Annotated in this window: 51 protein-coding genes, 8 pseudogenes and 1 riboswitch (2 of these 60 running past the window's edge); of the genes and pseudogenes, 38 read left to right on the top strand and 21 right to left on the bottom strand. The window is 69.5% G+C overall.

Translation table 11 applies throughout. The features are described from left to right. The 4 genes and pseudogenes from O159_RS03250 to O159_RS15555 form a co-directional block, all read left to right on the top strand. Positions 1-1286, top strand: partial view of a glycosyltransferase gene (locus O159_RS03250; RefSeq protein ID WP_021754328.1) — the 3' portion only. 1204 nt of this gene lie to the left of the window's left edge; only the last 1286 of its 2490 coding nucleotides appear in the window; its start codon lies beyond the left edge, outside the window; its stop codon occupies positions 1284-1286. An 84-nt stretch (positions 1287-1370) separates the two neighbouring features. After that, on the top strand, positions 1371-3188 hold the full coding sequence (locus O159_RS03255; RefSeq protein WP_021754329.1) for an ABC-F family ATP-binding cassette domain-containing protein: 1818 nt from the start codon (positions 1371-1373) through the stop codon (positions 3186-3188). Positions 3189-3353: 165 nt separating this feature from the next. Further along, positions 3354-3662, top strand: a pseudogene (locus O159_RS15550) (AAA family ATPase); the annotation flags it as partial. Between the two features lie 2167 nt (positions 3663-5829). Then, positions 5830-5979, top strand: coding sequence for a response regulator transcription factor (locus O159_RS15555; RefSeq protein ID WP_236609557.1), 150 nt, complete (start codon positions 5830-5832; stop codon positions 5977-5979). A 174-nt stretch (positions 5980-6153) separates the two neighbouring features. Here the strand turns inward: O159_RS15555 and O159_RS03265 are convergent, their stop codons facing one another. Genes O159_RS03265 through metG form a run of 4 tightly spaced genes read right to left on the bottom strand, consistent with a single transcriptional unit; the run spans position 6154 to position 10551 of the window. Next, the gene (locus O159_RS03265; RefSeq protein WP_021754331.1) at positions 6154-7101 is read right to left on the bottom strand and encodes a 4-(cytidine 5'-diphospho)-2-C-methyl-D-erythritol kinase; all 948 of its coding nucleotides are present in this window, start codon (positions 7099-7101) and stop codon (positions 6154-6156) included. 59 nt (positions 7102-7160) lie between these two features. Beyond that, the gene (rsmA, locus tag O159_RS03270) at positions 7161-8003 is read right to left on the bottom strand and encodes a 16S rRNA (adenine(1518)-N(6)/adenine(1519)-N(6))-dimethyltransferase RsmA (RefSeq protein ID WP_021754332.1); all 843 of its coding nucleotides are present in this window, start codon (positions 8001-8003) and stop codon (positions 7161-7163) included. Continuing rightward, positions 8000-8965, bottom strand: a complete 966-nt coding sequence (locus O159_RS03275) for a TatD family hydrolase (protein ID WP_021754333.1) — start codon at positions 8963-8965, stop codon at positions 8000-8002. The genes rsmA and O159_RS03275 overlap by 4 nt, the downstream gene beginning before the upstream one ends. Further along, on the bottom strand, positions 8962-10551 hold the full coding sequence (gene metG, locus O159_RS03280) for a methionine--tRNA ligase (RefSeq protein ID WP_021754334.1): 1590 nt from the start codon (positions 10549-10551) through the stop codon (positions 8962-8964). Before metG ends, O159_RS03275 begins: the two co-directional genes overlap by 4 nt. Positions 10552-11330: 779 nt before the next feature. Between metG and O159_RS13750 the strand changes: the two are divergent. Beyond that, positions 11331-12189: pseudogene (locus tag O159_RS13750) on the top strand (IS5 family transposase). Between the two features lie 180 nt (positions 12190-12369). Here the strand turns inward: O159_RS13750 and O159_RS03290 are convergent. Next, positions 12370-13260: an aminodeoxychorismate lyase gene (locus O159_RS03290; protein WP_043993965.1), complete on the bottom strand. Its 891-nt coding sequence runs from the start codon at positions 13258-13260 to the stop codon at positions 12370-12372. Between the two features lie 127 nt (positions 13261-13387). Here O159_RS03290 and O159_RS03295 point away from each other — a divergent pair, with 127 nt between their 5' ends. Then, positions 13388-13678, top strand: a complete 291-nt coding sequence (locus O159_RS03295) for a hypothetical protein (RefSeq protein WP_043993472.1) — start codon at positions 13388-13390, stop codon at positions 13676-13678. A gap of 22 nt (positions 13679-13700) precedes the next feature. On the opposite strand, the gene O159_RS03300 is transcribed toward O159_RS03295, so the two are convergent. Both O159_RS03300 and O159_RS03305 read right to left on the bottom strand, forming a co-directional pair. Next, positions 13701-14189, bottom strand: a complete 489-nt coding sequence (locus tag O159_RS03300; protein ID WP_021754337.1) for a glutathione peroxidase — start codon at positions 14187-14189, stop codon at positions 13701-13703. Between the two features lie 53 nt (positions 14190-14242). Then, positions 14243-15130 carry a MurR/RpiR family transcriptional regulator gene (locus O159_RS03305; RefSeq protein WP_021754338.1) on the bottom strand — a complete coding sequence of 296 codons (888 nt, stop codon included), beginning with the start codon at positions 15128-15130 and terminating at the stop codon, positions 14243-14245. 128 nt (positions 15131-15258) lie between these two features. Between O159_RS03305 and O159_RS03310 the strand changes: the two genes are divergently transcribed. The 5 genes from O159_RS03310 to O159_RS03330 all read left to right on the top strand — a co-directional run bounded on the left by O159_RS03310 (position 15259) and on the right by O159_RS03330 (position 21108). Continuing rightward, positions 15259-16173, top strand: coding sequence for an N-acetylmuramic acid 6-phosphate etherase (locus O159_RS03310; protein ID WP_021754339.1), 915 nt, complete (start codon positions 15259-15261; stop codon positions 16171-16173). Between the two features lie 98 nt (positions 16174-16271). After that, positions 16272-17141 carry an ABC transporter substrate-binding protein gene (locus O159_RS16455; RefSeq protein WP_144267522.1) on the top strand — a complete coding sequence of 290 codons (870 nt, stop codon included), beginning with the start codon at positions 16272-16274 and terminating at the stop codon, positions 17139-17141. Positions 17142-17149: 8 nt separating this feature from the next. Further along, complete coding sequence (locus tag O159_RS03320; protein ID WP_330216841.1) at positions 17150-19270, top strand: FAD-binding and (Fe-S)-binding domain-containing protein; 2121 nt, start codon at positions 17150-17152, stop codon at positions 19268-19270. A 423-nt stretch (positions 19271-19693) separates the two neighbouring features. Beyond that, a complete protein-coding gene (locus tag O159_RS03325) occupies positions 19694-20197 on the top strand; it encodes a hypothetical protein (RefSeq protein WP_043993473.1) in 504 nt (167 codons plus the stop codon). A 2-nt stretch (positions 20198-20199) separates the two neighbouring features. Continuing rightward, a complete protein-coding gene (locus O159_RS03330) occupies positions 20200-21108 on the top strand; it encodes an RCC1 domain-containing protein (protein WP_144267526.1) in 909 nt (302 codons plus the stop codon). 87 nt (positions 21109-21195) lie between these two features. Here the strand turns inward: O159_RS03330 and O159_RS03335 are convergent, their stop codons facing one another. Next, entirely contained in the window at positions 21196-22584 is a 1389-nt protein-coding gene (locus tag O159_RS03335; RefSeq protein ID WP_021754344.1) for an L-serine ammonia-lyase, read from the bottom strand. A gap of 140 nt (positions 22585-22724) precedes the next feature. After that, positions 22725-22790: riboswitch (guanidine-III (ykkC-III) riboswitch) on the top strand. An 11-nt stretch (positions 22791-22801) separates the two neighbouring features. On the opposite strand from O159_RS03335, the gene O159_RS03340 reads away from it, so the two are divergent. Next, positions 22802-23116: a DMT family transporter gene (locus tag O159_RS03340; RefSeq protein ID WP_021754345.1), complete on the top strand. Its 315-nt coding sequence runs from the start codon at positions 22802-22804 to the stop codon at positions 23114-23116. A 127-nt stretch (positions 23117-23243) separates the two neighbouring features. Here O159_RS03340 and O159_RS03345 read toward each other — a convergent pair whose 3' ends face one another. Beyond that, on the bottom strand, positions 23244-24863 hold the full coding sequence (locus O159_RS03345) for a dolichyl-phosphate-mannose--protein mannosyltransferase (RefSeq protein WP_021754346.1): 1620 nt from the start codon (positions 24861-24863) through the stop codon (positions 23244-23246). A 26-nt stretch (positions 24864-24889) separates the two neighbouring features. Here O159_RS03345 and rsmI point away from each other — a divergent pair, with 26 nt between their 5' ends. After that, positions 24890-25708, top strand: coding sequence for a 16S rRNA (cytidine(1402)-2'-O)-methyltransferase (gene rsmI, locus O159_RS03350; protein ID WP_021754347.1), 819 nt, complete (start codon positions 24890-24892; stop codon positions 25706-25708). 209 nt (positions 25709-25917) lie between these two features. Here the strand turns inward: rsmI and O159_RS03355 are convergent, their stop codons facing one another. From O159_RS03355 to O159_RS03375, 6 genes and pseudogenes are all read right to left on the bottom strand, one after another. Next, complete coding sequence (locus O159_RS03355; RefSeq protein ID WP_021754348.1) at positions 25918-26175, bottom strand: hypothetical protein; 258 nt, start codon at positions 26173-26175, stop codon at positions 25918-25920. A 404-nt stretch (positions 26176-26579) separates the two neighbouring features. After that, positions 26580-27029 (bottom strand): hypothetical protein, encoded by a 450-nt coding sequence (locus O159_RS03365; RefSeq protein WP_144267528.1) that lies wholly within the window; start codon positions 27027-27029, stop codon positions 26580-26582. Positions 27030-27034: 5 nt separating this feature from the next. Next, entirely contained in the window at positions 27035-28168 is a 1134-nt protein-coding gene (locus O159_RS13120) for a S8 family serine peptidase (protein WP_052323450.1), read from the bottom strand. 46 nt (positions 28169-28214) lie between these two features. Then, a pseudogene (locus tag O159_RS16715) lies at positions 28215-28499 on the bottom strand (S8 family serine peptidase); the annotation flags it as partial. Further along, entirely contained in the window at positions 28496-29188 is a 693-nt protein-coding gene (locus O159_RS13125) for a S8/S53 family peptidase (RefSeq protein WP_236609532.1), read from the bottom strand. The pseudogene O159_RS16715 and the gene O159_RS13125, both read right to left, overlap by 4 nt. A 249-nt stretch (positions 29189-29437) precedes the next feature. Continuing rightward, positions 29438-30298: pseudogene (locus O159_RS03375) on the bottom strand (IS5 family transposase). 507 nt (positions 30299-30805) lie between these two features. On the opposite strand from O159_RS03375, the gene O159_RS14385 reads away from it, so the two are divergent. The 10 genes and pseudogenes from O159_RS14385 (at position 30806) to O159_RS15565 (ending at position 40062) form a co-directional block, all read left to right on the top strand. Continuing rightward, a complete protein-coding gene (locus tag O159_RS14385) occupies positions 30806-31006 on the top strand; it encodes a hypothetical protein (protein ID WP_144267532.1) in 201 nt (66 codons plus the stop codon). Positions 31007-31929: 923 nt separating this feature from the next. After that, on the top strand, positions 31930-33048 hold the full coding sequence (locus tag O159_RS03385; protein ID WP_144267534.1) for a hypothetical protein: 1119 nt from the start codon (positions 31930-31932) through the stop codon (positions 33046-33048). Between the two features lie 166 nt (positions 33049-33214). Then, on the top strand, positions 33215-34219 hold the full coding sequence (gene nusA / locus O159_RS03390; RefSeq protein WP_021754350.1) for a transcription termination factor NusA: 1005 nt from the start codon (positions 33215-33217) through the stop codon (positions 34217-34219). An 84-nt stretch (positions 34220-34303) separates the two neighbouring features. After that, positions 34304-34564 (top strand): YlxR family protein, encoded by a 261-nt coding sequence (locus O159_RS03395; RefSeq protein ID WP_043993476.1) that lies wholly within the window; start codon positions 34304-34306, stop codon positions 34562-34564. Between the two features lie 93 nt (positions 34565-34657). Then, positions 34658-37390 carry a translation initiation factor IF-2 gene (infB, locus tag O159_RS03400; protein WP_043993477.1) on the top strand — a complete coding sequence of 911 codons (2733 nt, stop codon included), beginning with the start codon at positions 34658-34660 and terminating at the stop codon, positions 37388-37390. 77 nt (positions 37391-37467) lie between these two features. Beyond that, positions 37468-37905, top strand: coding sequence for a 30S ribosome-binding factor RbfA (gene rbfA, locus O159_RS03405; protein WP_021754352.1), 438 nt, complete (start codon positions 37468-37470; stop codon positions 37903-37905). A 61-nt stretch (positions 37906-37966) separates the two neighbouring features. After that, positions 37967-38107: a hypothetical protein gene (locus O159_RS14910; protein ID WP_169725634.1), complete on the top strand. Its 141-nt coding sequence runs from the start codon at positions 37967-37969 to the stop codon at positions 38105-38107. Then, positions 38041-38865: pseudogene (locus O159_RS16720) on the top strand (acyltransferase family protein); the annotation flags it as partial. The gene O159_RS14910 and the pseudogene O159_RS16720, both read left to right, overlap by 67 nt. Positions 38866-38962: 97 nt before the next feature. Beyond that, on the top strand, positions 38963-39604 hold the full coding sequence (locus tag O159_RS16180) for an SGNH hydrolase domain-containing protein (RefSeq protein WP_269078369.1): 642 nt from the start codon (positions 38963-38965) through the stop codon (positions 39602-39604). Next, a complete protein-coding gene (locus tag O159_RS15565) occupies positions 39556-40062 on the top strand; it encodes an SGNH hydrolase domain-containing protein (protein WP_021754354.1) in 507 nt (168 codons plus the stop codon). Before O159_RS16180 ends, O159_RS15565 begins: the two co-directional genes overlap by 49 nt. 40 nt (positions 40063-40102) lie before the next feature. Here O159_RS15565 and O159_RS03420 read toward each other — a convergent pair whose 3' ends face one another. From O159_RS03420 to O159_RS16185, 4 genes are read right to left on the bottom strand one after another with little or no spacing between them, the layout of a single operon-like run. Beyond that, complete coding sequence (locus O159_RS03420; protein ID WP_021754355.1) at positions 40103-40972, bottom strand: HhH-GPD family protein; 870 nt, start codon at positions 40970-40972, stop codon at positions 40103-40105. A gap of 56 nt (positions 40973-41028) precedes the next feature. Beyond that, positions 41029-42087: a ketopantoate reductase family protein gene (locus O159_RS03425; protein ID WP_021754356.1), complete on the bottom strand. Its 1059-nt coding sequence runs from the start codon at positions 42085-42087 to the stop codon at positions 41029-41031. 9 nt (positions 42088-42096) lie between these two features. Then, a complete protein-coding gene (locus O159_RS16725) occupies positions 42097-43014 on the bottom strand; it encodes an alkaline phosphatase family protein (protein ID WP_201766231.1) in 918 nt (305 codons plus the stop codon). After that, entirely contained in the window at positions 43011-43133 is a 123-nt protein-coding gene (locus O159_RS16185) for a hypothetical protein (protein WP_269078370.1), read from the bottom strand. Before O159_RS16185 ends, O159_RS16725 begins: the two co-directional genes overlap by 4 nt. A gap of 66 nt (positions 43134-43199) precedes the next feature. Between O159_RS16185 and O159_RS13770 the strand changes: the two are divergent. Then, positions 43200-44057, top strand: a pseudogene (locus tag O159_RS13770) (IS5 family transposase). Here the strand turns inward: O159_RS13770 and O159_RS03440 are convergent. Together O159_RS03440 and O159_RS03445 are read right to left on the bottom strand one after the other, a co-directional pair. Next, positions 44038-44601, bottom strand: coding sequence for a phosphonatase-like hydrolase (locus O159_RS03440; protein WP_021754359.1), 564 nt, complete (start codon positions 44599-44601; stop codon positions 44038-44040). The pseudogene O159_RS13770 and the gene O159_RS03440 overlap by 20 nt on opposite strands. Next, a complete protein-coding gene (locus O159_RS03445; protein ID WP_021754360.1) occupies positions 44598-45362 on the bottom strand; it encodes a GntR family transcriptional regulator in 765 nt (254 codons plus the stop codon). Before O159_RS03445 ends, O159_RS03440 begins: the two co-directional genes overlap by 4 nt. A gap of 275 nt (positions 45363-45637) precedes the next feature. Here O159_RS03445 and O159_RS16460 point away from each other — a divergent pair, with 275 nt between their 5' ends. From O159_RS16460 to O159_RS03505, 14 genes and pseudogenes are all read left to right on the top strand, one after another. Beyond that, on the top strand, positions 45638-46168 hold the full coding sequence (locus O159_RS16460; protein ID WP_330216836.1) for a type 2 periplasmic-binding domain-containing protein: 531 nt from the start codon (positions 45638-45640) through the stop codon (positions 46166-46168). Beyond that, a complete protein-coding gene (locus tag O159_RS16465; protein WP_330216837.1) occupies positions 46093-46803 on the top strand; it encodes an ABC transporter substrate-binding protein in 711 nt (236 codons plus the stop codon). Before O159_RS16460 ends, O159_RS16465 begins: the two co-directional genes overlap by 76 nt. Positions 46804-47082: 279 nt before the next feature. After that, the gene (locus tag O159_RS03455) at positions 47083-47742 is read left to right on the top strand and encodes an ABC transporter permease subunit (protein WP_021754361.1); all 660 of its coding nucleotides are present in this window, start codon (positions 47083-47085) and stop codon (positions 47740-47742) included. Then, entirely contained in the window at positions 47739-48554 is an 816-nt protein-coding gene (locus tag O159_RS03460) for an ABC transporter permease (RefSeq protein ID WP_043993970.1), read from the top strand. Before O159_RS03455 ends, O159_RS03460 begins: the two co-directional genes overlap by 4 nt. Continuing rightward, a pseudogene (locus O159_RS03465) lies at positions 48551-49719 on the top strand (ABC transporter ATP-binding protein). Before O159_RS03460 ends, O159_RS03465 begins: the two are co-directional and overlap by 4 nt. Positions 49720-49826: 107 nt before the next feature. After that, positions 49827-50729, top strand: coding sequence for a tRNA pseudouridine(55) synthase TruB (truB, locus tag O159_RS03470; RefSeq protein WP_021754363.1), 903 nt, complete (start codon positions 49827-49829; stop codon positions 50727-50729). Between the two features lie 31 nt (positions 50730-50760). Next, a complete protein-coding gene (locus tag O159_RS03475) occupies positions 50761-51129 on the top strand; it encodes a hypothetical protein (RefSeq protein ID WP_021754364.1) in 369 nt (122 codons plus the stop codon). Positions 51130-51173: 44 nt separating this feature from the next. After that, entirely contained in the window at positions 51174-51656 is a 483-nt protein-coding gene (locus O159_RS03480) for a hypothetical protein (protein WP_021754365.1), read from the top strand. Then, positions 51653-52597 carry a bifunctional riboflavin kinase/FAD synthetase gene (locus O159_RS03485; RefSeq protein WP_021754366.1) on the top strand — a complete coding sequence of 315 codons (945 nt, stop codon included), beginning with the start codon at positions 51653-51655 and terminating at the stop codon, positions 52595-52597. Before O159_RS03480 ends, O159_RS03485 begins: the two co-directional genes overlap by 4 nt. Then, on the top strand, positions 52594-53808 hold the full coding sequence (locus O159_RS03490) for an MFS transporter (protein ID WP_043993479.1): 1215 nt from the start codon (positions 52594-52596) through the stop codon (positions 53806-53808). Before O159_RS03485 ends, O159_RS03490 begins: the two co-directional genes overlap by 4 nt. Before the next feature lie 35 nt (positions 53809-53843). Further along, positions 53844-54449: pseudogene (locus O159_RS16190) on the top strand (sugar-binding domain-containing protein); the annotation flags it as partial. Between the two features lie 76 nt (positions 54450-54525). Then, positions 54526-54894, top strand: coding sequence for a sugar-binding domain-containing protein (locus O159_RS16195; protein WP_021754369.1), 369 nt, complete (start codon positions 54526-54528; stop codon positions 54892-54894). Continuing rightward, on the top strand, positions 54891-55910 hold the full coding sequence (gene deoC, locus O159_RS03500; RefSeq protein ID WP_021754370.1) for a deoxyribose-phosphate aldolase: 1020 nt from the start codon (positions 54891-54893) through the stop codon (positions 55908-55910). The genes O159_RS16195 and deoC overlap by 4 nt, the downstream gene beginning before the upstream one ends. 14 nt (positions 55911-55924) lie before the next feature. Continuing rightward, positions 55925-56644, top strand: the beginning of a protein-coding gene (locus O159_RS03505; protein ID WP_021754371.1) for an aldehyde dehydrogenase family protein. 777 nt of this gene lie beyond the right edge of the window; 720 of the gene's 1497 nt are visible here — the first part of the coding sequence; the start codon lies at positions 55925-55927; its stop codon lies beyond the right edge, outside the window.

Here is a 56644-nt window from a genome sequence, read left to right on the forward strand (position 1 = left end):
TCGTCTTCCGCGGCAACCGGGAGGGGCTGCGGCTGCGCACCGACCTCGACCAGGACGGCCGCGAGAAGATCCTCCTCTACCTGGGCGGGATGCGGCCGAACGGCATCACGACCTCGGCGCTGAATCTGCTCAACACCATCGACCACGACCGCTACGACGTCTCCGCGTTCTTCGCGCAGAGCCGCAACCGGGCGGCCATCGGGAAGCAGCAGCAGATCCATCCGGCCGTCCGCCAGTTCCCGCGCGTCGGCGGCATGAACGGCGCGAAGCTGCTGCATCTCGCCCGACACCTCGACTTCCGCCGCGGGCGCACGGCGCGGCACGCGGAGGACATCGCGCAGAACCAGCTGTGGGACGACGAGTGGTACCGCTGCTTCGGAGACAGCCGCTTCGGCTACGTGGTCGATTTCTCCGGCTACGGGCCGTTCTGGGCCATCCTGCTCCTGCACTCCCCCGACGCGCACCGCGCGATCTGGCTGCACAACGACCTCGCCGCCGACGCGCACCGCGAGGTAAACGGCGAGAAGCGGATGCTGCACAGCCTCACCGAGCTGTTCTCGCTGTACAGCCAGTACGACCACCTGGTCTCGGTCTCGCCCACCCTCTCGGACATCAACCGCGCCTCGCTGGCGGACTACGCCGCACCGGAGAAGTTCGTTTCGGCGCTGAACACGGTGGATGCCGATCACATCCTGGAGAGCGCGGCCGCCGACCTCCGCGAGTTCGCCGTGGACGAGGAGACCGGCGTCCTCCCGGACTGGGCGGAGGCTCTGCTCGCGGACGACGGCGTGAAGACCTTCGTCAACGTCGGACGGCTCTCGCCGGAGAAGAACCAGGCCCGCCTCATTCGGGCGTTCGCGGACGTGTACGCGGAGGACCCGAAGACACGGCTGCTGATCGTGGGCTCGGGCCCGCTCACGGGCGAGCTGGAGGCGCTCATCGTGGAGCGCGGGCTCGCCGGGTCCGTGTTCCTGACCGGGATGCAGCCCAACCCGCACGCGATCATGGCGAGGGCCGACTGCTTCGTGCTGTCGAGCGACTACGAGGGCCAGCCGATGGTGATCCTGGAAGCGCTCGTGCTCGACCTGCCGATCGTGACGGTGGAGTTCGCCTCCGCGAAGAACGCGCTGCCGGCCGGGAGCGGACTCGTGGTGCCGCAGACGGACGCGGGCGTCGCCGCCGGTCTCCGGGCCTATCTCGCCGGCGATGTCCCCGCCAACCACTTCGACGGCGCCGCCTACAACCGCAAGGCCGTCGCCCAGTTCTACACCGCCATCGGCGCCTAGCCATCGCTTCCTCAGTTCTTCCGGCCCGCTGCGGCGTGTCGGCGGGAAGAACTGAGGAAGCGATAGTCGTTATGGTGGAAGGATATGGCGCATCTTCTGGGGGCGGAGTCCCTGCATCTTGAGTTTCCCACCCGCGTTGTCTTCGACTCGGTTTCGCTCGGGGTCGACGAGGGCGACCGTATCGGCATCGTCGGCCGCAACGGCGATGGAAAGTCGAGCCTTCTCGGGATGCTGTCGGGCCGCATCCCGCCAGACTCCGGCCGGGTGACGGTGCGCGGCGGTGTCCGGATCGGCGTGCTCGACCAGGCGGATGCGCTCGCGGACGACGAGACGATCGGGCACGCCGTGGTCGGCGACGCGCCCGAGCACGAGTGGGCAGGCGACGCCCGGGTGCGGGAAGTGATCGCCGGCCTGCTCGGCGACCTGCCGTGGGAGGCGCGGCTGGGCAGCCTCTCCGGCGGTCAGCGCCGCCGGGTCGCCCTGGCCCGGCTGCTGACGGGTGACTGGGATGTGCTGGCCCTGGACGAGCCCACCAACCACCTCGACGTCGAGGCGATCGCCTGGCTGGCCGAGCACCTGAAGCGGCGCTGGACAGCCACCGCGGGCGGGCTGCTGGTCGTGACGCACGACCGGTGGTTCCTGGACGAGGTGTGTACGGCGAGGTGGGAGGTACACGACCGGATCGTGGAGCCGTTCGAGGGCGGCTACGCCGCCTACATTCTGCAGCGCGTCGAGCGCGACCGCCAGGCTGCGGCGATCGAGGCCCGGAGGCAGAACATCGCGCGGAAGGAGCTGGCGTGGCTGCGCCGCGGCGCTCCCGCCCGCACATCTAAGCCGAAGTTCCGCATCGACGCGGCCAACGCGCTCATCGCGGACGTCCCCGAGCTCCGCGACCGGGTCTCGCTCCAGTCGCTCGCCGTCTCCCGGCTCGGCAAAGACGTGGTCGACATCCTGGAGGCCTCGGCCGGCTACGGCGACCGCGAGATCCTGCACGGGGTGGAGTGGCGGATCGCCCCGGGCGAGCGCACCGGCATCCTGGGCGTCAACGGGGCCGGCAAGTCGACGCTGCTGGGCCTCGTGGCGGGGACGGTCGAGCCCACCTCCGGTCGCGTGAAGCGGGGCAAGACGGTCCGTGTCGCAACCCTCACGCAGCGGATGGACGAACTCGACCAGCACCGCGACGACCCGGTGCGCGTGGTCGTCTCGGGTCTGCGCACCAGCTACACCCTCGGCAGCGGCTCGAAGGCCCAGGAGCTCACCCCGGGCCAGCTGCTGGAGCGGATGGGCTTCGCCTCCGCGCAGCTCTCCACCCCGGTGAAGGACCTCTCCGGCGGACAGCAGCGCCGCCTCCAGCTCCTGCTGATCCTGCTCGACCAGCCGAACGTCCTCATCCTGGACGAGCCCACCAACGACCTCGACACCGACATGCTCGCCGCGATGGAGGATCTGCTCGACTCCTGGGCGGGGACGCTGATCGTGGTCTCGCACGACCGGTACTTCCTGGAGCGCGTGACAGACCAGCAGTTCGCGATCCTGGACCGGCGGCTGCGGCACCTGCCGGGCGGGGTGGACGAGTACCTGCGGCTGCGGAAGGACCAGCGGCGCCGGGACGCCGCGCGAGCGTCCGAGCCCGCCAGGGGCTCGGGCCCCGCAGCCGCCGCCGCGACAGCCGCCCCCGCGCTCAGCGGCGGCGAGCTGCGGGCGGCTCAGAAGGAGCTCGCCGCGATCGAACGCCGCCTCGCGAAGCTCACCGGCCGGATCGACGCGAAACGCACAGCGCTGGCCGAACACGACCCGTCGGACTACGTGGGGCTGGGCGAGGAGATGACGGCGATCGGCGAGCTGGAACGGGAGGCGGAACAGCTCGAGGAGCGGTGGCTGGAGCTGTCGGAGCAGGTATAGCCCCCCAGACGGAGCGAACCGCTGCCGCCCGCGCATATGCGAGTATTCTCCGAGGCGGCCCGCTCGCTTCTTCCCTCCCGGCCAGCGCGGGCGGACAGGAGCGTAGTGTGGCGGACGGGGGGAGCGCTGTTCGGACGCGACGGGGCGCGAGACTCGTTGCTGCTCATGGCGCACCGGGCGCTCGATCAGGGCGGGACCGTGCTCGTCACCGGGGAGGTCGGGCTCGGCAAGACATCGCTGCTGGCGGAGGCAGCGGAGCGGCTCGACGGCTGGACAGTGCTGTGGGTGCAGGCCGACTCGTTCGAGTCCGATCTGCCGTATGCGACGGTGATGACGCTGCTGCGCAGGCTGTCCGCCCTGGGCGTACCCGTCGGAAGGACGCCCGCTGCGAGCGACGACGCGCTCGGCGTGGGCCGGACGCTGCTGGACGCGATGGACGCGCTCGAGCGGCCCGTGTGCCTGATCGTGGACGACGCGCAGTGGGTGGACGAGCCCTACGCCCGCGCGCTCCGCTTCGCCGTGCGGCGGATGATGGACCGGGGCTTCTTGTTCACGGCGGCGACGCGGCCGCAGCCGAACGGTGCGGCCGCGCTGTTCGACGGCTTCGCCGCCGCGGCCGCGAACCACGCGCGGATCGACCTGAGCGCGCTCACCGTCTCCGACACCCAGGCGCTCGGCGAGCATCTCCTGGGTCACGCGATCTCGCGGCGCACCGCGGCCCGGCTGACCGAGGCGACGCAGGGCTCGCCGCTGCTGCTGACGGTGCTGCTCGGGCAGGTGCGCGAGACCTTCGCGCAGGCGCTGCACCCGGCCGGCTGGGACCTGCCGGAGACCGCGCTCGCCCCGCTCGCCTCGGCCGTCTCGGCCGCGCTGGACGGCGCGACCCCGTCGGCGCGGTCCGCCTCCGAGCTGATCGCCGTTCTGCGCGACCCGCTGCCGCTGCCGGTGGCGGGCAGCATCGCCGCGCGGCTCGGGATGGCACTGGACGTCCCCGGCGCCGTCTCCCGCGGGCTCGTGCTCGGGCGGGAGCGCGACGGAGTGGTGTGGGTCGAGCCGGCGCACGCCCTGCTGGCCGATGCCGTGGCGAGCGGGCTGAGCCTGGAACGACGGGGCGACATCCACCGGGTCGCAGCGGAGGTGCTGACCGGGCACCGGGCGCTCCGGCACCGGGTGGAGGCGGCGGAGGCGAGCGACCCGGCGCTGGTGGACGAACTGCTCAGCGAAGCGCTCGCAGCGGCCGACCGGGGGCAGGCGGAGCAGGCCATGAGCTACGCGCGCTCCGCCGTCCATCTCGCCGCCGACGGCGAGCACGAGCGCATCCTGGAGCTGCGGACGCTCTGCCACGATGCGCCCGGCGCGCTCGACCTCACACGGCGGCGCACGGCGGCGGAGGCGATCACCCCCGACGAACGGGCCATCCGGACGCACATCGCCGAGGCGCTGCCCAAGGTGCTCATGGCGATGGGAGACTTCCCCGGCGTGCTCGACCACCTGGGCACCGCCCGCGCGCAGATCGCGGAGTGCCCGCGGCCCGAGGAGATCGCTGATCCGGCGCTGCGCTGGATGGCCGAGCCGGAGGAGCACCTCGTGCGGCTTCTCGGCTGGGCGCTCAACTCGGCCGCCCACGCACGCCGGCCGGAGCTGTTCCCGCCGCTCACCGAGGAGCTGGACGCGCTGCTGGCCGGGCACGAGTCGCCCGCGGCAGTGGATGCCCCGGTCGCCCGCTCGCGGGTCTTCGTGCTCGGCGGCGACATCGAGCGCGCCCGGGCCGACCTCGCGCGGGCCACCGGGCTGGTGCGGCGGTTCCCGTCCAGCTGGACAGCCGGGTTCGCGCGCACGATCTCCGCGCACATCCTTTTCCTCGCCGAGAGTGGGAGGAGTCGGTCACGCTGGCCGACACCGCCGTCGCGCTCGCGCTGGACGAGACGGATCTCTCCTGCTGGCCGATCGCGCTGTGGGCATCGACGCTCGTGCGCGCCGGCCGCGGCGAGAAGGAGGGCGTCACCGAGCGGTTGCGCACCGCTGCCAAGGCCGATCCGCGCATCACAGGCTCCTACGACGGCGATCTGCCGTTCCTGGCCCGCGCGGAGCTCGCGAGGGCGCTGGGCCGCCCGGAGGATCAGCTCGCGGCGACAGCCGACGCCGAGACAGCGGCGAGTCGCTCCTCCACCCTTGGCTGGCTCACCTACCGCGTGGACGCGCTCGCGGCGCTCGGACGGGCGGCGGACGCCCGCGCGGCATACCAGCGCTGCGCGGCGCTGGGTCTCTGGCGGCCCTTCTACGGCTCGCTGCGCTGGCTCGAGGGCCGGTGCGGGAGGCCGAGGGCGACACCGCCGCCGCCGCGGTCGCCTACCGGGAAGCGGCGGCGGAAGGACGCTTCCCGTTCCCGCAGGCGATCGCGGCGCTGGACGCGGGCCGGCTGCTGGCCGCGACCGAGCCGGAGAGAGCGGCGGAGCTGCTGGAACGGGCAGCCGCGACCTTCCGGCAACTGGGCGCGGCCACCTATCTGACGAAGACCGCGACGCTGCTCGACGGTATCGGGAGCCCGCACCGGATGCCGGAGGAAGGGGACGCCGCCGCCGACCCGCTGAGCGCGCTGACGACCCGCGAACGGCAGGTGGCGCACGCGCTGGCGGCGGGGATGACAAACAAGGAGATCGCGGAACGGCTGTACGTGTCGGTGACGACCGTCAACTTCCACGTCCGCAACATCCTGTCGAAACTGGGCCTGCGCTCGCGCCGCGAACTGCGCGCGCTCGACGCGCTACGGAGAAGGCCCGTCAAAAGTTGACGGTTTTCCGTCCTTCAGGTGGAGGACAACCGCATCGGCCGCTACCTTCTTAACACCTGGGATGCCCGGACCCACCGCACGGAAACGACTCCGACCCGACGAATCGTCTCACCCCGAACGTGCGGAAGGTCCGGGCATCCTCGGGATGCTCACGCCCCCGCAGGAGACCCCAGCTCAGTCCGAGAGGACCCGGGCGCCGTGAACCGGGCCGGTCGCCCGCACCGCTCGCACCCGGGCCGCGCTGAGCGCGATCTGCACATCCAGCGCGTTGTCGAGATCCGCGGCGAGGAAGGCGACGGTGGGACCGGAACCCGACACGATCCCCGCGAGAGCGCCGTTCAGCTCGCCGAGTTCCAGCACCTCGGCGATGGACGGAGCCAGGTGGATGGCCGGGGCCTGCAAGTCGTTCGACAGCACCTCGGCGAGCATCGCCGCATCCCCCGCGCGAAGCGCCTGCAGCACCCCGGCGTCCACGCCGGGTGTGCGCTGCGCGGGCGGGATCTCACTCGCGTGCCGCTCGCGGTGCCGATCGAGTTCGCTGTAGACAGCCGGTGTGCTGAGCTGGCCCTCCGGGAGCGCGAGGACCCAGTGGAACTGGCCGGTCGCCAGCGCCGGACTCAGCCGGTCTCCGCGGCCGGTGCCGATCGCGGTGCCGCCCACGAGCGCGAACGGGACATCCGCGCCGAGCCGCGCGGCCAGCGCGAGCAGCTCCTCCCGTCCGAGCTCGGTTCCCCACAGCGCGTCACAGGCGACGAGGGTGGCCGCGGCGTCCGCCGAACCGCCGCCCATCCCCCCGGCGATCGGGACGTGCTTGTCGATCTCCAGGCGCACGCCACCGGTGAACCCGGTGCGCTTGGCGAGCAGTTTCGCGGCCTTGACCGCCAGATTCGTGCCGTCCGTCGGCAGTCCGGACGTGTCGATGCTGCCACCGGCGAAGCTCACCGAGATGTCATCGGCGGGGTACGCGCGCACATCCTCGTAGAGCGAGAGCGCCTGATAGGCGGTCGCGACATCGTGGTAGCCATCGTGGCGGAGCGGGCCGACGCGCATGAAGACATTGACCTTGCCGGGTGCGCGAACATGCACCGCATCCACATCCCACCGGGCGCCCACGTCGACCATGACTCAAACCTACACAGCTTCTCAGGGTGGCGAGGACGTCCGCGTGCTCGCGAGGAGCCTCAGCGCGCAGCGAGCCGCACGAAGTCGGCGAGGGTGAGCTGTTCGCCGCGCCGTCCCGGAGCCACCCCGGCCGCCGCCAGCGCCGCGCCCGCTGCGGCAGGGTCGCCGTAGACGGAGGCGAGGGACTGGCGGAGGGTCTTCCTGCGCTGCTGGAACGCGGCGTCGACCAGGGCGAACGTCCGCCGCCGCAGCTCGTCGTCGCCCGGTTCGGTCTCGTGGCGCTCGAAACCAACCAGGATGGAGTCCACATTCGGGACCGGCCAGAAGATCTGGCGGCTGACCGTGCCCGCGGTGCGCCAGAGGCCGTACCACGCGGCTTTCACGCTCGGGGCGCCGTAGACCTTCGAGCCCGGCCCGGCCGCGATGCGCTGGCCCACCTCCGCCTGAACCATGACGACACCGGAGCGCAGCGACGGGAGGTGCTCCAGCAGGTGCAGCAGCACGGGCACCGAGACATTGTACGGGAGATTCGCGACGAGTCGGCCGGGCCGCTCCGGCAGCTCCGTCACCGCGAGCGCGTCGCTGTGGACGACAGTCAGCCGGCCCGCGGCCTCCGGCGCGAGCTGCGCGACGGTGAGCGGGAGCCGCTCGGCCAGGCGGCCGTCGATCTCGACGGCGACGACACGCGCTCCGGCCTCCAGGAGGCCGAGCGTGAGAGAGCCGAGGCCGGGCCCCACCTCGACCACAGCCTCCCCCGCCTCGACGCCGGCGACACGGACGATGCGGCGGACGGTGTTGGCGTCGATGACGAAGTTCTGCCCGAGCTTCTTCGTCGGTGTCACACCGGTCAGCTCGGCCAGATCGCGGATCTCGGCGGGTCCGAGCAGTCGCAGTTCGCTCACGCGATGATCCCGATGGGCGCGGCGGGCGGCGGCGCGACCGGCTCGCTGTCCCAGCGGCCGTAGACGAGCTCGGTGTTCGAGGCGATCTGGGCCGCGACCGTGGCGATGTCGGCGCCGATCGTCTCCGCCATCGCGCGCACGGTGTGCGGGATGAGGTAGGGCGCGTTCGGCCGGCCGCGGAACGGCGCCGGCGTGAGGTAGGGAGCGTCCGTCTCCACCATGATCAGCTCCCGCGGAGCCGCGCGCAGAGCCTCGCGGAGATTCGGCGCGTTCTTGAACGTGACCGTGCCCGCGAAAGACATGTACCAGCCATTCTCGGCGCAGAGGCTCGCGAGCTCGGCATCCCCCGAGAAGCAGTGGAAGACCGTGCGAGCGGGCGCGCCGACACGTTTCAGGGTCGCAACGACAGCGGCGTGGGCGTCCCGGTCGTGGATCTGGAGGGCGAGGCCGTTCTGCTTGGCGATCTCGATGTGCGCCTCGAACGCGGCGAGCTGCGCGTCCCGGCGCGGGCCCGCCTCGGTGCGGAAGAAGTCGAGGCCCGTCTCCCCGATCGCCCGCACTCGCGGGCGGGTCGCCAGCTCCGCGATCGCGGCGAGGGCGTCGTCCAGCTCACCGCGCTCCGCGTAGTCAGGGGCGTCGTTGGGGTGGAGGGCGACAGCGGCGAGCATCCGAGGCTCGACGGCGGCCGTCTCGGCGGACCAGCGCGAGGTCTCCACATCCGTCCCGACCTGCACGACCCCGCGGACGCCGACGCTCGATGCCCGGTCGAGGTGCTCGCGGTAGTCCAGAGGCTCCGTCCCGTCTGGGCCGCTGAGCGGTGTCGGGGCCGTGCCGCCAGAGAACATCTCCAGGTGGGTGTGGTTGTCGTAGACGGGGACGAGCAGCGCCTCCGGGAGCGGAGGGTAGGTGCGGTCACGGCCGTCGGCCGGGCCCCGCTGCCGGAGGAACGCCGGGTCCGTCATGCTCCCAACACCGCGTCCGCCTCGATGCGGGGGAACAGCGCCTCGAGACCGTTCACCGCGGTTCCGGCGGGGACCTGCCCCCAGTCGCCTGCGCTGCGGAGCCGCTGCGCGTCCAGGCCGCCCAGCTCGCCCGCCACGCCCAGCGCAGTCCACAGTTTGGCCGTCGCCTTCGGAACGACCGGCGAGAGCAGCACGGCGAGTGCGCGCAGGCCCTCCACCGCGGTGTAGAGCACGGTCTGAAGCCGCTCGCGCTTCGCCTCGTCCTTGGCGAGCGCCCACGGCTCCTGCTCGGTGATGTACCCGTTGAGCTGGTCGACGATCGTCCAGACGGCGGCGATGCCATCGTGGACGGCGAGGCGCGCCATCGCGGCATCGGCGTCAGCGGTGGCCTGCGCGACGACGCGCTGAACCTCGAGGTCGGCCTCCCGATACTCGCCGGCGGCCGGGACCTCGCCGCCGAAATAGCGCGTGACCATCGCCACGACCCGCGAGGCGAGGTTCCCGAAACCGTTCGCCAGCTCGGCCTGATAGCGGACGGACAGGTCCTCCCAGCTGAACAAGCCGTCCTGGCCGAAGGTGATGGCGCGCAAGAAGTAGTAGCGGAACGCATCCGACCCGAATGTGTCCGTGATCTGGGTCGGCGCGATGCCGGTCAGCTTCGATTTGGACATCTTCTCGCCGCCCACCAGCAGCCAACCGTGGCCGAACACCCGGTGCGGCATGTCCAGGCCCGCCGCCATCAGCATGGCGGGCCAGATGACGGCGTGGAAGCGCAGGATGTCCTTGCCGACTAGGTGCGTCGCCGGCCAGCGCCGTTCGAACGCCTCCTCGTCCTGCCCGTAGCCGATCGCCGTGATGTAGTTGAGCAGCGCGTCGAACCACACATAGACGACGTGGGACTCGTCCCACGGCACCTTGACACCCCAATCGAAGCTCGACCGCGAGATGGACAGGTCGGACAGTCCCTGCCGCACGAAGCTGACCACCTCATTGCGGGCCGACTCCGGCTGCACGAAGTCCGGCCGCTCCTCGTAGAGCGCCAGCAGCCGGTCGGCGAAGTCGCTCATCCGAAAGAAGTAGTTCTTCTCCTGCAGCAGTTCCAGCGGCTTCGAGTGGATGGCGCAGACCTTCTGCCCCGCGTACTCCCCCGTGCCGTCGACGATTTCGCTCTGCGGTTTGAACTCCTCGCAGCCCACGCAGTAGAGCGCCTCGTACTCGCCGGCGTAGATGAAGCCGTCGTCGTAGAGCTTCTGCAAGAACTTCTGCACATTCTTCTCGTGCCGTTCGTCCGTGGTGCGGATGAAATCGTCGTTCACGATGTCTACGGTCGTCAGCAGCGGCAGCCACTCGTCCCTGACCAGCCGGTCGGCCCATTCCTTCGGCGTGGTCCCGTTCGCGGTCGCGGTGCGCAGAATCTTCTGCCCGTGCTCATCGGTGCCCGTCAGCAGCCAGGTGTCGTCGCCAGCCTGACGGTGCCAGCGCGCCAAGACGTCGGCGGCGACCTCGGTGTAGGCGTGCCCGATGTGCGGGACATCATTCACGTAGAAAATCGGCGTGGTGATGAAGAACGAAGAGCCGTCGGACATGCTGACTATCCTACGGTCGCCCCGCCCCCTGTTACCCCGGCCATCGCTCCCTCGCCGCCAGGACCGCGACCGTCCTGATCGCCCAGGATGCGCGATGCTCGTCTGCGCATCGTCAGAGGAGCGCGGAGAAGCTCCCCTTTCAGTCTGTCTCCGATTGCAGCACGCTCTGCCTATACACGGTCACGGAGCCGTCCGGTCCGGGGGTTTCCGATGAGCCTTCCCCGGGAGAGGTGGACGTGGTGGGCGGGATCTTCACATTCGCACTGTGCGATGTGCGCATCGGCGAAGATCTGACTGTAGTCCCAGACATCGACGAAAACCCTCACGTTAATTCCTTCTGGCCGGGTTCAGGTAGAAGAAATATGGCGGGGTCGAGGACCAGATCGGGTCCCCGCGCCACACATCCGATGCGTCAAGGCGACCGCGTTGTACTCGGACGCGGGGAACCGCGTCTGGCGCTACGCGGTGCGCTCGACGGCTCTCATTGGGGCGGGCCCTCGAACGCGGAGCTGTCAAGCCTGACCACGCGCGCGGGCCTGAGTGCCGAACGAGGGAGTGAGGAGTGACGGTGCCATACCACGGCGGGCCTGCCCGGGGCTTCGCTAGCAGTGGGGTTGCCGACGATCGCCACCGCTGCGGCCGCATCGAAAACCTGTAAAACCGACTGGCCATTGTGATAATCCACGCAATATTATCCTGCGTCATGCTGCTATACGGCAGCGCGATCGACACGAGAGGTAACCCCTTAGAGGTGGTTTCAGTAGTCGGCGTGGCGGTGGTTGTTGTGGCTGGTTAGCGGGGATGCTGGTCGAGTGTCGACGCTTGCTGAGGATCGGTTCATTACGGATATGTTGTGGGAGCGGCTGGAGCCGTTGATTCCGCCTCGGCCGCCTGTGGTCAATGGGCGGGCTGGGCAGCCTCGGGTTCCTGACCGGAAGGTGTTCGCTGGGATCGTGTTCGTGCTGCTGACGGGGATCCCGTGGAGAAGCTCCCGCCCGAGTTGGGGTATGGGTCCGGGGTCACTTGTTGGCGGCGTCTGCGTGAATGGTCCGAAGCGGGCGCGTGGGATGCACTGCGGAAGATCATGCTCGACGAACTCGGCCAGGCTGGCATGATCGACTGGTCAAGAACCTGCCTGGACTCCGTAAGTGTCCGGGCGAAAAGGGGGGCGATCTCACTGGACCTAACCCCACGGATCGTGGGAAACGGGGCACCAAGTACCATGTCCTGACCGACCGCAACGGACTCCCGCTGCATGTGGAGATCTCCGGCGCCAACCGACACGACTCCATGCTCGTGGAACCTGTGTTAGACAACATCACCGCGATCAAGGGCGTCGGCCGCGGTCGGCCCAGACGCCGCCCGGTTATCTTCCACGCCGATAAGGCTTACGACAACCGCCGCGTCCGCTGTTACCTGCGTTGTCGTGGGATCAAGGCACGCATCGCACGAATCGGAGTCGACTCCAAACAGTGACTGGGTAAACACTGTTGGGTAGTCGAACGCACCATGGCCTGGATCCTCGCCTTCCGGAAACTCGCCACTCGCTACGACCGCACCGCCTCAACGATCACGGCGCTCGTCGCTCTAGCAATCGCGATCACCAGCGCCCGCAAACTCACCAAAAACGACTACTGAAACCATCTCTAAGTCATCGAGTGCGGGGAACTAGACAGCCCCACTCTCGACCGGGAGGTCCTCACCCATCTATCGCGTCACACCTCAACCAACGTCCCTGGGCAACACACCTAGGCTGGCAGGCGGGCCATCGCGAATCGGGGCGTAACGGGGGTCTACCAGGGAATGAATAGTTGGTGTTCAGTAGGTTCTTTCCAACAAATACTTGTTTAGATTGGCGGTGAGAGTGGCGTCGAAAGGGTATTTTTCCCCGTTGATGTGTGTGATTGGGGCCGCTTGTCGCAGGCTGGACACCAGCCAGAGTGCATCAGCGGTGAAAAGCTCCTCAGTGCTGATGCGACGGTATTCCGTCTTCTGCCCGCGCTCCTCGAAGAACGCGAACGCCGCCGCCTGGGTGGTCCCGGCGAGGATGCCCTGATCCGTCTGCGGGGTGACCACGGCATCCCCCGTGAGCAGGAGGACATTCGAGGTGGGGCCCTCCAGCGCGTAGCCGTCCGAGCTGAGGAAGATCACATCGTCCGCTCCGCGCCGGACGGCCTCCCGCTGGGCGGCGCGGTTGACGGCGTACGAGAGCGTCTTCGCGCCCGCGAGCAGCCACGGTGAGGTCTCGGCGACGTCGTGCCGGAGGCCGCGGTCGAGAGTGACGACACGGATGCCGAGGCGTTGCTGGGTGAAATCCTCGCCCCGGTCGACGTGTACCCATCCGCTCGGCCGCCCCTCGCCCTCGACGCCGCGCGTGTAGATGAGCTTCGCGTACAGCTCGCGCTCTGCGCCGTTGCGCTCGCGGTAGTCGGCGACCCCGGCGAGAACGGCCTCGTGCCAGATGCGCTCGGCGGGCGCGGGGAGGTCGAGCATCGCGGCGGAGTGCGCCAGACGGATCAGATGCGGGCCGAGCGCCTGCGGGTGGCCGTCGATCACGGCGATGGTTTCGAAGACCCCGTCGCCGCGGGTCACGGCGAGGTCGGTGACCCTGACCTGCGGGGCGGCGAAGTCGGCGACGGCGTAGCCGGGGCCGCCCGTGGCGGTGTCTGCGTCGGGCGCAGCGATCGTGATCAGTGTGGCGCGAGTCATGAGCCCATTGTCGTCGCAGCCGCTGCCCATGTCAGGCGCGATGGCTCAGCCGCGCTCTCGTGGCGGTGCGCCGCGGTGGCCTGTGTGCCCGCTCCCCGGGAGGGGAGAGGCCCCGTAGGCTTCCCGTGTGCCTTCGTTTCGCGTGATCGTCTCCGTCGGCCGGCTGCGTCCCGGCGTCGCTGCCCCGAGCGTCGAGCCGGCGGCGTCGGAGGCGGCGGCCGGACTGACCGTGGTCGAGGCCACCGGCGTGGACGCCGTGGCGGGGGAGGCCCGCCTCACCGTCCGCTTTCTGGCGGAGGGGATCGAGGAAGCGCTCCGCATCGCCGAGCACACGGTCGGCGCTGTCCAGCAGCGCGCGGAGGTCGGCCGCTGGCAGCTCACCGAGCGCGTCGGCGGCCGGTGGTTCCGGCGGGCCTGATCCGGCGCCCTCCGGTTCCGGGTCACACCGCCGTCGGCAGCGCCTCCTCGATGAGCCCGATGATCTCGGGAGCGTCCGGCTCGGTCGTCGGGCGGAACCGATGCACCGCGCCGCCCGGGGTGATCACGAACTTCTCGAAGTTCCACTTTACCTTCCCCGCTTTGCCGGCGGCGTCGGGGTGCGTGGTCAGCTCCGCATAGAGCGGGTGCGCCGAGCGGCCGTTCAATTTCACTTTCTCCATCATCGGGAAGGTGACGCCCCAGGTGGTCGAGCAGTATTCCTTGATCGCGTCCGTGCTGTTCAACTCCTGTAGGAACTGGTTGCTCGGGAATCCGACCACGGTGAAGCCGCGGTCGCCGTAGGTCTTCTGCAAGCGTTCGAGCTTCTCGTACTGCGGGGCGAGCCCGCAGCGGGAGGCGACGTTGACGACGAGGATGACCTTGCCCGCGAAAGCCGCGAGGGAGGTGGGTTCGCCGTCGATGGTGTGGAACGGGATATCCATCAGGCTCATGATCGAAAGTCTACGTCCGCTGCGGTTCCGGTCCTCCGTGACTCAGCGAAGACTCAGCCGGCCCGATGCCGGGTCGGAGGCAGCCGGTGCGTCTGCACCGCGTCGTAGGTGAGCTGCAGCGGGGGCAGCGTCCGGCCGTGGAGCCCCTGCACCAGGCGCACGAAGAGGAAGTCGACCACCGCGAGCTGCGCGATCCGGCTGGACATCGCGCCCGGCCGGTAGCGAGTCTCCGAGGCGCTGGTCACCAGCACATGGTCGGCTTGCTCGGCGATCGGCGAGGCCGGGAAGTTCGTCACCGCGACGGTTGCGGCCCCGGCGCGGCGCGCCGTCGAGAGGCTGTCGACTGTCTCCACGCTGAGACCCGAGTGTGAGAAACCGACCGACACCGAACGGCCGGTGAGCAGCGCGGCGCTGGTCAGGGCGAGGTGGATGTCGCTGTTGTAGAAGGAGACGAGACCGATGCGGTGCAGCTTCTGCTGCAGGTCGATGGCGGCGAGGGCGCTGGACCCGACGCCGTAGATGTCCACCCGGTCGGCCTTCGCGATCGCCCCGGCCACGGCATCCAGCGTCGGGGCGTCGATGGACGCCGCGGTCGACTCGATGGCGTGGGCCTCGTGATAGGCGATCTTCGCGAGCACGTCGTGCGCGTCGTCGTCCGCCTCGATCTCGCCGTCCGAGACGCCGAAGCGGCCGAGCGAGACTTCTTCGCGGCCGCGCGTCGAGGCCAGTTCCAGCCGGAGCTCGCCGTAGCCGGCGTATCCGGCCGCCTGGCAGAAACGCACGACCGTCGCGACCGAGGTGGAGCAGCGCTCGGCCAGCTCGGTGATCGGCAGGTCGACGATCGACGCGGGTTCGGCCAGGATGGCGTCCGCCACCCGTTGTTCGGAGGGCCGCAGCCCCGGTCGCGCCTGGGCGATCCTCGCCACCGCGTCTCCGCTCATCCCCGACCTCCTGCCGATTGCTCCCGCACGATTCTGCCTCAATGCTTGTATTGACCATCCGCACCGCGGCCATGTAAAGGCTATTCCTTTGGCTTGAATTCTTTGGATATTTAAGACAAGATCGACGCATGACCATCCCCGCACCCACCGCCAGCCACCCGCTCCCGCCGACCGAACTCCGCAGCCCGGACTCCACGGGCCTCGACGAACTCAGCGCGCTCGAGCGGCTCCGCCTCCTCAACGCGCACGACCGGCGGGCGATGGAGGCGGTGGCCGAGGCGCTGCCGCGGGTGGCCGAGCTCGTGGACCAGGCGGCCCCGCGGGTGCGTCGCGGCGGTGTCGTCCACTACTTCGGCGCGGGGACCCCGGGGCGTCTCGCGGTGCTCGACGCCGCCGAACTGCTGCCGACGTTCCATCTGGAGCCCGGCGTGGTCACCGCCCACATCGCGGGCGGCGAGCGAGCGCTGACGGTCGCCGTCGAGGACTCCGAGGACTCCGTGGCCGACGGCGAGCGGGATGCCGACCTCCTCGGCCCGGACGATGTCGCGATCGGCGTCACCGCCTCCGGCAGCACGCCCTATGTGGGCGGCGCCCTCCGCCGCGCCCGCGAGCGCGGAGCGTTCACGGCGCTGATCACGAGCAACCCCGACGCTGCGCTGGCCGGCCTCGCCGACATCCTGATCGCGGTCGAGACCGGTCCCGAGGTGCTCACCGGCTCGACGCGGCTGGGCGCGGGCACCGCGCAGAAGACGATCCTCTCCGGCTTCTCGACGGCGCTCATGATCGCGCTCGGGCGCACATACTCCAACCTCATGGTCTCCGTCGTCGCGACCAACGCCAAGCTCCGCGACCGCACCCTCCGCATCCTGCGCGAGGCCGGCGCGCCCGAGGGCGAAGCCGAGGCGCTGCTGGCCGCGGCCGGCGGCGACCTCAAAGCGGCGATCGTCGCCCTGCTGACCGGGGCCGACGCCGATCGCGCGTCCGCGGCGCTCGCCGCCGCCTCCGGCTCGGTCCGCGACGCCGTGGCCGCTCTGCACGACTGACCCGCACCCGCGCTTCACCACCTGTCGAAGGAGATCGCAGTGAAGAGACGATTCAGCGCCGTGGCCGCCCTGGCGGCGGCCGCCCTCGCCCTGGCCGGGTGCGCCCCGGGGTCCGGCTCCGCGGGTCCGGGGGAAGCGGCGACGGCGAGGTCATGCTCGCCGTCTGGTCGTGGCGACCCGAGGACAAAGGCGCCTACACGAAGATCTTCGCCGAGTACGAGAAGCGGCATCCCGGGGTCACCGTGAAAGTCTCGGCGTTCAAGAAAACCGAGTACCCGCAGGTGCTCACCACCGGACTGACCGGCAGCAACGGTCCCGACATCGCCCAGGTGCAGGCCTACGGCAAGTTGCAGCCGTATGTCGACGGCGGCAACCTCGTCGCCTTCGATGGCGCGATCCCGGGGCTGAAAGACATCGATGAGGCCGCCCTCGCGGGCGCCACGGGCAAGAAGGACGGCAAGGTCTACGGCGTCCCGTTCGCGATGCAGACGCTGCAGATGTTCTACAACAAGGACATCTTCGCCAAGCACAAGCTCTCGGTGCCGACGACCTGGGACGATTTCCTGCGCGTCAACGCCACCCTGAAGCAGAACGGCATCACACCGATGGCCGTCGGCGGCAAGGACACCTGGACGCTCCCCATCCTGCACGACACGCTCGCCGCGGCGGTCTACGGCGGCAGCGCGTTCCAGAAGGAGGTCGTGGCCGGCGCGACGACGTTCGAGGACCCGGTCTACGTGAAGAGCATCCAGACCGTCGCCTCGGTGCAGGGCGATACACCTATCGCACCCTGGAGTCCCTCGTCGTCGTGCTCCCCAGCGGCACCATCCTCGACACCGGGGACCCGGCTGCCGACGACGTCCTCCGCCGCGCCGAGCCCGAGCTGCACGCCGGGCTCGCGACGCTGCGCGACCGCGTCCGGGCGGACCCCGCCTCCGTGGCCACCATCCGCCGCCTCTTCGCCCTGAAGAACACGATGGGCTACGGCGTGAACGCCTTCCTCGACGTCGAGACGCCGGTCGACATCCTGACGCGCCTGCTGATCGGCAGCGAGGGCACTCTCGGGTTCGTGGCCGAGGCGACCTTCCGCACGGTGCCGCTGCTTCCGGCGACGACCGCGCTCGCGGTGTTCCCGATGCTGCGCGAGGCGACGGCTGCGCTGCCAGCGCTGGTCGGCACGGGCCTCGCCACGATCGAGCTGATAGATGCGACCTCCCTCCGGCTCGCGCAGCGCGCCGCCGATGCTCCCGCCGCCCTCGCCGCGCTGCCGGTCGACCAGCACGCGGCTTTTCTGATCGAGTTCCTGGGGGCCGACGCCGCCGAAGCCGAGCGTCAGCGCGTCGCCGCCGCGGATGTGCTCGGCGCGCTCGACCTGGCCACCCCACTGCGGTTCACCACCGATGCCGGCGAGCGGGCCGCCCTCTGGCACATCCGCAAGGGTCTCTACACGACCGTCGCGGAGGCCCGCCCGGCGGGGACGACCGCGCTCCTGGAAGACATCGTGGTGCCCGTCCCCGCGCTCCTCGGCACTTGCGCGGGACTTGCGGAGCTGTTCGAGAAGCACGGCTACGAGGACAGCGTGATCTTCGGCCACGCGAAGGACGGCAACATCCACTTCATGCTCGGCGAGCGTCTCGGCGACCCGGAGGGCGTTCGCCGGTACCGGGAGTTCACCGACGAGATGGTGGAGCTCGTGCTCGGCTTCGGCGGCTCGCTCAAGGCCGAGCACGGCACCGGCCGGATCATGGCGCCCTTTGTCCGCCGCCAGTACGGCGACGAACTCTACGCCGTCATGCGAGAGGTCAAGCGCCTGTTCGACCCGCGCGGCGTCCTCGGCCCGGGCGTCCTCCTCAGCGACGACCCCGGCTCCTATCTGCACGACCTCAAGACCGCGCCGGAGGTCGAGCCCGAGGTCGACCGCTGCGTCGAGTGCGGCTACTGCGAACCGGCCTGCCCGTCGAAGGATGTGACCCTCACCCTGCGGCAGCGCATCGTGCTTTGTCGCGAACTGCGCCGGGCGGAGGAGGCCGGCGACGCGGAACTGGTGCGCGAGCTCTCCCGCGACTACGACTACGAGGGTGTCCAGACCTGCGCGGTCGATGGCATGTGCCAGGCCGCGTGCCCGGTCTCGATCAACACCGGCGACCTGGTGCACCGGCTGCGCGCGGAGTCCGTGGGACGCCTCGGGCAGTCCGGCTGGGATGCCGCCGCGCGCGGCTGGGCTGCGCTCACCCGCGTCGGCGGCGCAGCGTTGACCGTCGCGGACGCGCTACCCGCGCCCCTGGTCACCGCGGCGAGCGAAGCCGCGCGCGCGGTGCTCGGGCGCGACACCGTCCCACGCTACGATTCCGGCTTGCCCGGCGGCGGCCGCCGCCGCACGCCCTTGGCGGCCGACAACCCCGTCGCCGTGTTCTTCCCGGCTTGCATCGGCACGATGTTCGGCCTGGACGGCGACGGCGACGGCTCGACCGCGGCGTTCCTCGCCCTCTGCGAGCGCGCGGGCGTCGCGGTGACGGTGCCCGACGGCATTGCCGGGATGTGCTGCGGCACGCCGTGGAAGTCGAAGGGCTTCACCCGCGGCCACGAGACGATGGCCGGCCGCGTCGCCCCGGCCCTCGCCACGGCCACGCGCGGCGGCGTGCTGCCGGTGGTGTGCGACGCCGCCTCCTGCACCGAGGGGCTCACGGCGCTCGGGGCCGGGGAGGAGCTGCGCTTCGTGGACGCGGTGGCCTTCACCGCCGAGGTGCTGCTCCCGCGTTTGCGCGTGACCCTCCCGCTCGGCTCCCTGGTGCTGCACCCGACCTGTTCGACCGCCCGCCTCGGCGAGGACGCCGCCCTGCGCGCGCTCGGCGAGGCCATCGCGGACGAGGTGCTGGTGCCGCTCGACGCCGGATGCTGCGGCTTCGCGGGTGACCGTGGCCTGCTGCACCCCGAACTCAACGCGTCGGCGACTGCCCGGGAGGCGGCGGAGGTGGCCACCACCGACGCGGACGCCTACGCGTCGGCCAACCGGACCTGCGAGCTCGGTCTCATGCGGGCCATGGGGAGGCCGTACCGGCACATCCTGGAACTGCTGGAGGAGTCCACCCGGCCGTGAACGGGCCTTCTTCTCCGGGGCCGTCGAAACGCTCAAAGGAGACCGGTCGATCACCGCGCGGGAGGCCGTTTGCCACTCTAATGAGGGCGTTCGCCACTGATTCCGCGTCCGGCTGGCCTATCTTTGATCAATAAGTAATATCACCCGCCTAATGTTCATCACTATCAACTCAACAGACGATCTGTATCTTCTCCCTTCTCCCGATCTATGGAAGGTTCTCCTGGCATGATTGACAACGACAGCAATCCGACGTCCGCTGTGGGGCGGCGCTCTGTCCTTAAGGCCGCTGCGTGGTCCGCTCCGGTGGTGGCGTTGTCGGTGGCGACGCCCGCGATGGCGGCGTCCACGTCGACTCCGCGTGTGTTGGGCGTCGGCCCAGTGGACAGTGCGACGCTGCCCATCCAGCGCTGTGAGAGAGTGCCGTTGGGCGCGATCGCTTTCCGCATGCTGGTCAACGGCGTTCCGGGACCGGTGAACGGCGCCGATGGCCCGGTGACCGTGGAGCTTCCGGATGGCCTGCGTTTCACGGGCACGGGCACGGGCACGGCGTCGACGGTGTCGTTGCCGCCGGAAGCCGGCACGGGGCTGGTGAAGGTGCCGGCTGTGCAGGCGGTGGGCGCTGCGGGGCGGTATTCGGTCATCGCCCGGTTCCAGGGCGCGACGGCGACCATCAGCGTCGATGTCACCGCCGGCGGGACGTCCGACATCTACGCGCTGCCCTTCCCCCGGTCCACGATCAGGGGCGCGGTTCCTCTGGCGGATGTGCGCCACGTCAGCGTCTCCGATTCCGCGTACGCGTTCGTCGACGGTTCCGGTGCGCTGTACGTCTCTGGCGGTGCGTACGGTGTTGCCGTTCGATCAGCCGCGGCAGATTTTCGCCGGGCAGCTTCCGCCGGTCATCGGACTGGATCTGGACGCGATCCATGAGGATGCTTACTTCAACAACCTTACTGGTACACACCGCGGACAACCAGGTGTTCTTCATCTACAGCCAGAGCAGTATGCCGTCTGCGCTTCGCGAGGCAGGGGGCTTCTCTGGCACTGTCACAAAGGTCCACTCGCGGGATGGCATGTACTACGTGGAGACCACGGAGGGTGTGTTCTACGCGGGCGCCGGTTTCGGCGGGTCCACGGTCGAGAGGATGCGCAAGCTGCCGGGCAGCGAGGGGGCGACCTCGCTGACGGTGTGGGGCGAGAACCACAGCGGCCGGCGCACCGGCGGCGCGTTCGTGAACTCTGCCGGCGAGATCGTCTGGTTCGGTGCCGTGGACGCCACCTCGACGTATCTCAACATCGGCTCGGTTCCGAACGGGGTGCGCAGCATGGTGGCGGGCAATGACAGCCTGATCGCGCTGGACAAGCTGGGCAATCTGATGGTCCGCGGCAACGCCTGGCGGGGCGTGGGCGCGCAGAGTGCGTTCAAGACGGTCAAGCAGGATGTCGCCGACCTCTCCGGCTGGACCCGCTACCTCAACGGCACGATCAACGGGTACGCGGTGCTCGGCACCGACGGTTCCGTGTGGGAAGGCTTCGGAAGCAACGCGCTGTACTTCGCTCCGGAGAAGATCCAGGGCCTGGACTCGGTTGTGATCACCCGCGTCTTCGCCAACGACGGCACCTACCAGGCGCTGGCCTCGGACGGCTCGATCTGGTCGTGGACCGGCAACAACGACTGGGTGCAGACCGGTTACGGCCGCATCAGCGCTGCGGCCAAATCCTCTCTCCCGGACGGGTTCATGGTGAGCGACTTCCTCTCCCGGGGATACCACGTCTGGAGCAACAACACCTACTGGGGCTGGGGCCTCGCGTTCGGTCAGACGACCTGCGCCCTCGCCTGACCCCGCATCGCCGACAGGGCGGGAGCCGTGACCCGGCTCCTGCCCTGTTCTGCACCTTCGACCCGGCTGCGTGGCCGGGCTCTGCCGTCAGCACTCGACGACGTTCACCGCGAGACCGCCCTCGCTGGTCTCCTTGTACTTGGTGGACATGTCGAGGCCGGTCTGCCGCATGGTCTCGATCGCGGTGTCCAGCGAGACGAGGTGCGAGCCGTCGCCGTGCAGGGCCAGCCGCGCGGCCGACACCGCGGTGGAGGCGGCGATCGCATTGCGCTCGATGCACGGGATCTGCACCAGCCCGCCGACGGGATCGCAGGTCAACCCCAGGTGGTGCTCCATCGCGATCTCCGCGGCGTTCTCCGCCTGCCGCGGCGTCCCGCCGAGCACAGCGCACAGCGCCCCCGCCGCCATCGCGCAGGCCGAGCCAACCTCGGCCTGGCACCCGCCCTCCGCGCCCGAGATCGACGCGTTGGTCTTGAAGAGCGAGCCGATCGCCGTCGCCGTCAGCAGATAGCGGCGGATGCCGTCGGGCGACGCCCCCGGAACGAACCGCAGGTAGTAGTGGGCGACCGCTGGAACGATCCCCGCTGCGCCGTTCGTCGGCGCCGTCACGACCAGCCCGCCGGAGGCGTTCTCCTCGTTCACCGCGAGCGCGAACGCGTGCAACCACTCCAACGAGGTCGCACGGCCCGGGTCGTCCTGAACGCGCTCGAGGTGTTCCCGCACCGCGGCCGCCCGTCGCTTCACGCCGAGGCCGCCGGGCAGCGTCCCGCCGCCCGCGAGCCCGCGCGCGACGCACTCCGCCATCGCCGCCCAGATGAGGTCCAGCCGCTCGTCCGTGGCGTCGGCGCCGTGCAGCGCCTCCTCGTTCCGCCGCGCCACCTCGCAGATCGGGATGCCGAGCCGCTCGCAGATCCCGAGCAGCTCCGCGGCGGTGCCGTAGGGGAGCGGGTGCGGGGCCTGCGCGGCCAGCGCCGCCTCCTCGCCATCGCGCCGGATGAAGCCGCCGCCGATCGAGTAGTAGGTCTCCTCGTGTACGGGCAGCGGTGCGCGTCCGCCTCCCGCCGACCGGCCCCACGCCCGGAGCGTCAGCGCGTTGGGGTGCCCGGGCAGGCGGGTGCGGGGCTCGAAGGCGATGTCCTCCCGGCCGAACGGGATGTCCCGCGCGCCCGCCAGCCGCAGCGTCGCCTCTCCCGTGCCGGGACCCGGCCACGCTCCGCGCACGTCCTCCGGCTCGCAGTGCTCGGGTTCGACCCCGCGGAGCCCGGCGACCACGGCATCCGGCGTCCCGTGCCCGATCCCGGTCGAGCCGAGGGAGCCGTACAGGGTGCAGGTCACCCGGTCGACCCGGTCGAGCGTCCCGTCCGCGATCAGCCGGTCGGCGAACGCCTTCGCCGCCCGGAGCGGCCCGACGGTGTGAGAGCTCGAGGGGCCGATCCCGATCGAGAACAGGTCGAAAGCGGAGACATACGCTGTCACGTCATCAGTCTAAGTCTTCTCGGCGCTGAAATCCTCTGTTCGGGCACGTCTTCGCGCGCATTCTGCGGAGGCTGACCGCCACCGTCTCCCCGTTCGCCGCCCTGCCCGACCCGGGCGCCGGCGGGTCCTGTCTGCTGGGGACAGATCGCGCCGTGTGCGATCCCGGACGACGGTTCAGTACCCGGTGTGCGACAAGACTGGCCAGGGAGTCTCTGCCGTGTCCTGGATCGTCCTCATCCTCTCCGGTGTCCTCGAAGCGGTCTGGGCCACCGCCCTCGGAAAATCAGCCGGCCTAACCCGCCTCTGGCCGACCGTCCTCTTCGCCGTGGCCCTCGCCGCCTCGATGGCGGGCCTCGCCGTCGCCATGCGGACCATCCCCACCGGCACGGCGTACGTCGTCTGGGTCGGCATCGGCGCAGCGCTGACCGTGCTCTTCGCGATGGTGTCCGGCGGGGAGGGGCTGTCGGTTGTGAAGCTGCTGCTCATCGCCGGGCTCGTCGGCTGCGTCATCGGCCTGAAGCTGGCGCACTGATCGACCCTGCCGCTGCCGCACCGAGCGGCCCCGGCCGCCACCCGCCCCGCCCGAGCGCGAGCATCGCGACGCCAGCCCCGCCGCTCGTGGCCTGCGGCAGGGGGACGGCCGCCGACGGCGTCCCGGGTCAGACCCAGCTCGGCAGCCACATGTGCATCTGCCAGAACCAGAAAGGCACCTGCTGCCCGGTCCAGAGCGGCCAGAAGAAGACGCTGATCGCTGTCGCGGCCACGAGAAACGCGGCCGTCCACGCGATCCCGCGTCGGCGCCGACGCTCTGGGTCTGTGCGTTTCCCGATCACCAGGGCTGCCACGGCCGCCAGCCCGAGGATCAGATACGGTTCGAACGCGATCGAGTAGAAGGTGAAGATCGTGCGGTTGATGTAGATCAGCCACGGCACGTAGCCGGCCGCGAAGCCGGTCAGGATCAACCCGATCCGCCACTCGGGATACCGGACCAGGCGGTAGGCCAGGTAGAGCAGCGCCGCGGTCGCCGCCCACCAGATCAGCGGGTTGCCGAGCGAGGTGATCGCCTCGGAGCAGCCGCCCGGGGCCGTGCAGCCTCCCCGACCCTGCGGGTCGCCGACGTAGTACATGCTCGTCGGGCGGATCATGAGCGTCCACGTCAGCGGGTCCGACTGGTAGGGATGCGGTGTGTGCAGGTTGATGCTGTAGGTGTACATCTGCGTCTGGTAGTGCCAGAAGTTCTGGAACCACAGCGGAACCCAGGAGAGCCCGTCCGCCCACTGCGCACGCACCGACTGCGCCCAGCCGCGATAGTAGCCGCCGCTCGTGACCAGCCAGCCCGTCCACGTGGCGAGGTAGGAGGCGAATGCGATCGGCACCATGAGCGCGAACGTCGCCGGTGCCTGCTTGAGGAGGCCGCCCGACGCGGAGAACGCGAGCCTCTCGCGGCGGCGCGCCACGATGTCCACCACCAGCGTGTACACGGCGAAGAACGCGAGGAAGTAGAAGCCCGTCCACTTCACACCCGCGCACAGCCCGGTCAGGACACCGGCCGCGATCAGCCACGGCCGCCACCAGTGTACCGGTCCCCAGGCCGGGTCCTTCCCCGCCTCCCGCGCGGCCAGCCGCGTCGCGTGCGCGTCGCGGTCGAGGAGCACACAGCCGAACGCGAGCAGCGCGAGAAGCATCACGGAGCTGTCCAGCAGGGCGACCCGGCTCATCACGATCGCGTGCCCGTCGATCGCGAACAGGAACCCGGCGATGGTCGCTATGGTGGTCGACGCGAACAGCTTCCGCGCGATCAGGAACACGACCAGCACGGCCAGGACGCCGACGATAGCCATCGACACCCGCCAGCCGAACGAGTTCCCGGCGCCGGTCGCGGCCATCCCGAGCCCGATGATCCACTTCCCGAGCGGGGGATGAGCGACGAACGACGGACTCGAGCTGAACACATTCACATCGCCCGCGGCGAACGACGAGTCCGCTTTCTCCGGCCAGCTGCCCTCGTAGCCGAGGCGCCACAGCGTCCACGCATCCTTCACATAGAAGGTCTCGTCGAACACGAGCGTGTGGGGCCAGCCCAGGTTCCACAGCCGCAGCGCGGCGGCGAGCAGCGTCACCGCGGCCGGCGCGCCCCAGTGCCAGACGCGCAGCCGGGCTGGCGTGCGCAGCATGCGCGCCCCCCAGTCGTCCAGGCGGCTGCCGGTGCGCTCGGCGGCGCGATGCGCGGCACCCGAGGGCGCGGCCGACGCGGCGTCGACGGGCGAAGGCGAGGTCATCGCCTCATCCTGACAGACTGAACCTTATGATCATCCTCGCGGCGACCCCGATCGGCAATCTCGGCGACGCTTCGGCCCGCCTGGTCCAAACCCTCGCTGCCGCTACCGTCGTCGCCGCCGAGGACACCCGCGTCGCCCAGCGGCTCCTCGCCGGGCTCGGCGTCACGGGCCGTCCGCGTCTTCTCCCGCTTCACGAGCACAACGAGCGCGACCGGGCCGCCGAGTTGGTCGTGCTGGCGCGGGATCGGGACATCGTCGTCCTCTCCGACGCGGGGATGCCGACCGTCTCCGACCCCGGTTTCGCGCTCGTCTCCGCCGCTGTGGCGGCGGGCGTCGCCGTGACCGCCCTTCCCGGCCCCTCCGCTGTGCTGACCGCGCTCACCGTCTCCGGGTTGCCGACCGACCGCTTCGCCTTCGAGGGCTTCCCGCCGCGGAAGCCGGGGGAGCGGGCCGCCGCCTTTCGAGCGCTGGCGGCCGAACCGCGGACCATGGTGTTCTTCGAGTCGCCCAACCGGCTCGCCGCTTCTCTCACCGGCATGGCGGCCGGCTTCGGCGCCGACCGGCGTGCGGCCGTCTGCCGCGAGCTGACGAAACTCTACGAAGAGGTGCGTCGGGGCACGCTCGGCGAGCTGGCGGAATGGGCGCACGAGGGGGTCCGTGGCGAGATCGCGGTGGTCGTCGCCGGGGCGCCCGCCCGTCAGGCGGACCCGGAGACCGCGCTCGCACAGGTGCTCGCCCTGGTCGCCGCCGGGATGCGCCTCAAAGACGCCGCCGCCGAGGTGGCCGAGGCCACCGGCCTCAGTCGTCGCGACCTCTACCAGGCTGCCCTTGCCCGCAAGCCTTGACCCTGACTTCGCGGAGGCTGCCGGGGCTGAAGGTGGCGCCGGTGTTCCGGCATCCCGAGACGGTCACCCGCGCAGGGACGAAAATCGGCGCCGGGTGGCGGCTGGCTCTGCCGGTCGGACGATCGGCAGAGCCAGCCTGTCCCTCTTCAATCGAGTGAGAACGCCTCACCGAGTGAGAATGGCCTCATCGACGAGAATGGTCTCATCGACTAGAACGGCCTTCTTCTCGGAATCTCGCGCGGCTTCCACGGTTTCACGGATATTTTGGTCTGCACTCCCGGATAGGTGTTGAGCGCAGAGGACTGCAGCGTCGCGAGCGTCGGCCAGGAGCCGGGGAAGTATCCGCGCAGCGTGTAGTCGAACCTGACGGTGCCGCCGGCGACCGGCGGGCTGGTGTGGATCGCGTAGCTCAACGCCGGGTCGACGACATCGACGGTCTTTCCGCTCGTGCCGTCGCGGTTCTCCACGCCGGTGAGCGATCCGCCGGTGGGATTGGCCTGCGGCTTCCCTTGTAGAACACCCTTTGCGCCTCGGTGTCCCCGACGCGTATCCACAGCTGGAAGGTGTTCGTGCCCGTTCCCTCGGTGGTGGGCACCCGGTCCCACTCCGCGACGAACCACGAGATGCCCGTGTCGTTGTCCGTCATCACGTTGACGCGGATGCTCGCACCCTGAGCGAGCCGAGGCGATGACGGGTCCATGTCTGTCCAGAACGGTGCAATCACGTTGTTCGATGTAGCGGTGTTCGGGATGACGTTGGGGTACGACGGGAGGAAGGAACCCTGCTCGATATCTCCCACGATGATGTAACCGTTGCTCATCACAATCAGCGAGGTGTAGATTTCTCCGCCGTATTTGAAGGCAGGGGTATTTTAATTCCATCCATTGTCGTTCAAGTATTTCGGATCTGGCTCTTGGCCGTAGTTCGCGAGACTGTCGAAGCCTTGCGGCCAATCGCCCACGGTTTCGGGTGCGAAGGAATCGATCGTCGGCGGTTTGGTAGCCGAGAGCGTCCCGCTCCAGTCCGCTCCTGTGAAGGACCGCTTCGCCGGGGCCGTGACGCGGTCAACCGGCAAAAGCGGACTCGCGAAGGTTTTGATGTGGGCGTCCACGTCAACCGGCATTTGGTTGCTCGCCGAGACGGTGCAGGTCGTCTTCTCGCCGAAATCGATCTCCGCCGGAGTGCAGCTCTGGGTCAAGGCGATCGCCGCGTCGCCCTTGTTGACGGCGACCGGAAGCACGACCGGCGTTCCTCTCCCGTGAGGCGCGATCGTGATCTGGCCCTCGTGCCAGCCCTTCGCGGCCTCCAGACCGTTGAGCATGATCGTCAGTTCGCGGCTCTTTCCCGGGGCGAGCGAGAACCACGACGAGGACACCCCGATGGAGAGGCCGTCTGCCCCTTCGCCGTCACCGAGAAAGACTGCCAAGAACTCGTCACGTTCATCACGGTGCGCTTGACCACGGCCGCACCGGGGAGCGGGTCGACGGAGACACTCGGGAGGTTCAGGTTGATGCGGCTGAGCCGATCGGTCAAACCGGTGGCGAACTTCGCCGCCGTCTCGCTGATCGTCAGCGTCGGCGACAGCGCCCTGTTCGCGCGGATCGATCCCGCCCCGCGCTGGAACACCCCGGCGGCCGAACCATCGGGGTTCACGACGCTCTGCACGGACGACGTCATGAGCGCCGACTTGATCTGCCCGGGCGTCCAGCTCGGATGCGCCGCCTTCACCAGCACCGACACCCCCGTCGCATGCGGCGCCGACATCGACGTGCCCGACCACACTGCATACTGCTCCCCGCTCGGCCCCGACGAAGGATCACCTTGCGACGTGGGGACCCCCGCGAGGATGTCCACACCGGGGGTGGTGACGTCGGGTTTCAAGAAATCTCCATTCGGTCCACGCGAGCTGAAACCTGCCATCGTGTCGCCGGTCGCCTTGAGCAGCTTTCCTGCGTCCCAGGTCGCGGTCGCGTCCGGGTGCGCCTTGAGGAAAGAGACCAGATCGTCGTTCGGCCCATCGAGATGGATCGCGCGGACGAAGTGGCTGTCGGCCTCCGTATCGCTGGCGACCGAGTTATAGAGGATCATCCCGGCCGCGCCGCCCTGCAGGGCGTTCCAGCTTTTGTCTGTTCGGTTGTTCACATCTCTTGCACAGGCAACAACTTTGCCTGTCAGCGTCCCCGCAGCGAAGGGGGCGGTGCATTCTGCGCCCCCCTCGTAGCCTGAGACCGCGGAGGCCAGAACCACCGGACTCGGCTCGACACCCTGCGTGAGCGTCTTGCCCGCCTTACGGTAGGAGGCGCCGTCGGCAGCAGTCAGGGTAAGCGTCGAGGTGTACGTTTTGTCCAAGGTCGACGCTCCGACGGTCGTCACCCACGGACCGACGTTGTCGACAGTGCCCGCATCCGGGCCTGAGTTGCCAGCGGAGGCGTTCACGGAGATGCCTGCTGCGTACGGCATCGAGGAAGGCCAGAGCGACGGGGTCCTGATGCGTCGAGTTGTCGAAGCCGCCCGCGGAAAAGTTGATGACGTCGACACCATCGAGGATCGCCTGCTGCACAGCCTCCACAGTGTCAGAGGCGAAACCTCCTTCCGGACCGAATACCCGGTACGCGATGACCGAAGCGCCGGGAGCGACACCACTCACCGGCCCCTGATTCCTGCCGCCCACCGGAGCGTCCGGGACATAGTCGCCGACGGCGGTCGTCGCCGTATGGGTGCCGTGCCCTTCGGAATCGCGTGCGGAGCACGCGGTCGCCGAGCAGAAGTCTTCCGCCCCGGGCTGGCTCATTTTACGGTAGGTGTCGAGGAAGGCGTATGCCCCCACCAGTTTGTGGTTGCACAGGAACGCCGCATCGCCGCCGTCGCCGAACTCGCACTTCCAGGGCCACCGGCTGGCGCGGGAAGCCCATGATCGGCGAGCATCGGATTCTCCGGCCAGATACCCGTGTCGATGTCGCCCACGATCACTCCGGCGCCGGCCCTGTCGCGTCCGCCGAGAGAGGGCCACGCGGCGTCGGCGCCGATGAAGGTGGAGGAGCCGTCGCCGAGCGGCGATGCTTTGTCCGTGGCCAGTCGCGCGCTCGATGCCGCAGCGGAGGAGTTCGGTGCCGCAGTGGATGGCGGGGAAGGCACAGCGACGGGGGCGTCCGTCACCGCGGTGGGCAGTTTCCGCACCGAATCGTTCTGCACCGCAGCGACTCCCGGCACCGCGAGCAGCGCCTTCGCGTCACGCGCGGGCACTGTGACGACAAGGCCGCCATACGTGACCCCATAGGTGGACATAACGGACACCGATGGCATCGCCTTGTGGATCGCGGCCGTTGCGGCCGTCATCTTTTGATCGACGTATCCGAGATACGCCTTGACCGCTGGGTCTGAGAGAGAAAGCTTCTTCCCGGTGACCTCCGGGCTCGTCGCGGCGAGTCCCTTCACACCGCCGGTGTAGGAAGCCACGGGGTCCACGTCGATCTTGACCATCGCGGGGACGACCGCAGTGTCTGTGCGATTCACAATCGCTCCATCGCTCTGCGCAAGCTGACCTGATTTGGACTTCGCGTTCCGGATTCGTTGGCCGACGGGTGCGTCGGGAGTGACGGAAGAGACCTTGTACCGATGCGCATCTGCCGTGACCGCGGACGGGGCGGCAAGCCCGGTGGTCAAAACGGGCGCCGTTACTGACGCCACAGCAAGAAAATGAAAGAGACTTCTTCGCATTTAGAGATGGTTTCAGTAGTCGTTTTTGGTGAGTTTGCGGGCGCTGGTGATCGCGATTGCTAGAGCGACGAGCGCCGTGATCGTTGAGGCGGTGCGGTCGTAGCGAGTGGCGAGTTTCCGGAAGGCGAGGATCCAGGCCATGGTGCGTTCGACTACCCAACAGTGTTTACCCAGTCACTGTTTGGAGTCGACTCCGATTCGTGCGATGCGTGCCTTGATCCCACGACAACGCAGGTAACAGCGGACGCGGCGGTTGTCGTAAGCCTTATCGGCGTGGAAGATAACCGGGCGGCGTCTGGGCCGACCGCGGCCGACGCCCTTGATCGCGGTGATGTTGTCTAACACAGGTTCCACGAGCATGGAGTCGTGTCGGTTGGCGCCGGAGATCTCCACATGCAGCGGGAGTCCGTTGCGGTCGGTCAGGACATGGTACTTGGTGCCCCGTTTCCCACGATCCGTGGGGTTAGGTCCAGTGAGATCGCCCCCCCTTTTCGCCCGGACACTTACGGAGTCCAGGCAGGTTCTTGACCAGTCGATCATGCCAGCCTGGCCGAGTTCGTCGAGCATGATCTTCCGCAGTGCATCCCACGCGCCCGCTTCGGACCATTCACGCAGACGCCGCCAACAAGTGACCCCGGACCCATACCCCAACTCGGGCGGGAGCTTCTTCCACGGGATCCCCGTCAGCAGCACGAACACGATCCCAGCGAACACCTTCCGGTCAGGAACCCGAGGCTGCCCAGCCCGCCCATTGACCACAGGCGGCCGAGGCGGAATCAACGGCTCCAGCCGCTCCCACAACATATCCGTAATGAACCGATCCTCAGCAAGCGTCGACACTCGACCAGCATCCCCGCTAACCAGCCACAACAACCACCGCCACGCCGACTACTGAAACCACCTCTAAGGGACCTCGAATGTGGGTAGCGTGGTGTGGAAGTCCGCTGCTTCCGATCTCGAACTCGTCCGGGTCTCGCCGCGGCCGGACGATATGCAATTCTGGTGCGCAGGCAGTAGCGATAGGGTCAGTTGCCTCACGCATCAGACGTACTCCCCCGCGCCGTGAACCAGGTTTTCATGCTGAGTGGAGGACAGGAGCGGCGCTTGGCCGTGAGGGGTTCGTCCGCCGCGCCCGATGGGCTTTTCTGCACGAGCGGGTCGGTCACCGGCGTCAATTGCGTTTGGCAGGGAATCACTCTGCCCCCTGACCGGGAACTCTACCCACTGCCCTTCGACCATCTGCTCGCCGCTCAGTCCTCACGGCCGGACGTCCTTCGGGATGGCGATTCGGGTGGGCCTCTCGTGAGCTATGACTTGAATCTCATCGGCCTCATCTCTCACGGTGACAGGGGCCACCGAGGGTTTCTCCTATATACCCCAATGCAGCAGGTTCTCCACGAACTGCACTCCTACACGCTGGTGCCGGCGGATGTGCCCGACGCCGCAGGGGAAGGCGATCAGCTTCCGGCCGGCGGTGTCAGTGCAGATTGGGAGCTCTCCCCACCCGAGTCCGGCGCCAGGTCGGCGGATACTTCGGGTGACTCTGGTGCTCGGCCGGTGAGCTGGGGCGCTGCCGCGTAAGGGGCATGAGCGGTGTCGGGTCCGCGGACTCGGTGTTCCCTCCTGACCTGGCTGGGAACTCGCCCCGATGGGGACTCCGGTTGGGCGGGCCAGAGTGATGCTGGTGGTCCGCCGGATCAGGGCGATGGCGGATCGGTGGACTCTGGGTGATCGGGCAGTATGAACGCGGTCAGGGACGGCTGAAGCGTCTGTGTATCCGCTTTCTCGCGATCGCGACAGCGGTCGTGGCGGTTCTCACGTTCTCGGTCGTCTCTGTTGGGACGGCATCGGACCCCATGCCCCGCCGCCTCGATCGCAACGAATACCCGATCATCTCGAGGGCCAAGGTTCAGATCTCCGGCGCTTTCAATACCCAAGCCGGTTCCTGCTCCGTGGGTGCTGTCGTTGTGCCATCGAGCATATTTTCCCACATCACATCACAGGGCTATGAGGTTCCTGGTCTTGGTGAGCCACTGCGCTCCGCAGGACGCGACCATTGTCCTGGGACACTCTTTTGCGGGGACTGTGGTGTGGGGTCCCCCGCTTCCGATATCGAACTCGTGAAGGTCGTGCCGAAGGTGGACAATATGCTGTTCAGGTGCGGCACCTCCAGCCATCGCGACTACTGCCTCGCTAATCCGAGGTACATTGGCCCGCGCCGAAAACCGGGTTTTCATGCTGAGCGGAGGATAGATGCGGCACCTCTCCGTGTGGGCTCGGGTGCTTGTCTTGCGATGCTTCCGGTGGAGTTTCCCCGGCGCTCCGCGGGGGTCCTCGATGCGTCTTGACGGCCCCGTCGCGCCGCAGTACATTCCATGTATGTTCAAAAACAAATGTATTGTAAACATAATTATCGCGCCTTCCGGCGCCGCGGTCGCAAGCGCTTCTCCTGCGATGCCGTGCGTTGTGGGGACCACCGAGATCGGCGTTGTGAGGGGCAACGCGTGAACGCGACCAGGGGCCGGCCGAAGCGGAGGGGCATCCGCTTTCTTGCGGTCGTGACAGCGATCGTGCCGGCTCTCGCCTTCTCGGTCGTTTCCGCTGGTCCGGCGTCGGCTTTCGATTCCCCGCGTCCGGACCATCGAGCCGAATATCCGTTGATCGCGGGTACGAGGGTGAAGAGCCCTGGTGATGCGGAGAACCAGAGCCACTTCTGCACCGTTGGCGCCGTCCTGGTGCCGAAGAGAGCGTCTTCGAGGATCTCGTCGTATGAGCAGGCCAAAAGGTGGTTCGTGACGACGACGGCCTGCGCTCCGAAGTCCGCATCGGTCTTCCTGGGGCGCTTGGGCAAAGACAGTGTCGTCGGCACCGTGGTGTGGCGGTCCTTCACTTCCGATATTGAACTCGTGCAGGTCCTCCCGCGGGCGGACAATATGAAGCGCCGGTGCGCCGGCTCCAAAAACCCGTCTTTTTGCCTTAAGCGCCCGACGTACTCTCCTCGCGCCGACAACCGGGTTTTCGCGCTGAGCGAAAGCAAAGAGCAGAGCACCCTTGTGAAAGGTTGGGAGGAAACGCCCAAACAGACTTTCTGCACGAGCGGCTCGGCCAGCGGTGTCCGATGCGTTTGGCAGCGAACAGGGGCCCCTCGCCAGCACGTCGGCTTCATCCTGCAGTTCGCCGATTCCTCCGGCGCGAACATCCTTGTCGGAGCCGACTCGGGTGGGCCGCTGGTGAGCGATGACAGCCATCTCATCGGTATCGTCTCGTCCGTCCGGGTTGGACGCCTCTTGGCGTACACCTCAATGGGGCAGGTCCTCAAGGAGTTGTCCGGCTTCAGACTGCCGGGTGCGTCCGCCGCCGTAGGGAAGGGTAACCGCTTCGCCGCCGGCGGTGTCGACGCCGGCTGGGAACTCGCCCCTAGCCGGGTCCAGCTAAGCGATCCGTCGGCGGACCGGCGACGCCGCCCGGCCGGCGGTCAGAGCGGTGTCGCCGGAGAGGGTGTGTTGTCCGCCTCCCGTTCCGTACCCCCGGGCGTCGCCTGTTCGACTCGGCGGGTGGAATCCGCCTGGCCTTATCGAGACTGTCTTTCTGAAGAGGACCTCTCGACGAAGAGGGGCGGTTGACACCCTCCGCCGTTGTGCTCCGGTCGGGTGGAGTGCGCTGCGGCAGGCTGTCGGGCTGCGAAACGTTCGGCCCTCCGTTCCCGCCTCCTGGAATCTCCGGTACCGTAGTGACTCGAGTTCGTCGCGTTTCCCGCGCGGCGGCGAGATCTGAATAGAGGAAGTCGGCATGGACATCGACCTCAGCGTCCTGCGTCTGATGGAGCGCGAGAAGGAGATCCCGTTCGAGGAGCTGGTGCAGATCATCGAACAGGCCATTCTGACCGCTTATCTGAAGCACACCAACCAGGCCGACCACCGCCATGGCCACGGCGAGCCGCCGGTCGCACGGGTCCACCTGGACCGCAAGACGGGCCATGTGACCGTCTACGTCCCCGAGCGGGACGAGGAGGGCAATGTCATCGGCGAGGCCGAGGACAGCCCGAGCGACTTCGGCCGCATCGCCGCGTTCGCGGCCAAACAAGTGATCAACCAGCGGCTGCGCGACCTCGCGGACGACGCAGTCCTCGGTGAGTTCCGCGGGCGGGAGGGCGACATCGTCGCCGGGGTGATCCAGCAGGGCCCCAACCCGCGGATGGTCCATATCGACCTCGGCAGCGTGGAGGCCATCCTGCCGCCGGAGGAGCAGGTGCCCGGCGAGGAGTACCCGCACGGCTCCCGCATCCGCGTGTACGTCACGAGTGTCGCCAAGGGCATGAAGGGTCCGTCGATCACCGTCTCGCGCACGCATCCGGCGCTGGTCAGGAAGCTGTTCGCCCTCGAGGTGCCGGAGATCGCCAGCGGCGTGGTGGAGATCGTCTCGCTCGCCCGCGAGGCCGGGCATCGCACCAAGATCGCCGTCCGGGCGACGGAGCCCGGCGTGAACGCCAAGGGCGCGTGCATCGGCGAGCTCGGGCAGCGCGTTCGCGCGGTCACGGCCGAGCTCAACAGCGAAAAGATCGACATCGTCGACTACTCGCCCGACCTCGCGACCTTCGTCTCGAGCGCACTCTCTCCGGCGAAGGTGACGAGCGCGTTCGTGATCGACGAGAGCCTCAAGGCTGTGCGTGCGCTGGTGCCGGACTACCAGCTGTCGCTCGCGATCGGCAAAGAAGGGCAGAACGCCCGCCTCGCCGCCAAGCTGACAGGGGCGAAGATCGACATCCAGCCGGATTCGATCCTGGATCGGGAGTGATCCGTGGGTGCGAGGGCGGATGTCGATCTTCGCCTCGTGCCGACGCGGCGGGGCCGGGAAGGACGACCCTCTCGCGGGTGTAAGATGGAATCTGTCAGAACGTGCGTCGGATGCCGTTCTCGCGCTCCGCGGCTTTCTCTTCTGAGAGTCGTCGTCCGGAATTCGGAACTGGTGGTGGATCCGTCCGCTGCTCTCCCCGGTCGTGGCGCGTGGCTGCATCCGGTCGACGGGTGTCTTGACCTCGCCCTCAAGCGCCGTGCCTTCGGGCGTGCGCTGCGGGTGGACGGGACGCTCGACCCGACGGCCCTCCGGGCCTACTACGAGAACAGGCTGAAGAATCAGTGACTTCACATGAGTGACAACCGATGAGCGGCTCGAAATGAGTTCCGTCCGCTAGTAACGCCTGCCCTGTCTGGGGTGGGCCCAGACAGGAGAATTGTGGCTGCAAAACCACGCGTACACGAGGTGGCGAGCGAGCTCGGCGTCGACAGCAAGCTCGCACTCGCGAAACTCAAGGAGATGGGCGAGTTCGTCAAGGGCCCGTCTTCGAGCATCGAGCCTCCGGTGGCCCGCAAGCTGCGCGCTGCCCTCGAGGCGGAAGGGCACCTGCCCGGCGTCGGTGGCGACAAGGCCCCCGCGCAGACCTCCCCGGCGCCGCGTCCGCCGCGCCCCGCGGCGACCGATGGCTCCGCCGCGCCCAAGCCGCAGGCGCCGATGTCGGTCGCCGAGCGTCAGGCAGCGGCCGAGAAGGCCGCCGCTGAGAAAGCGGCGGCCAGCGAGGCCGCCGACGCGAAGCCCGCCGCGGGCGCCCCGGCGGACACGGCCAAACCATCGTCCGCGCCCCGTCCCAGCGGCGGCAGCGCCCCGCGTCCCGGTGCCCCGCGCCCGGGCAACAACCCCTTCGCCTCCAATCAGGGCATGGGTCAGCGGCCCAGCACCCCGCGGCCGGGGAACAACCCGTTCTCCAGCTCGCAGGGGATGGGCCAGCGTCCCTCTCCCAGCAACATCCCGCGTCCGGCCCCGCCGCGTCCGGGCTCGCCCCGCATCGGCGCTCCGCGTCCCGGCGCTGGCGGCGGCCAGCGCCAGGGCGGCGGCCGCCCCGGTTTCCAGCAGCGCCCTGGCAGCGCCGGTGGCGGTGCGGGCGGCGGCTTCCAGCGGCCCGGCGGCGGCGCCGGAGCCGGCGGTTTCAGCGGTCCCCGTCCCGGCGGCGGCGGTCGCGGCCGTGGACCGGGCGGCGGCACCGCGGGCGCCTTCGGCCGCGGCGGCGGCAAATCGAAGGCCCGCAAGTCGAAGCGCGCGAAGCGCCAGGAATTCGAGATGCGGGAGGCTCCGTCGCTGGGCGGTGTGACCGTTCCCCGCGGCGACGGCGGCACGGCCATCCGGCTGCGCCGTGGCGCGTCCATCTCGGACTTTGCCGACAAGATCGACGCGAACCCCGCTTCGCTCGTGACCGTGCTCTTCCACCTGGGCGAGATGGCGACCGCCACCGAGTCGCTCGACGAGGCCACGTTCCAGATCCTCGGTGAGGAACTCGGCTACAAGGTCCAGGTCGTCTCCCCCGAGGACGAGGACAAGGAGCTCCTGGAGGGCTTCGACATCGACCTCGACGCCGAGCTGGAGGGCGAGTCCGACGAGGATCTCGAGATCCGCCCGCCGGTCGTCACCGTCATGGGTCATGTCGACCACGGTAAGACGCGACTGCTGGACGCGATCCGCAGCGCCAACGTCGTGGAGGGCGAGGCCGGCGGCATCACCCAGCACATCGGCGCCTACCAGGTGTGGACCGAGCACGAGGGCATCGAGCGTGCGATCACCTTCATCGACACCCCGGGTCACGAGGCGTTCACCGCCATGCGCGCCCGCGGTGCGCAGGTGACCGACATCGCGATCCTCGTGGTCGCGGCCGACGACGGCATCATGCCGCAGACGATCGAGGCGCTGAACCACGCCCAGGCGGCGAATGTGCCGATCGTGGTCGCGGTGAACAAGGTCGACAAGCCGGAGGCGAACCCCGCCAAGGTGCGTCAGCAGCTCACCGAGTTCGGCCTGGTGGCCGAGGAGTACGGCGGCGAGGTGATGTTCGTCGACGTCTCCGCGCGGAACAACATCGGCATCCAGGAACTCCTGGACGCGGTGCTGCTGACCGCGGACGCCGGGCTCGACCTGCGTGCGAACCCGAACAAAGACGCCCGCGGCGTGGCCATCGAGGCCAAACTCGACAAGGGCCGCGGCGCGGTGGCGACCGTGCTGATCCAGTCGGGCACGCTGCGCGTCGGCGATGCGATCGTGGCGGGCACCGCCTACGGCCGTGTCCGCGCGATGGCGGATGAGAACGGCGACCCCGTGCTCGAAGCCGCGCCGTCCCGTCCGGTTCAGGTGCAGGGCCTCTCCAGCGTCCCGCGCGCCGGCGACACGTTCATCGTGACCGAGGAGGACCGCACCGCCCGGCAGATCGCTGAGAAGCGCGAAGCCGCCGAGCGCAACGCGCAGCTGGCGAAGGCCCGCAAGCGCATCTCGCTGGAAGACTTCACCCGCGCCCTGGAGGAGGGCAAGGTCGAGGCGCTCAACCTCATCATCAAGGGCGATGTGTCCGGCGCCGTGGAGGCGCTGGAGGAGTCGCTCATGAAGATCGAGGTGGACGACTCGGTCTCCCTGCGCATCCTGCACCGCGGTGTCGGCGCGATCACCGAGTCGGACATCGACTTGGCGACCATCGACAATGCGATTGTGATCGGCTTCAACGTCCGCCCGGACGTCAAGGCCCGCGAGCGTGCGGCCCGCGAGGGCGTGGATGTGCGCTTCTACTCGGTCATCTACAACGCCATCGAGGACATCGAGAGCTCGCTCAAGGGCATGCTCAAACCCGAGTTCGAAGAAGTCCAGTCCGGTGTCGCCGAGATCCGCGAGGTGTTCCGCTCCTCCAAGTTCGGCAACATCGCCGGTGTCATTGTCCGCAGCGGCACGATCACGCGCAACGCCAAGGCGCGCGTCATCCGCGACGGCGTGGTCATCGCGGACAACCTGGCCATCGAGTCGCTGCGCCGGTTCAAGGACGATGTCACCGAGGTCCGCACGGACTTCGAGTGCGGCATCGGCCTCGGCAAGTACAACGACATCCAGGTGGGCGACGAGATCGAGACCACCGAGCTGCGCGAGAAGCCGCGCGTCTGATCGACGCTGGAGGCCCGGCGGTTCGTCCGCCGGGCCTCGCTGCTTCTCTATCCCCCGCCGTACGAAGGAGACACACCATGGCCGACCCGGCACGGGCGAGGAAGCTCGCCGACAGAATCAAGGTCATCGTCGCCGAGCGGCTCGACCGGGGCTTGCGCGATCCGCGTCTCGGCTTCGTGACGATCACCGACGTCCAGGTGACCGGTGATCTGCAGCACGCGACCGTGTTCTACACGGTGTATGGAACCGACCAGGAGCGCGCGGACACCGCGGCCGCGCTGACAGCGGCCACCGGGATGCTGCGCAGCGAGGTCGGCAAGAACATCACCGCCCGCCTCACGCCGACGCTCCAGTTCCAGCTGGACGCCATCCCCGAGAACGCGGCACACATCGAGGATCTGCTGCGCCAGGCGCGCGACCACGACACCGAGGTGGCGGGTCTCGCCGAGGGCGCCGCCTATGCCGGGGAAGAGGACCCCTATGTGAAGCCGCGCGAGGCGGACGAGGAATACTGATTTTCAAACGTAAGTATAAACATGTAGAATAGTGTTCTCCTGAAACCCCGAGGACACCCGAATGCGTACCTGGTTCCGTCCGGACATCGAGGGCCTCCGCGCTCTCGCTGTCCTGCTCGTCGTCGCAAATCATGCGTGGGGATTCCCCACCGGCGGATACGTCGGTGTGGACATCTTCTTCGTGATCTCCGCGGCTACCTGATCACACGCGCCCTCCTGCGCGAAAAGGAGGAAAAGGGCGCGATCTCGCTCGGTCGTTTCTACACCCGGAGATTCGCCCGGCTCGCACCGGCCGCGATCGCGACGATCGCCGTCACCGTGGCGATGTCCAACCTTCTGTTCTTCGGGGCGACGAACGCCTCCTGGAACCAGCAGGCGCTCTCATCGCTGCTGTGGGTCCAGAACTGGAACCTGGTGCATTCGGGAACGGTCTATCTCGACGCCAATGCGTCTGTCTCACCGTTCCAGCACTTCTGGTCGCTGTCGGTCGAGGAGCAGTTCTACGCCTTCTGGCCGTGGGCGCTCATTCTCGCCTGGCTCGCTGTGGCCGCCGTGGCGAAGCGTCGCGCTCCCCGCCTGCGCGGCACGGTGCTGGTGGTCGGCATCCTCGGCTTCGTCGGCTCGCTCGCCTTCTCGATCTGGCTGACCGACTCGCGTCCCGCTTCGGCCTATTTCGCGACCCCGACCCGCATCTGGGAGTTCGCGGCCGGTGTGATCCTCGCTGCCAGATTCGCCGGTGTCTCCCGCCGCGCACCGGCGACGGCCCTCCGAGCGGCCGGACTGGTGGCGATTCTGGTCTCCGCCGTGCTCTTCGACACGACCACGCCTTTCCCCGGCGCCGCCGCGCTCCTCCCTGTCCTCGGCACGGCCGCGGTGATCGTGGCCGCCGAGCGCGCCACCACGGATCGGGACTACGGACGGGCTCTTACGCTGGCCCCCATCCGCTACATCGGCCGCATCTCCTATTCGCTCTACTTGTGGCACGCCCCGGTCATCATCTTCGCTGCCGCGCTTGTTCCCGGGCGAAGGCTTTCTCCACGGTCTGCTCTGCGTGGCGGTGTCGGTGGCCATCGCCGCCCTGTCCTACCACGTCATCGAGCAGCCGGCGCGGCAGGCCGCCGTCTGGAAGCGCCTCGGGGCGTGGCTGTCGAAGCGCGGCAACGTGGCCCGCGTGGGCGGATTCGCCGTGACGGCTCTGCTGGTGGCCGTCCTGTCCGTCGGACAGCTCCGCGGGGTCGAACTGCTCCCGAAGCCCGCTCCGGCGACCACCGCCCCGGCAGCCTGGTCGTCCCCCGAGGAACTCGCGGCGGCGCTGGCCGAGTCCTCGGCCGGCGACTCCTGGAAGCCGTTCTCGGCCGAGCTCTCCGGACCGCTCCAGCCCGTCGATTTCCAAGGGTGTCTGCGCGACGCGGTGGCTCCGGGCGACCACTCGCGTCTCCGGGAGCCCTGCGTCCTGTCGGGCGACGGAGGACGCCGGACGGCCTACGTCGTCGGCGACTCGATCGCGCTGAGCTGGGTTCCCGCTCTCCGGTCGGCCCTCGGCTCTGGCTGGGACGTGGCCGAACTCGGCCTGCAGGGGTGCCCGGCCGCATCGACGCGGGTCGGCGAAGTGCGCGACCGCGCGACTTTCACCGACGACTGCGAGAGGATATGCGCGAGTCCGATCTGGCCGCCGTCGCCGCGGCGAAACCCGATCTGATCGTCTTCGCGAGCGCTCTCGGACCCTACAAAACGCTGGAGAGCGGCAAGACCCGAGCGCCGGCCCAAGCCGAGTGGACGAGCGCGACCCTGCGGAGCATGGAAGCCGTGCGTTCGGTGGGAGCGCCGGTCGTGGTGATCGGCAATCCCCCCGAAGGGCGGCGGGTGACCGACTGCTCCCTCCGGATCTTCGGGCCCGACCGATGCGTGTCCACGATCGACGCTGTCGACCGGGAGGAACGAGCCGCCGAGGTGGAGGCCGTCCGGCAAGCCACGGCCCAGGGTCTGCCTGCGGTTTACCTCGATCCGGAGCCGTGGTTCTGCACCAGCGACGGCAGCTGCCCGATCGGGGTCGGCGATGTGATCGTCCGGCTCGACTCCAGCCACCTCACGCAGAGCTCCTCCGAGTCCCTGGGCGGTGTGCTGCGCTCGGCCCTGGTGGCGGCTCGGGTGGTGTGAGCGCGCCTCCGGCCGCGGACCCGGGGGCGCAGCCGGAGAGTCAGGGGAGCGTGTAGCCGCCCTCGGCCGCGACCGCCAGGCCGTCGGAGAGGAGGCCGGCCAGTGCGCGGTCTCGCTGTACGGCATCCGGCCATACCGACTCCAACTCTGCCGCGGTGACCGGGAGGTGCGCGGCGCGCAGCTCGGCCAGGATGCGGCCGCGCACCTGGCGGTCGCTGCCCTCGTACTTCTTCTGGACGGCCTTTCGCGGACCGGCGTAGGGCGGGAAACCGCCGGCGCGCCAGGCGCAGGCCGCAGCGAGCGGGCAGGCGTCGCAGCGCGGGGCGCGGGGGACGCAGACCAGGGCGCCGAGCTCCATCATCCCCGCGTTGAACGCGGCGGCGGCCGGGCGATCGCGGGGGAGGAGCGCCTCCATGGCGGCGAGGTCGCGCTTGGCGCTGGGCGGTCCGGGCTCGCCCTGGCCCTCGACCGCGCGGGCGATGACCCGGCGGATGTTGGTGTCGACCACGGGGTGCCGGTTGCCGTAGGCGAAGACAGCGACGGCCCGCGCGGTGTAGTCGCCGACGCCCGGGAGGGCCAGGAGCGCGTCCACATCGTCGGGGACCACTCCGCCGTGCTGTTCCGTGATCGCGACGGCCGCGGAGTGCAGCCACAGCGCGCGCCGCGGATAGCCGAGCGAGCGCCAGGCCCGCACAGCCTCGCCCGGGGGCACGGCGGCGAGGTCGGCGGGAGCCGGCCAGCGCGCCAGCCACTCCTCCAGGCGGGGGATCACCCGGGAGACGGGCGTCTGCTGCAGCATGAACTCGCTCACCAGCGTTCCCCAGGCGGTGAAGCCGTCGCGGCGCCAGGGCAGGTCGCGCCGGTTGGCGTGGTACCAGTCCACGACGGCGCTCGCGAAAGGTTCACGCATATCTGCCGAGGCTAGCCGGTCGGGGCTCGTTCCCGGAGGCCGACGCCGAAGGGCGCTCATGCTGCGCGATCTCCGTTCGCGGGCGCTCGCGGTGCGGCCGGCGGCCTCCCCGCTCTCAGGAGCGGCCGCATCCGCTCCGCGACGGTCTCGGGCGGCAGGAACGCCCCCGAGCGCTCCACCTCGTGGACGAGCGCGGTCAGCGCGGCGTTGACCGGCGCCTCGCCGCCGGCCTCCCGCGCCTCCGCGACGACGGCTCCGTTCAGGTAGTCGATTTCGCTGGGCTGCCCCCGGCGGATGCTCTGCAGGGTGGAGCCCGGGTTCGGCGTCGCCCCCATCCGCCGCCGCATCAGCAGCGGCACGGCCTGAGCCGCCCAGCGCGGCGCGCGTGCGACGAAGCGCAGGAGGCCGTCGGTCAGGCCCTGGACGCTGCCGTAGCGGATGCCGCGCGCGTACCCGACCCGCACCGCCTCTTGCAGGCTCGCGGTCATCAGCCGTCGCAGCCGCCGGTCGCCGAGCGTCTCCTGGGCGCTCAAGCCGGTGATCGCGGGCAGGGCGTTCACCTGGTTGACGATGAGCTTGGTCCACTGGCAGCCCGCGAAGTCGTCGACAGCGACGCTCGGCAGGGCGGCGTCGAGGATGCGCGCGGCGGCGACCGCGGCCTCGGGCGCGGGGCCCTCGCCCGCGCCGAGATAGGTGTTCGCCGTCGTCGTGACGACGATGCGGCCGGGGGAGAGGAAGCTCGCCGCGAACAGCGCGAGGGCGCCGACGCACTCGGAGCCGCGCAACAGCCCGGTCGCGAGGCGGAGGCCGGCGAGGCCGTTCTGCACGACGACCACGGGGATGCCGTCGAGGAGGGAGGCGTTGTCGCGGAGGGCGGACGCGGCATCCTGGGCCTTCGTGCAGAGGAACGCCAGCTCGGGCCGGGTCTGTAGTGTCTCGGCTGCGGCGACCCGTGCGGTGTGCGCGCCCCAGCCGCCGTCGAGGCGGAGCCCCCCGGCGCGGATCGCTGCGAGGTGCTCGCCGCGGGCGGTCACCTCGACCAGGTGGCCGACGCGGTCGAGGAGGGCCGCGATGGTCCCGCCGATGGCTCCCGCTCCGATCACGCCGATACGCACCCGACAAGCTTAGGCGTGTCTCCTCCGGGTGCGGTGGGGGTGGGCCGGCGGGGGTGGGATGCGAGGAGGACAGCGGGAGGCGGTCAGCGCTCCAGATCCCTCAGGAGCAGGGAGACGACCTCCCAGGGCTCGATGGAGGTCCCGATGGGGAGCGGGTCCGCCGACCCGTATCGGCACAGGGCGAGGAAGGACCGGGGCAGCACCGCCTCGCCGCCGCCGTGCCCGCCCTCGTCGAGGTGGCCGTGGTCGGTCGTCAGGGCGACGAGCCATTCTTCCTCCGCCCCGGTGCGGGCGACCCGGGCCTCGATCTCGGCGAGGAGGCGCCCGAGGTGCGCGTCGACGCGGCCGATGGCCGCCGCGTACTCGCGGAGAGCTGCCGCCGTACAGGTGTCCGGCCTCGTCGACCTCTCCGAGGGAGACGAACGAGACATCCGGTCCCGCTTCCCGCAGCGCGAGCCGCGCGCAGGCGGCGATCTCGCCGTCGGCCCAGCGGTAGCCGTAGGTCTCGCCGTCTCGCACGACGACCCGGTGCTGCCCGGTCCGCGCCTGATCCGGGCGGCTCGCGATGATCGGTCCGGGGCCGGCGGGGTCCACGATCGGCGGCCAGCTCGACGCCGCGAAGGTGCGACGGAACGTATCGGCGATGTACGCGCGGCTGAGGAGGTCGAGGTGGCGCTCGAGCGTGTGACCGCGAAACGAGTTGTCGAAGACCGAGTGCTCCGCGTGCGCAGCGCCGGTCAGGAGCGATGACCAGCCGGGACCGGAGATCGTGGGGACCTCCATCGTCATGGTCAGCATCGTTCCCGCGCTCGCGCATGCCGACAGGATGGGAGCGAGCGGCGGGGCCGAACCAGCCGGGGATCGGCGCAGCGCGTCGTCGACGCGCAGACCGTCGATCCCGATCAGGAGGAGTTTGCGGCGGATCATCGCGGCAGCTCCCCGGCCGCGGCGAGCAACTCGGGCAGCGCCGCCACACTGGCGAGCAGGTGGGTGTGCGCGTACCGGCCCAGCTCCTCCGCGCTGCTCGCGCCGCTGAGGACCCCCATGACGAGCCGCGCTCCGGAGGCGATGCCCGCACTAAGAGGTGGTTTCAGTAGTCGGCGTGGCGGTGGTTGTTGTGGCTGGTTAGCGGGGATGCTGGTCGAGTGTCGACGCTTGCTGAGGATCGGTTCATTACGGATATGTTGTGGGAGCGGCTGGAGCCGTTGATTCCGCCTCGGCCGCCTGTGGTCAATGGGCGGGCTGGGCAGCCTCGGGTTCCTGACCGGAAGGTGTTCGCTGGGATCGTGTTCGTGCTGCTGACGGGGATCCCGTGGAGAAGCTCCCGCCCGAGTTGGGGTATGGGTCCGGGGTCACTTGTTGGCGGCGTCTGCGTGAATGGTCCGAAGCGGGCGCGTGGGATGCACTGCGGAAGATCATGCTCGACGAACTCGGCCAGGCTGGCATGATCGACTGGTCAAGAACCTGCCTGGACTCCGTAAGTGTCCGGGCGAAAAGGGGGCGATCTCACTGGACCTAACCCCACGGATCGTGGGAAACGGGGCACCAAGTACCATGTCCTGACCGACCGCAACGGACTCCCGCTGCATGTGGAGATCTCCGGCGCCAACCGACACGACTCCATGCTCGTGGAACCTGTGTTAGACAACATCACCGCGATCAAGGGCGTCGGCCGCGGTCGGCCCAGACGCCGCCCGGTTATCTTCCACGCCGATAAGGCTTACGACAACCGCCGCGTCCGCTGTTACCTGCGTTGTCGTGGGATCAAGGCACGCATCGCACGAATCGGAGTCGACTCCAAACAGTGACTGGGTAAACACTGTTGGGTAGTCGAACGCACCATGGCCTGGATCCTCGCCTTCCGGAAACTCGCCACTCGCTACGACCGCACCGCCTCAACGATCACGGCGCTCGTCGCTCTAGCAATCGCGATCACCAGCGCCCGCAAACTCACCAAAAACGACTACTGAAACCACCTCTAAGGTCATTGGGGGTGTCGCCGGCCACGAGCACCTCCTGCACGGAGCGCGTCGCTGTCGACTCCATGGTCCGGAACACCAGATAGGGCGCGGGGCGGGACGCGGAGACATCCTCCGAGGTCGCGAGGGCGTCCACGTCCGCGCCCACTGCCCACCCGACCCTCGCGAGCAGCCGCTCGGCCACGGCCCGCTCGTACCCCGTTTGCAGTCCGACCTTCACTCCGGACGCGCGCAGCGAGGCGACGGCCTCGCGCACACCGGGGAAGAGGCGCGGCGTGGCGGCGGCGTAGGCGGCGTCCAGACGCTCGGCGAAGGCGGTGTGGACCGCCTCCGTCCTCGCCGGGTCCGCCCCGAGGGCCGTCAGGAGCCCCTCGATCGCCTCCCGTTTGTCGGTGCCGGTCCAGTCGTCGAGCGCCTCGGCGGGGACGGGCGCCCCCACGGCCTCGGCGACGCTCTGCCGGAGCACATCGTAGACGATGCCGCCCTCGTCGATCGTGGTGCCGGCCAGGTCGAGGGAGACGAGAGAGATGGTCATGCTGTGCCTTCCGAGGTCATGCTGCGCGCCACCAGGGGCCGGGGCAGGGAACGCGAGCGGGAGTTGTGGATGATCAGCGCCGCTCGATCGGGCCGATAGCGATCGTCGGAGACTTCGAGGATGTCTCCGTCGTCCGAGGTCGTGACACGGCGCACCCGCAGCAGGGGAGCGGCCAGCGCGACGCCCAGCTCTGCGGCGTCGAGCTCGTCGGCCGCGACGGCGTCGATGGTGTGCTCGCCGCGGTCGAGCGGCGCGCCCCTCGCGAGCAGTGCGTCGAAGAGCGATCCGGCATCCGGGTCGAACTCGAACAGCAGCCGCCCGACCCGCTCGGCGAACGCGGTCCGTTCGATCATCACCGGCTCTCCATCGATCGAGCGCACACGCACCAGTTCGACGGCCTGCTCGCCGTCGGCGAGGGCGAGGGCGAGGGCGATCCGGGCCCGGGGCTGGCGCAGGGCGATCTCGATCGTGCGCTGGCCCGGGGTGCGGCCGAGGTCCCGGACCCAGGACGAGAACGAGAAGAAGTCGTCGATCGCGTGCGCGAGGGGAGCACGGGCGACGATCGGCACGCGCCCCTGGCTGGTCTCGATGAGCCCCTCGGTGCTCAGCGCTGTCAGGGCTTGCCGCACCGGGCCGCGAGACGCGCCGAACTGCGCGCACAGCTCTGCTTCGCTGGGCAGCGACGCACCGGCGGGGAGCCCGCCGTTCAGGATGCGCTCTCGCAGAGCGGTGCGGACGGTCTCATGCAGGGGCACCTTCATATCTTGACAATACAGGTGGATCGTGTGACGGCGATTTCGGAGCTGTTCTTCCGCCGTTCACCTCTTGTTACCCCGGTTATTCCTCATCAGGAGTGGGGTGAACATCTCATGACAAGTTGGCTGTTTTGTTCGGAATCTGACATTTTTCGGGGACTGTGGAAGACAGCCGGGCCGGTCTGTCCGTCACCGTGCCCGACCGCAATGCGCAGGTCCGCCTCTCCCGGCCCCGAACCCCGACGGCCCCTCACCACCGAAACTCCGAAAGGAACATCCCCATGGAACAGCACCCGATCGAACGCCGTCCCCGTCGGCGTGCCGTGCGCGTCGCGGCCCTCATCGCGACGACGGCTGCGATCGCAGCGACGCTCAGCGCCTGCGCGGGCGCCTCGTCGGCCAGCACGAACGGTTCGAGCCTCACGCTCGCTCAGAAGCAGAAGGCGGTCAGCGTCGCCGACTTCGGCGGTATGGACGCTCTGGTCGCCGCGGCGAAGGCGGAGGGCCACCTCAACGTCATCACCCTGCCGCCGTCCTGGGCCAACTACGGGAAGATCATCGCGGGCTTCCAGAAGAAGTACCCCGGCATCCAGGTCACCTCCGAGAACCCCAACGGCTCCAGCGCCGACGAGGTCGCCGCGGCGCGGGCGCAGAAGGGACAGAGCACCGCTCCCGACGTCTTCGACATCGGCACCGCCGTGCTCAGCCAGAACCTCGACCTCGTCGCGCCGTCAAGGTGTCGACATGGTCGGACATCCCCGCCGAGTTCAAGGACCCCAAAGGCGCGTGGTACTACGATTACACCGGCCTGATGTCGATCGGCTACGACTCGAAGGCCATCACGACGGCTCCGGCCTCGATTGACGATCTCCTCGGCGCCGCCTACCACGGCAAGGTCGCGATCAAGGGCAACCCCACCCAGGCCAACGAAGCGGCCAGCGCGGTCTACTGGGCCACGCTGCAATCGGGTGGCACCGCGGACGACATCACCCCCGGTGTCGACTTCTTCGCGAAGCTGAAGCAGGCCGGGAACTTCATCTCGGTGCTGCCGACGCAGGCGACCGTCTCGTCCGGCGAGACTCCTGTGGTCATCCAATGGAGCTACAACAACCTCGCCTGGGGGCCGGCCGGAGGCTCCTCGGGCAACCCGAACTGGAAGACCGTGGTGCTGCCGGGAAGCGCGCTCGGCAGCTACTACAACCAGGCGATCAACGCGGACGCTCCGAACCCGGCCGCCGCGCGCCTGTGGGAGGAGTATCTGTACAGCCCGGAGGTGCAGAACCTGTATCTCGCCTCCGGCGCCTACCCGTCGACGCTGCGGGCGATGATCGCGAACAAAACCGTGGACCAGAACGTCCTGAAGAGCGTCGGAACGCCGCCGAAGGACTTCGTGCAGCTCACGAGCGACCAGGCCGGCGCAGCGGCGAAGGTCCTCGCCGCGAAGTAGGCTTCGGCCGTCGGCTGATTCGCACATGACCGCAGCATCCCCCGGATCGCGACGGCCCTGTCCGCCCCCGGCGCCGGGACATCCCGGCGCCGGGGCGCGGGCTGGCTGGGCTTCGCGCCATTCGCCGTCTACGTTCTGATCTTCCTCGCCGTTCCGACGTTCTACGCTGTCGGGAGCGGCTTCTTCACCGCCGATGGCGAGTTCACCGTCGCGAACTTCGCGGCCTACGCCGACCCGGCCATTCTGACCGGTTTCGTCAACTCGTTCTGGGTCTCGGCTGTGGTGGCCGTCCTCGCCGCCGCGATCGGTGCGGTCATCTGCTTCGCACTGCTCGGTGTCAAACCCGACGGGACGCTCCGCACTGTCGTCGACTCCGCCAGCAGTGTGCTCGCCCAGTTCGGCGGCATCATGCTCGCGTTCGCCTTTATCGCCCTCATGGGCGTCCAAGGCGCGATGACGGTCTTCCTCAAGCAGACATTCGGCTTCGACCTCAACGCCCTGTCGTCCCGAGGGCCGCTGCTCTATCAAGTCGGCGGCCTGGTGTTCCCCTACCTCTACTTCTCCGTCCCGCTCATGGTCCTGACCTTCATGCCGGCCCTCGAAGGGCTCAGACCGCAGTGGGGCGAGGCCGCCGCGACGCTCGGAGCCTCGCGGCTCACGTACTGGACTCGGATCGCGATGCCGATTCTCGCCCCGGCGTTCTGGGGGTCCACGATCCTGGTCTTCGCCAGCGCCTTCTCTTCGTTCGCGACGGCGGCCGCGTTGATCGACCAGGGCGTGATCGTGCCTTTGGCGATCAAACAGCAGCTGACCAGCGAGACGATCGTGGGCGTGGCGAACACCGCGGGCGTGCTGGCGCTGGGGATGGTCGTCGTGATGGTCGCCGTGATGGGCGTCTCCTCACTCCTCGACCGGCGAGCGCGGCGGTGGCGGCGATGAGCGTGCGCATCGGTGCGGCCCCGGGCCGTGCGACGAGCGCCGCCATCCTGACGGTCGCCGGCGTCGCTTTCCTGCTGCCGCTGCTGGCGATGCTGCTGTTCACCTTCCGCGTGCCGGGCAGCCCGGCCGATTTCACGCTCGGCCACTATGCGGCGGTGGTCGACCCGCTACAGGAGCTCACCGACGACCAACTGCTCACCGGCATCGTCAACTCGCTCGCGATCGCGGCCATCACCGTCGGCCTGGTGCTGTTGATCCTGCTTCCGACGATCATCCTGGTGGAACTGCGCTACCCGGCGGCGCGCCGGGCGATCGAGTTCGTCTGCCTGCTGCCGCTCACCGTGCCGACGGTCGTTCTGGTGGTGGGCTTCGTCCCCGTCTACCGGGTCGTCGCGGGGGCTTTCGGAAGCGTCGCCTGGACCCTGTCGTTCGCGATCGGGGTCATCGTGCTGCCGTACGCCTACCGTCCGATCCAGACGGCCATCGCCGCGCTCGACGTGGTGGTGCTCAGCGAGGCGGCGCGCTCCCTCGGCGCGAACGGGCTTCAGGTCGTGGTGCGCATCCTCCTCCCCACCCTTCGCCGCGGCATCCTGTCGGCGTGCTTCCTGACGATCGCGGTCGTGCTCGGAGAGTTCACGATCGCTTCCTTCCTCAACCAGACAACCTTCCAGACCGCCCTCTTCCTGCTCCAGCAGACCGATCCCTACGTCGCCGCGATCTTCGCTCTGTTCGCGCTGGCGCTCGCGTTCGCCCTGCTGCTGGCGATCGGGCGTCTGGGTTCGTTCCGACCCACCAGGAGAGCAGCACGATGAGCGCGCCCACACCGTCGACCCCATCCGCTGCCGGTGAGATCACCGGTCCATTGGCCGTGACCGGAACCGCGGTGTCGCTCGTGGACATCGTGAAATCCTTCGGCGCCCATGTCGCCCTGCGGGGCGTGAGCCTCGACATCCACCCGGGCGAGTTCGTCGCCCTGCTCGGCCCGTCCGGGTGCGGCAAGACGACGATGCTCCGGGCGCTCTCCGGGCTCGATCGCCTGGACGCCGGCAGCGTCCTCGTCGACGGTCAGGATGTCTCCGGTGTGCCCGTGAACCGCCGGGACATCGGCATGGTGTTCCAGTCCTATTCACTGTTTCCCCATCTCACGGCGGCGCAGAACATCGAGTTCGGTCTGCGCATGCGCAAAGTGGACGCGCGCCGCCGCGCCGCGCGCACGGCGGAGGCTCTCGAACTCGTCGGGCTCGCGGAGCGCGGTGGCCGGTACGCCCACGAGCTCTCCGGTGGGCAGCAGCAGCGCGTCGCGCTCGCTCGCGCCCTCGTCACGCGCCCGCGTGTGCTCCTGCTCGACGAGCCCCTCTCCGCCCTCGACGCGAAGGTGCGGGTCCAGCTGCGCGAGCAGATCCGCCGCATCCAGCGCGATCTCGCATCACGACGCTGTTCGTGACCCACGACCAGGAGGAGGCGCTCGCCGTCGCCGACAGAGTCGTGGTCATGAACGCGGGGGCCATCGAGCAGATCGGCACGCCCGAGGAGCTCTACCGCACACCGGCGTCGCCGTTCGTCGCGGATTTCGTCGGCCTGAGCAACCGGCTCGACGGCGTGGTCCGCGACGGCGAAGCCGTGGTGCAGGATCTGCGGCTTCCGGTTCTGGGCGGGGCGAGCGACGGCCCGGTCGTCGTCTCTGTCCGCCCGGAGGACATCGTGTTCACCGACGGCGCGGACGGGGTGGAGGCGGTCGTCGTGGCCTCCAGCTTCCTCGGGTCGCTCCGGCGCACGATGGTGCGGCTGAGCGACGGAACGCTGTTGTCGGTGCAGCACGCGGCGTCCGACCGTACCGTCCTCGACGCCCCCACGCGGATCGCCTTCGCCGGCCGTCCCGTCGTCGTGCGCGCCCGGAGCGCGGGAGCCGGGCAGGCCGGGCGCGACGATCGCGGCGAGGCCGCGATGAGGCCGGGCCCGGACGACCAGGGGCTGTAGCGATCGGCTGATAGCCTGTCGACCATGACGGCGGCGATCAGCGAGCGGACACCCTTCGCCGAGCGGCGCGGGCGGGTCGCCGGCGCGGACGCCGCGGGCGGGCGGGCATGATCGGCAGCGGTCTCCTTCTGATCGACAAACCCGGAGGCTGGACGAGTCACGATGTCGTCGCCCGCGTCCGGCGCCTGGCGGGCACACACAAGGTCGGTCACGCCGGGACGCTCGACCCGATGGCGACGGGGCTCCTCGTCCTGGGCCTGAACTCCTCCACGCGGCTGCTGACGTACATCGTCGGCGCCGAGAAGGAGTATGTCGGGACGATCCGGCTCGGCACCGCCACGACGACCGACGACGCCGAGGGCGAGATCCTCGAGCGGGCGGAACCGGCCGCCCTCGCCGCGGTCGCGGAGTCGGCCATCGCCGAGGGCATCGCGGCGCTCACCGGCGAGATCGAGCAGGTTCCGAGCGCCGTCAGCGCTGTCAAAGTGGATGGCAAGCGCGCGTACGCCCGGGTGCGGGCGGGCGAGGAGGTCGTCCTCTCGGCGCGCGCGGTGACGGTGAGCGCGTTCCAGATGCTTTCCGAGCGCCGGGAGCGGGACGCCATCGACCTCGAAGTCCGCGTCGTCTGCTCGTCGGGCACCTACATCCGCTCGCTCGCTCGCGATCTCGGCGCTCGGCTCGGCGTCGGCGGGCACCTCACGGCCCTGCGGCGCACGCGGGTGGGCGGCTACGATGTGCGCCGCGCCCACGAACTCGCTACGCTCGAGCCCGCGGCGGCGCTCATCCCGGCCGCCGAGGCGTCGTCGTCCTTGTTCGAGCGGCTGCGGCTGACCGAACAGCAGGCGATCGACCTCGCGCACGGGAAGCGCCTCCATCTCGTCTGCTGGGAGGGTCCCTGGGGCGAGCCCGTCGCGGCGATCGCCCCGAACGGACGTCTGATCGGGCTCATCGAGTTCCGGGGAAAGGAAGCGAGGACCCTCGTGAACTTCCCGACGGAGGAGATCGCGTGATCCCCGGCCCGCGTACGATCGCTGGAGCGGCATGATCGACTGGTTCGTCGCGGCGCAGCTCGCCGTCGCTGTGATCGCGGGAGTGGTCTGCGTCGCCCTCGGGCTGGCCGGGCGCGCGCCCAGCGACCTCTCGATGGGAGCCGTCGCGCTCGTGCAACTGCTGCTGATCGCGCAGCTGGTCATCGCCATCGTCGCTCCCGCGGTCGGAAACACCCCGTCCGGCAGCCTCGCGGAGTTCTACATCTATCTGATCTCGGCGCTCGTCCTGCCCCTCGCGGGCGGCTTCTGGGCGCTGATCGAACGGAACCGCTGGAGCACGGTCATCCTGGGCGGCGTCTGCTTCGCGATCGCGGTGATGGTGTACCGGATGGGGCAGATCTGGTTCGTGCAGGGCGCTTGACCCGCGAAGAGCGCCCGGTCGTCACGCGAATAGAATCGGTAGCGATGTCTCACCACACCCTCCCCGCGCGCGATCGCGACGGCGCCGCCTCCCGTCGTCGCCTCTCCGGAGCCGGCCGTCTGCTGGTCTTCATGTACGGCGTGCTCGCGCTCGCCGCGACCGGGCGCAGTGTGTTCCAGATCCTCGACCGCTACCACGAGGCGCCGGTCGCGTTCACCCTCTCGGCGGTCGCGGCCGTCGTCTACATCGTCGCGACGGTCGCGCTCGTGGCGCCCGGCCGTGTCTGGCGCCGGGTCGCGTGGATCACCATCGGCTTCGAGCTGGCCGGCGTGCTCGCGATCGGGACGCTCAGCCTGTTCGCGCCCGACGCCCTCGCCCTGCACGACATCGACCCGTTCGGGCGCGACGCGACGGTCTGGTCGGTCTATGGGATGGGCTATTTCTTCGTCCCGCTGGCCCTGCCGGTCCTGGGGCTGCTCTGGCTGGCGAAGCGCCGCCCGCGCGAGGCGGCCGGGGCCGCCTCGTGAAGGTCTTCACCGCGGTCGCCAACGTCCCCGCCGGATACGGGCCGAGCGCTGTGACGATCGGCAAGTTCGACGGTGTCCACACCGGGCACCGTGCCGTCATCGCGCGCCTGCGCCAGGTCGCGGACGAGCGCGGTCTCGCCGCGACGGTGGTCACCTTCGACCGCAATCCGCTTGAGGTGATCGCTCCGGAGAAGTGCCCGGCCGCCCTGGTGAGCAACCGGCAGAAGCTCGATCTGCTCGCCGGCACCGGGATCGACGCGACGCTCATGATCGCTTTCGACCGCGCCCTCGCGGAGCTGAGCCCCGACGAGTTCGTGCGCCGCATCCTGGTCGACCGGCTGCGCGCGGCCGTCGTGCTGGTCGGCAGCGACTTCCGCTACGGGCGTCGCGGCGCGGGGGACGTGGCGTTTCTGCGCGAGCGGGGGGAGAGGTACGGCTTCGCCGTCGAACTCATCGACGACGTGCGGCCGGAGCGCGGCCGTCGGGTCTCGTCCACCTGGATCCGCGAGCTGCTGGCGGAGGGGGATGTCGCGCACGCGGCGCTCTTGCTGGGTCAGGCTCCCACGGTGTGCGGCGTCGTCGTCCACGGGGCCGCGCGCGGACGGGAGCTCGGCTTCCCGACCGCGAACCTGTCGCCGGAGCTGGAGGGCCTGATCCCGGCCGACGGTGTGTACGCGGGCTCTCTGACCGACGGCGGCCAGTGCTACCCGGCGGCGATCTCGGTCGGGAACAATCCGACCTTCGAGGGTGTGCCGCACAAGCAGGTCGAGGCGTATGTTCTCGACCGGGAGCTGGACCTGTACGGCCACACGGTCGAGATCGCCTTCCAGGAGCGCATCCGGGGGATGGTCGCGTATGCGGGGATCGAGCCGCTGATCGCGCAGATCCGCGACGATGTGGAGCGTGCCCGGCGCATCCTGGCGCCCGGGGCCGCCGAGTGAGCGCAGAGACTCCTGCGCGCTCGCTGTGGCGCGGGCGGGCCGTGGCGCTCCTGGGCATCCTCCTCGTCGCCGCCAATCTGCGCACGGCCGTCGCCGCCCTCTCCCCGATCTTCGCGGAGATCCGCGTCGAGTTCCCGGTCTCCAGCGTCGGTGTCGGGCTGCTCGGGATGATGCCGCCGGCCTGCTTCGCGCTGTTCGGCCTGATCGCCCCCCGGTTCACCCGCCGCGTATCCCTGGAGGCCGTGCTCCTGATCGCGCTCGGCGTCATGCTCGCCGGGCACCTCGTGCGGGCCGCCTCCGGCTCGTTCCTCCAGCTGGCGATCGGCTCGGCGGTCGCCTTCGCCGGCATGGGCGTGGGCAATGTGCTGCTGCCGCCGCTCGTGAAGCGGTACTTCCCGGACCGGATCGGCCTCGTCACCGCGCTGTACGCGACGGTCATATCGTTCAGCACACTGCTGCCGCCGCTCGTCGCGGTGCCGGTCGCCGACGCGTCGAGCTGGCATGTCTCGCTCGGGATGTGGGCGCTGGTGAGCGTGCTCGCCATCGTGCCGTGGCTGCGCATCCTGCTCACCCGCACCCCCGCGCACCCCGGCCGCGATGTCGAGGTCGAGCAGGCGGGGCACTCGGCGGTCGCGCGGGTGTGGCGGTCGGGGCTCGGCTGGGCGATGGCCATCGTGTTCGCGACCTCGAGCCTCAACGCCTATGCGATGTTCGGCTGGCTGCCGCAGATTCTGCACGATGTGGCGGGAACGCCGCCTGCGGAGGCCGGAACGCTCCTGTCGGTGTATGCCGCTATGGGGGTCCCGGCCGGGTTGCTGGTGCCGCTCCTCGCCGCACGGATGCGGAACGTCGCTCTGCTCGTCTACGCCGGGGTCGCGTTCTTCGTGATCGGCTACCTGGGGCTCATCGTCGCCCCGACGACCGCGACGCTGCTCTGGGTCGCCATCGCCGGTCTCGGACCTCTGCTTTTCCCGCTCAGCCTGGTGCTCATCAACACGAGGACCCGCACGCACGCCGGCTCCGTCGCCCTCAGCGGCTTCGCCCAGGGCATCGGCTATGTCATCGGCTCGTTCGGCCCGCTCGCCGTCGGCCTCCTGCACGAGCTGACCGGCGCCTGGACCCTGGCCCTCGCGTTCCTCACCGCCACTGCCCTCGCGGCCGCCGCGGCCGGAGCCGTCGTCGCCCGGCCCGTGCCGCTCGAAGACCGGTAGGCGGTGCGGGGAAGCGCGGCCACTCGTCTGCTCACATGAGCATCCATCGCACAAACGTTGTGCTCCCGTCTAGGCTTGGATGTGTGGCCCTGAACGACACCGACGAGATCCTGGCTGTGAAAGCCGCGGAGCTCTACTACGAAGCGGGCAAGACGCAGGATGAGATCGGCGCCGCTCTCAGCGTCTCCCGCTGGAAGGTCGGCCGGCTGCTGACGGCGGCGCGCCAGCAGGGGTTCGTGCGCATCGAGATCGTGCATCCGAGCGCGAGGAAGTTCTCGCTGGAGCGCGAGCTCTGCGGTTTCTACGGGCTGGCGGACGCGGTCGTCGTCCCCTCCGCCGAATCCGACGCCGAGACCCAGGCCCGGGTCGCGCAGGCGGCGGACTACCTGACAACGCTCCGCCCCGTTCCGCGGACGCTCGGCGTCAGCTGGGGGCGGACACTGCACGCCGTCGCGGCGCGGCTGCGCCCCGGCTGGGCGACCGGTGTCAATCCGGTGCAGATCAACGGCAGCGTCTCCAGCACCCGCCAGGCGACGGCCGCAGCGGACACGGCCGTCGTGATCGCCAGGAAGGCGCAGGGAACGGCGACGCTGCTGCCGAGCCCGGCCATCTTCGAGCACGCGGCCACGCGACGCGCCATCGAGGCGGACCGATCCGTGCAGTCGGTGCTGGAGCTCGCCCGCACCGTCAGCGCCTTCCTCTTTCAGCGCCGGGGTCGTGGACATCAGCTCGGTGCATGTCGACTCCGGCTACCTGTCCCCGGAGGATGTCCGGGCCCTCGCCGCGAAAGGCGCTGTGGGGGATGTCGTGGGCCGCTTCATCACCGGCGAGGGCCGGGTGGCCGACCCCGACCTCGACAGCCGCACGCTCGGACTGGGCCTGGACGATCTGCGCAACGCACGCGTCTCCATCGCGGTCATCGCGGGCGAGGCGAAGCACCGGATCGCGCACGCCGTCGTCGCGAGCGGGCTCTGCACGACGCTCATCACCGACGAGGCCACCGCCGGCGATGTGCTCGGCCGCGCGCCGGACGACAGAACGCCCACCGACACCATGCCCATCGACAGAGAGCAGGCCGCACTGTGACCATCGAGACCTCCCCGCCCGAGCGCGCCCTCGCGCCGGCGGCCCGCGCCGTCGAGGTCCTCGGCGGAGACCTCACCGAGGCGTCCCTGCGGCGCTACCTGAACGGCATCCCCGGGGTCGACGCGGTCGGCCTCGAGCAGCGGGCCGCCGGGCTCGGCACCCGCTCCATCAAGACGTCCAGCAAGCGCTGGGCGCTCGACACCATCATCCGGCTCATCGACCTGACGACCCTCGAAGGCGCCGACACCCCGGGCAAGGTGCGCTCGCTCGTCGCCAAGGCGCTGACCCCGGACGCGGGCGACGCGACCACCCCGCGCCCGGCCGCCGTGTGCGTCTACGGCGACATAGTTCCGTACGCCGTCGAGGCGCTCGGCGCCGCGCACGCCGAGGCGCCGGAGGGCGTCGCCGTCGCCGCGGTCGCCACCGCGTTCCCGAGCGGGCGCGCGTCCCTCGCGGTCAAGCTCGCCGACACCGCCGACGCGGTCGCCGCGGGCGCCGACGAGATCGACATGGTCATCGACCGCGGCGCCTTCCTCTCGGGCCGCTACGGCCTCGTGTTCGACGAGATCGTCGCCGTCAAGGAGGCCTGCCGCCGGGCGGACGGAAGCTACGCGCACCTCAAGGTCATCCTCGAGACGGGCGAGCTGAACACGTACGACAACATCCGCCGCGCGTCGTGGCTGAGCATCCTGGCCGGAGGCGACTTCATCAAGACCTCCACCGGCAAGGTCTCGCCGGCGGCGACGCTGCCGACGACCCTCCTCATGCTCGAGGTGGTGCGCGACTGGCGCCGGCTCACCGGCGAGGAGATCGGCGTGAAGCCGGCCGGCGGCATCCGCTCCTCGAAGGACGCCATCAAGTACCTCGTGACCGTCGCCGAGACGGTCGGCGAGCACTGGCTTCAGCCGCACCTGTTCCGCTTCGGCGCGTCCAGCCTTCTGAACGATGTGCTGCTGCAACGCCAGAAGCTCCGCACCGGCCACTACTCTGGCGCCGACTACGTGACCATCGACTGAGACGGGACCCCACCATGAGCTTCCTCGAGTACGCCCCCGCCCCCGAGTCGCGGTCGATCCTGAACCTCCGCGTCGAGTACGGCCTGTTTATCGACGGCGAGTTCGTCGCCGGGCGCGGCACGCCGTTCCCGACGATCTCCCCGGCGACGGAGGAGCGTCTCGCGACGATCTCCACGGCCGGCTCGTCCGACGTGGATACGGCGGTCGCCGCCGCCCGCCGCGCCTACGAGAAGGTCTGGTCGCGGATGAGCGGCACGGACCGCGGCAAGTACCTGTTCCGCATCGCCCGTCTCGTCCAGGAGCGGGCGCGCGAGCTCGCCGTGGCCGAGAGCCTCGACAACGGCAAGCCGATCACGGAGAGCCGCGACGTCGACGTGCCGCTCGTCGCCGCCTGGTTCTTCTACTACGCCGGCTGGGCGGACAAGCTGGAGCACGCCGGCCTCGGCCCCGCGCCGCGCGCCCTCGGCGTGGCCGCGCAGGTCATCCCGTGGAACTTCCCGCTGCTGATGCTGGCGTGGAAGATCGCCCCGGCCCTCGCGGCCGGCAACACGGTCGTGCTGAAGCCGGCCGAGACCACCCCGTTGACCGCGCTGCTGTTCGCCGAGATCGTGCAGCAGGCCGACCTGCCGCCGGGTGTCGTCAACATCGTCACTGGAGCCGGGGAGACCGGCCGCGACCTCGTCGCCCACCCCGACGTGAACAAGGTCGCCTTCACCGGATCCACGGCCGTCGGA

This window comes from Leifsonia xyli subsp. cynodontis DSM 46306 (genome assembly GCF_000470775.1).
Classification (GTDB): Bacteria; Actinomycetota; Actinomycetes; order Actinomycetales; family Microbacteriaceae; genus Leifsonia; species Leifsonia cynodontis.

Coding starts and splice junctions, on each gene's coding strand:
- O159_RS03255 (WP_021754329.1), top strand. CDS start 1,371: ATGGCGCATCTTCTGGGGGCGGAGTCCCTGCATCTTGAGTTTCCCACC.
- O159_RS15555 (WP_236609557.1), top strand. CDS start 5,830: ATGACAAACAAGGAGATCGCGGAACGGCTGTACGTGTCGGTGACGACC.
- O159_RS03265 (WP_021754331.1), bottom strand. CDS start 7,101: ATGGTCGACGTGGGCGCCCGGTGGGATGTGGATGCGGTGCATGTTCGC.
- O159_RS03275 (WP_021754333.1), bottom strand. CDS start 8,965: ATGACGGACCCGGCGTTCCTCCGGCAGCGGGGCCCGGCCGACGGCCGT.
- metG (WP_021754334.1), bottom strand. CDS start 10,551: ATGTCCGACGGCTCTTCGTTCTTCATCACCACGCCGATTTTCTACGTG.
- O159_RS03290 (WP_043993965.1), bottom strand. CDS start 13,260: ATGACTCGCGCCACACTGATCACGATCGCTGCGCCCGACGCAGACACC.
- O159_RS03300 (WP_021754337.1), bottom strand. CDS start 14,189: ATGAGCCTGATGGATATCCCGTTCCACACCATCGACGGCGAACCCACC.
- O159_RS03305 (WP_021754338.1), bottom strand. CDS start 15,130: ATGAGCGGAGACGCGGTGGCGAGGATCGCCCAGGCGCGACCGGGGCTG.
- O159_RS03310 (WP_021754339.1), top strand. CDS start 15,259: ATGACCATCCCCGCACCCACCGCCAGCCACCCGCTCCCGCCGACCGAA.
- O159_RS03320 (WP_330216841.1), top strand. CDS start 17,150: ATGGGCTACGGCGTGAACGCCTTCCTCGACGTCGAGACGCCGGTCGAC.
- O159_RS03330 (WP_144267526.1), top strand. CDS start 20,200: ATGCTTACTTCAACAACCTTACTGGTACACACCGCGGACAACCAGGTG.
- O159_RS03345 (WP_021754346.1), bottom strand. CDS start 24,863: ATGACCTCGCCTTCGCCCGTCGACGCCGCGTCGGCCGCGCCCTCGGGT.
- rsmI (WP_021754347.1), top strand. CDS start 24,890: ATGATCATCCTCGCGGCGACCCCGATCGGCAATCTCGGCGACGCTTCG.
- O159_RS03365 (WP_144267528.1), bottom strand. CDS start 27,029: ATGCTCAACGGTCTGGAGGCCGCGAAGGGCTGGCACGAGGGCCAGATC.
- O159_RS13120 (WP_052323450.1), bottom strand. CDS start 28,168: ATGCCGTACGCAGCAGGCATCTCCGTGAACGCCTCCGCTGGCAACTCA.
- O159_RS13125 (WP_236609532.1), bottom strand. CDS start 29,188: ATGGTCAAGATCGACGTGGACCCCGTGGCTTCCTACACCGGCGGTGTG.
- O159_RS14385 (WP_144267532.1), top strand. CDS start 30,806: ATGCAGCAGGTTCTCCACGAACTGCACTCCTACACGCTGGTGCCGGCG.
- nusA (WP_021754350.1), top strand. CDS start 33,215: ATGGACATCGACCTCAGCGTCCTGCGTCTGATGGAGCGCGAGAAGGAG.
- O159_RS03395 (WP_043993476.1), top strand. CDS start 34,304: ATGGAATCTGTCAGAACGTGCGTCGGATGCCGTTCTCGCGCTCCGCGG.
- rbfA (WP_021754352.1), top strand. CDS start 37,468: ATGGCCGACCCGGCACGGGCGAGGAAGCTCGCCGACAGAATCAAGGTC.
- O159_RS14910 (WP_169725634.1), top strand. CDS start 37,967: ATGCGTACCTGGTTCCGTCCGGACATCGAGGGCCTCCGCGCTCTCGCT.
- O159_RS15565 (WP_021754354.1), top strand. CDS start 39,556: ATGCGCGAGTCCGATCTGGCCGCCGTCGCCGCGGCGAAACCCGATCTG.
- O159_RS03420 (WP_021754355.1), bottom strand. CDS start 40,972: ATGCGTGAACCTTTCGCGAGCGCCGTCGTGGACTGGTACCACGCCAAC.
- O159_RS16725 (WP_201766231.1), bottom strand. CDS start 43,014: ATGATCCGCCGCAAACTCCTCCTGATCGGGATCGACGGTCTGCGCGTC.
- O159_RS16185 (WP_269078370.1), bottom strand. CDS start 43,133: ATGGGGGTCCTCAGCGGCGCGAGCAGCGCGGAGGAGCTGGGCCGGTAC.
- O159_RS03440 (WP_021754359.1), bottom strand. CDS start 44,601: ATGACCATCTCTCTCGTCTCCCTCGACCTGGCCGGCACCACGATCGAC.
- O159_RS03445 (WP_021754360.1), bottom strand. CDS start 45,362: ATGAAGGTGCCCCTGCATGAGACCGTCCGCACCGCTCTGCGAGAGCGC.
- O159_RS16460 (WP_330216836.1), top strand. CDS start 45,638: ATGGAACAGCACCCGATCGAACGCCGTCCCCGTCGGCGTGCCGTGCGC.
- O159_RS03460 (WP_043993970.1), top strand. CDS start 47,739: ATGAGCGTGCGCATCGGTGCGGCCCCGGGCCGTGCGACGAGCGCCGCC.
- truB (WP_021754363.1), top strand. CDS start 49,827: ATGATCGGCAGCGGTCTCCTTCTGATCGACAAACCCGGAGGCTGGACG.
- O159_RS03475 (WP_021754364.1), top strand. CDS start 50,761: ATGATCGACTGGTTCGTCGCGGCGCAGCTCGCCGTCGCTGTGATCGCG.
- O159_RS03480 (WP_021754365.1), top strand. CDS start 51,174: ATGTCTCACCACACCCTCCCCGCGCGCGATCGCGACGGCGCCGCCTCC.